The organism is Ensifer sp. YR511 (assembly GCF_900103045.1).
Lineage (GTDB): Bacteria > Pseudomonadota > Alphaproteobacteria > Rhizobiales > Rhizobiaceae > Ensifer > Ensifer adhaerens.
Genome location: NZ_FNGR01000007.1, coordinates 1 through 55,261 on the forward strand (window position 1 = coordinate 1; position 55,261 = coordinate 55,261).

The following is a 55,261-nucleotide window of genomic DNA, read 5'->3' on the forward strand; positions in this document are numbered from 1 at the left end:
CGCGGGGTGGAGCAGCCCGGTAGCTCGTCAGGCTCATAACCTGAAGGCCGCAGGTTCAAATCCTGCCCCCGCAACCAAATCAAAAAAAGCCCGCATGGAGAAATCCAGCGGGCTTTTTGACGTTTGAACCGCCGAAAGCATTCCCCTGCTAAGCCGCAAGCGTCCAATTTAGGCGACTTCCTGAGATCTGATCACGTCCGCCAGGATGGCATTCAGCGCAAACGCACGCTCCAGTGGGACATAATGGCCGCAAGCCGGGAGGACGTGCAAACGGCCATCGATCGCGGCTGCGGCCTGCAAGGCGCTCGCGCTAGGCCCCGGAGCGACGTCGTCCGCTCCGGACACGATCGTGATCGGCCCCGGAAACGTCGAGAGGCAGTGATCCCGGCTCGGCCGCGTATGAAACACGGTAACGCCCCTTGCTATCTCCGCCGCCGAGGATCGTAACGCCATTTCCTTCGCCCGGTCGACCGTTGCCGTGCTGGCGGTGCGGGAAAACAGCGGCGCCCAATAGGAGTACCAGGCAGCCTCCAGGCCTTCTTCGTCAATCAGCCTGAGCGCAGAGGCATGGAAAGTCGGTTCGGGATGATGCCTGGCCTTCGTGCCGATCAGCACCAGCGCCGAGACCCGTTGCGGTGCGATGGTCGCGACCTCGAGCGCGCATGATCCGCCGACGGAACAGCCGACCACGATGATATTGTCGCCCTTCAGCGGTTTGAGTGCGGCCCGCGCCCATGCGTCAATCGTCTCTCCCGAAGAATAGAGGGTCGGGGCATGGGTTGCGCCTGGCAGCAGATGCATCTGCTCCGCCCACATGGAACTGTCGAGCGGCAATGCGTGCAGCAGCAAGAGTTCGGGGGCCGATCTTGGCTGTGGCCCGTTGGCGGAATGGGCGATCATGGAACGCACTATGAGCCAGCCGCCGGCGAAAGGGCAATCCTGCCGCGCTTCGGACGGTTCACCAGCGGAGCGATGTCCGCAATAGTCCGTCAGGAGTGTAGTGTTGCTCGATATGCCCGCGCGCCCCCGCTGGACAATCGCGCAAAAATAGAAACTATCGCCGTGACCGGAACAGAGTCGAAACGCGGCCTTAGGGCGGGAGTGGCGCGACATGAGTTATCAGGGAACCTTGGACGTTCACCGAAGCCGGCCCGTCCACGTGCTCTTTTTCGTCTGCGCCGCTTTGGCGATCCTCGGCAGCCTGCTTGCCGCCCCCGACGATTCTCCCTGGCGCTGGCTGCATTATCTGACGAAGCCGACGGCGACGCTGCTGCTTCTCGTCGTGGTGTTGCGAACGATCTCTGAAACACCCAGCGCCTATGCCTGGGCCGTTGCTATCGGTCTCGTCTTCGCGGCGGCCGGCGATGTCTTTCTTATGCTGCCGGGTGATTATTTCCTGGCAGGCCTCGTTTGCTTTCTGCTGACCCATTGCACCTATATTTACGCACTCACCCGTGATGCCAAGTTTGCCGAAAGCAAAGGCATCTTCGCGGCCTTTGCCCTCGTTGCGCTCGCCGTTGTCGGTGGGCTCTGGATCTCACTTCCTGACGAAATGCGCATTCCCGTCATCATCTACGCCCTGGCGCTTGGAGCAATGGCGGCTCAGGCCATTTCCCGCGCCCGACAGCTTTCGGGAACGCCCCGGGCAACGGCGGCACGGCTCGCCGCCTATGGCGGCCTGTTGTTCCTGATCAGTGACAGCATACTCGCCTATGGCCGCTTCCGCTTCGCGATCCCCTTCAACGCGCTCTGGGTGCTTGGCACCTACTACGCAGCCCAATGGTTCTTTGCCCGCTCGACCGATGACCATAGCCACTGACAACCCCGCAGGTCTCCATGCCACTTTCGACGGGCTACGCACGACCTGGCGCGACAACCGGCCGTCCGTCGAACAACGCCGTGCGGACCTGAGCCGGCTCAGGGACCGCCTGCGCGACCGCATGGAGGAGATGTGCGAGGCGATCGAAGAGGATTTTGGTCATCGCGCCCGGCATGAGACGTTGCTTGGCGAAGGGGGTGTCGTACTCTCGGAGATCGACCACACGCTGGCGAAGCTCAAACACTGGGTTCGGCCGGAACGACGCAAGGCCGGTTGGAAGCTATGGCCGGCGAAGGCCGAAGTGCGCTTCGTGCCGCTCGGTGTCGTCGGTATCATTTCGCCGTGGAACTACCCGGTCAACCTGGCGCTTGCCCCCTTGGTGGCGGCGATCGCGGCCGGTAACCACGTGTACCTGAAGCCGTCCGAACACACGCCGCGCACCGCGGAATTCCTTCGCTCGCTGCTTGCCGAAGTCTTTCCCGAGACACGGGTGGCTGTTGCCCTGGGGGCCGCCGAGCTTTCGGCAGCCTTCTCCGCCCTTCCCTTCGATCACTTGTTCTTCACCGGCTCGACCGCCGTCGGCCGCAAGGTGATGGCGGCGGCCGCGCAGAACCTGACACCTGTCACGCTGGAGCTCGGCGGCAAATCGCCGGCGATCGTCGGCGAAGCCGCAGACCTCGCCAAGGCTGCTGCGCGCATCGCGACCGGAAAGTTCTTCAACGCCGGGCAGACCTGTATCGCGCCCGACTATGTGCTGATCCATGAGAGCAGGCGGGATGCTTTCGTGGAGCAGCTCAAACGGGAGGCTGTGGCGCGCTATCGGTCGAAGCGTGGTCTCGACGATTACACGTCGATCATCAACGACGCCCAGTACGAGCGCCTGAAGCGGCTCATTGCGGATGCCGAGGCGCGCGGTCATCCGGTGGTTTCCCTTCTCGAAGGGGCAGCAGACGCGATAGCGCGGGAACGCGTCCTGCTGCCGACGCTCGTGCTTGATCCGGACCACGACAGCGCCGTCATGGGCGAGGAGATTTTTGGGCCCATCCTTCCCATCGTCAGTTACGCTTCCATCGACGAAGCCATCGCCTATGTGCGCGATCGCGACCGCCCGTTGGCACTTTATTGCTTCAGTCGCGATAACGTTGAAATCGAGGCCGTCCTGTCACGCATCGTCGCCGGCGGGGTCTGCGTCAACGACACGCTCTACCAGTTCGGCTGCAACGACCTGCCTTTCGGCGGCGTCGGCGCCAGCGGCATAGGCCACTATCACGGGCGCGACGGGTTCCTGACCTTCTCCAAGGCGATGCCGGTGCTGAGGAAACTCGATCCGGCGCCGAGCGACCTGGTGAAACCGCCCTATCGGGGCATTGCCGACTGGGTCATCCGCTTCCTGTCGCGATAATTCGCCAAAAAATCTGCAATCACGCAGCAATTTGGCCTTGTAGCTCTAGTTGCTAGAGGTCGTAGCCTTGCTTCAGAATTTGCAAGGAGCAGGTTATGGCGAGCACTATTCGGGAAGCCCGTTATCGCGTCGAGGGCATGGATTGCGCGTCCTGCGCGTCCAAGATCGATACGGCGGTGCGCCGGCTGTCGGGCGTCGAGGACGTATCGGTCTCTGTGTCGGCGGGCACCATGTCGGTCAAGTTTGCCGACGAAAACGATCTTGCGACGTCGATTGTGAGCAGGGTCGGAAAGCTCGGCTATCGTTTGCATCCGATCCAGGCAGGCCAGGCGTCGGAGCGGAAAGCGGCGCATGTCTGCTCCGGACACGATCATGACCATAACCACGACCACGATCACGGCGATCACAGTCATGACCATGACCATGATCATGGTAATCGACACGATGAGCACGCCCATCATCACGAGGGTAACGCCAGCCAGAAGGGCGAGACAGCCGCGGCAGCGATGGGCCTTCACGGTCATGACCACGGCCCGACGAGCGGCCCCTGGTGGAAGTCGGGCAAGGGCAAGCTGACGATTGCCAGCGGCCTGGCGCTGATTGCCGCCTATGCGGTCGGCAAGACGATCCCGGCGACCGAGCCCTGGATCTTTACCCTCGCCATGCTCGTCGGCCTGTTGCCGATTGCGCGGCGCGCCTTTGTCGCTGCGACCATGGGCACGCCGTTTTCGATCGAGATGCTGATGACGATCGCCGCGATCGGCGCGGTCTTCATCGGCGCGACGGAAGAGGCGGCAATGGTCGTCCTGCTCTTCCTGGTCGGTGAACTGCTGGAGGGCGTGGCCGCCGGCAAGGCGCGCGCCAGCATCCAGTCGCTGACGGCGCTCGTTCCGAAATCCGCCTTCGTCGAGCGCGATGGGCGGCTGGATGAGGTTCCGGCCGAAACGCTGAGCGTGGGCGCCGTCATTCTCGTTCGCCCCGGCGACCGCATTCCGGCTGACGGAGTCATTCTCTCCGGCGAAAGTGCCGTCGACGAAGCGCCGGTTACCGGCGAGAGCACGCCGGTGCGCAAGGAAGTCGATGACACTGTGGTTGCGGGCACCGTCAATGGCTCCGGCGCGCTGCGCGTGCGGGTCACGGCCGCCGCTGCCGACAACACCATTGCGCGCATCGTCCGCATGGTGGAGGAAGCCCAGGAAAGCAAGGCGCCGACCGAGCGCTTTATCGACCGCTTCTCGCGCTACTATACGCCGGGTGTCGTCGTCGTCGCGGCGCTTGTGGCGGTGCTGCCGCCGCTTCTCTCCGGCGGCTCCTGGGACGAGTGGATCTACAAGGGTCTTGCCATCCTTCTGATCGGCTGCCCCTGCGCGCTGGTCATCTCGACACCGGCAGCGATCGCCGCCAGCCTTTCGGCCGGCGCCCGTCGCGGTTTGCTGATGAAGGGCGGCGCTGTGCTTGAGAATGTCGGCAAGGTCACGGCCGCCGCCTTCGACAAGACCGGAACGCTGACCGAAGGCAAGCCGAAGGTGACGGATATCGTCGGCTTCGGCCGGTCGGAGGCGGAGGTCCTGCGTCTTGCCGCAGCACTGGAGCAGGGATCGAGCCACCCGCTTGCCCGGGCCATCCTGGAGCGCAGCACGGCTGATGGCGTTGCGATCCCCAATATCGCCACTGTGAATGCGGTGGGCGGCAAGGGGCTGGAAGGCACCGTCGAAGGCATCGCGCTGTTCTTCGGTTCGCCGAAGGCCGCAGCCGAGCGGACGCCGATGACGGCCGACGAAAAGGCGCGCGTCGCCGCTCTCAACGATGAGGGCAAAACCGTTTCTGTGCTGGTCGCCGGTGGCGTGATGGCCGGTGCCATTGCCATGCGTGACGAGCCTCGGCCGGATGCGGCCGCGGGTGTGAAGGCGCTCACGGACGCCGGCCTCCGCGTCGTCATGCTGACGGGCGACAACCGCCGCACGGCCGAAGCGATCGGCCGCCAGTTCGGCATGGAGGTCCGTGCGGAACTCCTGCCCGAGGACAAGCAACGTATCGTGCGCGAACTGAAGGCGGAAGGCTTCAACGTCGCCAAGATCGGTGACGGCATCAACGACGCGCCGGCGCTGGCCGCGGCCGACATCGGTATCGCCATGGGCGGCGGCACCGATGTGGCGCTGGAAACGGCGGACGCGGCGGTGTTGCACGGCCGTGTCGGCGACGTCGCGGCGATGATCCGGCTCTCCCGATCGACGATGCGCAACATCGTTCAGAACATCACGATTGCGCTTGGCCTGAAGGCGGTCTTCCTGGTGACGACGATCATCGGCGTTACCGGCCTTTGGCCGGCGATCCTCGCCGACACCGGTGCGACCGTTCTCGTCACGATGAATGCCCTCAGGCTGCTTCGGCCCGTGCGAGCCGTCTGAGAACCACCAAATAATCCCAAGATGAAGGACCGGCGGCACCCGTTGTCGCCGGTTTTTCGCGTCCAAGTGCCTGTGTATATTCACGCTGGACTCTCACCAGCGATCTGATGAGAGTATAAGGAGATCACGGTTGAGGGCTTTCGCCCCGAAAAATCGATGATAAACTTAGACCAAATGGTAAAAAAATCGCCGGCACGGTTTCTGGGAAGAATGCCGAAGCGGGCCAGTTTGGGGATCGCAAGGCCAATATGGACAATATTGCCATCGAACTGCGTGGGATCGACAAGAGTTTCGGTCCGGTCCACGCCAACAAGAACATCAATCTAAAAGTCCGCAAAGGGACGATCCACGGCATCATCGGCGAAAACGGTGCGGGAAAATCGACCCTGATGTCGATCCTCTACGGCTTCTATCAGGCCGATAGCGGTGAAATCCTCGTCGACGGAAAACCCGTAGCGATCCGCGATCCGAATGCGGCGATCGCCGCCGGCATCGGCATGGTCCACCAGCATTTCATGCTGGTCGAGAACTTCACGGTGCTCGAAAACATCATGCTCGGCGCCGAGGACAGCCAGATCCTCAACAAAGGTATTGCCAAGGCGCGCGTCGAGCTGAAGCGGCTGGAGCGCGAATACGCGCTGGAAGTCGATCCGGATGCCGTCATCGAGGAACTGCCCGTTGGCCTGCAGCAGCGCGTCGAGATCCTGAAAGCACTTTATCGCCGGGCCGATATCCTGATCCTCGACGAGCCGACCGGCGTCTTGACGCCGGCTGAGGCCGACCATCTCTTCCGGGTGCTCGAACAGCTGAAGAACCAGGGCAAGACCGTCATCCTCATCACCCACAAGCTGCGCGAGATCATGGCGATCACCGACGAGGTGTCGGTCATGCGCCGCGGCGAGATGGTAGCAACGCGCACGACGGCTGAAACCTCGGTCGAAGAGCTTGCCGAACTCATGGTCGGGCGTCGCGTCTTGCTGCGTGTCGAAAAGGGCGAGGCCAAGCCCGGCGAGGTGAAGCTCGCGGTCGAGGGGCTGACGGTCAAGGACGGCCGCGGCGTCACCATGGTCGACAACGTCTCCTTCAACCTGAGGGCGGGCGAGATCGTCGGCATCGCTGGTGTTGCCGGCAACGGCCAATCCGAGCTGCTCGAAGCGATTTCGGGCATTCGTCGCGCCGTGTCGGGCTCCGTGCTTCTCAACGGCAAGCCGATCGACGTTACCGGCCGCGCCGACCCCTCCGAACTGCGCAATCGTGGTCTCGCCCACGTGCCGGAAGACCGCCACCATGTCGGTCTCGTGCTGAAGTTCGAGGAATGCGAAAACGCGATCCTCGGCTATCATCACGACAAGCGTTACCTCAACGGCGTCTTCCTGAACGTCGATGCGATCCGCAAGGACGCAGAGCAGCGCATCGCTGAATACGATATCCGCCCGCCGAATCCGCGGCTGAAGACCGCCAATTTCTCCGGCGGCAACCAGCAGAAGATCGTGCTGGCGCGTGAAATGGAGCGCGGGCCCGATGTGCTGATCATCGGCCAGCCGACGCGCGGCGTCGATGTCGGCGCCATCGAGTTCATCCATAGACGGATCATCGAGATGCGCGACCAGGGCATGGCTGTCCTGTTGGTCTCCGTCGAGCTCGATGAAATCCGCGCCCTGTCGGACCGTATCCTCGTCATGTTTGCCGGCCGTGTCGTCGGCGAGCGCGATCCGGATGCGACCGAGGGCGAACTCGGCCTGCTGATGGCCGGCGTTGAAGGCCGCAAGGAGGCCGCAGAATGAGCACCCCCTATGCTAAGCTTCCGGGCTGGGTCGAATACGGCCTCGTCCCGCTGGTCAACCTCGCTGTTGCCTTCCTCGTCGCCGGTCTCGTCGTGTTGCTCGTCGGTGAAAATCCGTTGGAAGCGGCCTATCACCTGATCAACGGCGCCTTCGGCCGCGGCGAATATCTCGGCTTCACGCTGTACTACGCCACCACCTTCATCTTCACCGGTCTTGCCGTCGCAGTCGCCTTCCATGCCGGCCTCTTTAACATCGGCGGCGAAGGCCAGGCCTATGTCGGCGGTATCGGCGTGGCGCTTGCCTGCCTCTGGCTCGACCAGACGATGCCGTGGTTCGTGGTGTTCCCGCTGGCGATCCTCGGGTCCGCCTTCTTCGGCGCCGCCTGGGCCTTCCTGCCCGGCTGGCTGCAGGCCAAGCGCGGCAGCCACATCGTCATCACGACGATCATGTTCAACTTCATCGCCTCGAGCCTGATGGTCTACCTGTTGACTCGGGTGCTGAAGCCGCTCGGCTCGATGTCGCCGCAGACGCGCACCTTCGCCGAAGGCGGGCAACTGCCCAAGCTCGATTGGCTGCTCGCGATCTTCGGGCTGGATATCGGCACGGCGCCGTTCAACGTCTCGTTCCTGCTGGCGCTGGTCGCGGCCTTCTGCGTCTGGCTTCTGATCTGGCGCACCAAGCTCGGCTATGAAATGCGCACCATGGGCCACAGCCCTTCGGCCGCGCGCTACGCCGGCATGAGCGAAAGCCGCATCACCGTCATCACCATGATGATATCCGGTGCGCTTGCCGGCATGATGGCGCTCAATCCGATCATGGGCGAGCAGGGGCGCATGCAGCTCGACTTCGTGCAGGGCGCAGGCTTCGTCGGCATCGCCGTGGCGCTGATGGGCCGCTCGCATCCGGCCGGCATCATCCCGGCCGCCATTCTCTTCGGCATGCTTTACCAGGGCGGAGCCGAAATCTCCTTCGAAATGCCGTCGATCTCGCGCGACATGATCGTGATCATCCAGGGTCTCGTCATTCTCTTTGCCGGTGCACTCGAAAACATGTTCAGGCCGGCGATCGCCCGGCTGTTTGCGACGCAGAGCCGCCGTGCGGCCGTCGTGGCACAGACCAAGGGAGCTTGAGGCCATGGATTTCTTCCACGTCATCGTGGTGCTCCTCGAGTCCACCATCCGCGTATCCGTTCCGCTGATCTTCGCGGCGCTGGCAGGGCTCTTCACCGAGCGCGCCGGCATCTTCGACATCGGCCTTGAAGGCAAGATGCTTGGTGCTGCCTTCGCCGCCGGCGCTGTTGCGGCCGTCACCCAGTCGGTCTGGATGGGGCTGCTTGCTGCCATCCTGATCTCGATCGCGCTGTCGCTGGTGCACGGCTATGCGTCGATCACCCAGCGCGGCAACCAGATCGTCTCGGGTGTCGCGATCAACTTCATCGTCGCCGGCTCGACCGTCATCCTTGGCGAGGCCTGGTTCCGCCAGGGCGGCCGCACGCCGGCACTCGGCGAAGGCGCACGCTTCCAGACGATCACCTTCCCCTATGCCGACAGCATCCGCGAAATCCCGATCCTCGGTCCGATCTATTCGGACCTGCTTTCCGGGCATTTCATCCTGACCTATGTCGCCTTTGCCATGGTGCCGATCAGCTGGTGGATCCTCTACCGCACCCGCTTCGGGCTGCGTCTGCGCGCGGTCGGCGAGAACCCGGGCGCGGTCGACACAGCCGGTATTTCGGTGATCTGGATGCGCTATCGCGCCGTCATCTGCTGCGGCATTCTCTGCGGCTTTGCCGGTGCCTATCTGTCGCTGGCCATGACCGCCGGCTTCGTCAAGGGCATGACCGCCGGTAAGGGTTATATCGCGCTGGCAGCGTTGATCTTCGCCAAGTGGCGGCCATTCAATATCATGCTCGCCTGCCTGCTTTTCGGCTTCCTCGATGCGCTCGCCATCCGCCTGCAGGGCAATCCGCTGCCGCTGATCGGCCAGGTGCCGGTGCAGTTGATGCAGGCGCTGCCCTATATCCTCACCGTAATCCTGCTTGCCGGTTTCATCGGCAAGGCCATTCCGCCGAAGGCCGGCGGCGTCCCCTATGTCAAGGAGCGCTAGAACCATGGAAAAGGAACTGTTCGAAGCCGCGCGTGACGCAATGGCCAAGGCGCATGCGCCCTACTCGAAGTTTCCGGTCGGCGCGGCGATCCGCGCCGAGGACGGCAAGATCTATACCGGCGCCAACATCGAGAACCTGTCCTTCCCCGAGGGCTGGTGCGCCGAAACCACCGCGATCAGCCATATGGTCATGGCCGGCCAGCGCAAGATCATGGAAGTCGCCGTCATTGCCGAGAAGCTGGCGCTCTGCCCGCCCTGCGGCGGCTGCCGCCAGCGGCTGGCGGAGTTCTCCGGCGCCAGCACGCGCATCTTCCTGTGCGACGAGACCGGCGTGAAAAAGACCCTGGCACTGTCGGACCTGCTGCCGCACAGCTTCGAGACCGAGATTCTCGGATGACCGCGGCCGCTGAACTGTTGAAGGCCAGGCTCGGGGGCCTCTCTCCACGCTATGGCATCGTGCTCGGCTCTGGCCTCGGTTCTCTGGTCGAGGCTTTGGACGAGACGTTGCGCCTCTCCTACGCCGAGATCCCCGGGTTCCCGGTCAGCAGCGTCTCCGGCCATGCCGGCGAACTTGTGGCCGGAACGCTCTCGGGCGTGCCTGTTGTCATGCTGTCTGGTCGTGTCCACTACTACGAGCAGGGCGACGCCAATGCGATGCGCGTCCCGCTCGAAACCCTTAGGGCGCTCGGCATCGAATGCCTGGTGCTGACCAATTCCGCCGGATCGCTGCGGGACGATCTGCCGCCGGGATCGGTGATGCGGATATCCGACCACATCAACTATTCGGGCTTCAACCCGCTGATCGGCGTCGACAGCGACGATCGCTTCGTCGGCATGACCAATGCCTATGATGCCGAGCTTGCGGAAAGAATGCAGGAGAGCGCCGAGCGCCTCGGCATTCCGCTTCTCGCCGGCGTCTACATGTGGTTCTCCGGACCGAGCTTCGAAACGCCGGCGGAGATCCGCATGGCGCGCATCCTTGGCGCCGATGCGGTCGGCATGTCCACGGTTCCGGAAGTCATCCTCGCGCGCTTCTTCGGCCTCCGCGTCGTTGCCGCCTCTGTGATCACCAATTTCGGCGCCGGCATGACCGGTGGCGAGATCAGCCATCACGAGACGAAGGACATGGCGCCGATCGGCGGCAAGCGGCTTGCCGCGATCCTCGCCGACATGATCGCGGCCGACGCGGTGTGCGGGTGACGATGCTTCCGCAGGAAACCATCAGGCGCAAACGCAACGGCGAGCACCTCGCCCCGGCCGAGATCGCGGATTTCGTTCGCGGCCTGTCGGATGGTTCGATCTCCGAAGGGCAGGTCGCCGCCTTCGCCATGGCGATCTGGTTCTCCGGCATGAGCCGCGAGGAGACCGTCGCTCTGACATTGGCGATGCGCGATAGTGGCGAAACACTCGACTGGAGCACCATCAGACGACCCATAGCCGACAAACATTCGACCGGCGGTGTCGGCGACAACGTCTCGCTGATGCTGGCGCCGATCGTTGCCGCCTGCGGGCTCGCCGTGCCGATGATATCAGGGCGCGGGCTCGGGCACACCGGCGGCACGCTCGACAAGCTCGAATCCATACCCGGCTATGATATCCAGCCGTCGGCGAGTGTCTTCCGCAGGACGGTCGACGAGATCGGTTGCGCCATCATCGGCCAGACCGCTAATCTCGCGCCTGCCGACAAGCGCCTCTATGCGATCCGCGATGTCACTGCGACCGTCGATTCGGTACCGCTGATCACGGCCTCGATTCTGTCGAAGAAGCTCGCGGCCGGCCTTCAGTCGCTGGTGCTGGACGTCAAGCTCGGCAACGGCTCCTTCATGAGCGATGCGCGTGAGGCCGAGATCCTGGCGCGCTCGTTGGTCGACGTTGCCAATGGCGCCGGCGTTCGCACCTCCGCACTCCTGACCGACATGAACGAGCCCCTGGCAGACGCGGCCGGCAATGCACTGGAGATCGACAATTGCCTGGCTTTCCTTCGAGGCGAGAAGAAGGGAACGCGGCTTGAAACCGTCGTGCTCGCCTTTGCCGCCGCAATGTTGGTGGCCGGCGGCGTTGCCGGCGATGCCGAACAGGGTGAAGCCCAGGCGCGCAAAGTGCTTGGCAGCGGAGCGGCGCTGGAACGGTTCGGGAAGATGGTACATGCGCTGGGTGGCCCGGCGGATTTCATCGAGCGCTCGGTCGCCTATCTCGGACGTGCGCCGGTCATTCTGCCGGTCGAAGCCTCGCAGTCCGGCTATCTCGCCGCCTGCGAGACGCGGGAACTGGGCTTGGCCGTCATCGCGCTCGGCGGCGGGCGTTCGCATCCAGACGACAGGATCGATCACCGCGTGGGTTTCGACGCGCTGAAGCCGCTTGGCACGCGGGTCGAGAAGGGCGATCTGATCGCCTTCGTTCACGCGGCAGACCAGGAGGCGGCGGAAGCGGCCCGGCGACGCCTTTTGGCACTCTACACGATCGATGAGGTCGAGCCGGAGACGAGGTCCCCGATCCTCGCGAAAATCACCTGACCAGATGCAGGTCGCCGTCCTCGACACGGAAAGAGGACAGCCGGTTCAGGAAGGTCATGCCGATCAGAGTCCCCGAGAGCGCCTTGTCCGGAAGCACCAGCGCCTGAACGTCGCGCACCGATATGCCGCCGATCTCGATTCGGCTGAGGACCGCCGGCGCTGCCCCGACGATGCCATTGGCCGTGTTGACACGTGCCGCGGCGAAGTCGAGCGTGCTCGCCGAAATCCCGAGCCGCCTTGCGGTTGAAAAGTTGATAATGATCGCACTGGCGCCGGTATCGACCAGTCCGCGTTCGGTTCGTCCATTGATGCGGAAGGTGCCAATGAAATGGCCTCTGTCGTCGGCGTCGAGCACGACGCTGCGCCCCATCGCGTATTTCGCGGTGGTCGTCGGCGGGGCTGCAGCTTCCTGTGTGGTCTTCCCGTTGTCTGCGTGGGACAGAAACCTGGTCGCAAGGTTCGGGACCAAGATGGCCGCGACTGCCGCAGCGCCGGCCAATGTCAGCAAACGGACGAGCATGGACATCACCTCTCAATCTAACTTATGCTCGTGCAAGTAGAGCCGATGATGCCTAAGACGACATAAAAAAACCGCCGGGATCCGGCGGTTTTCTCATCGATTTCAGATCCTGGTTAAGGATCTGAAAATCACTTGGTGCCGTACATGCGGTCGCCGGCGTCACCCAGACCGGGCATGATGTAGCCGAGTTCGTTCAGGTGGCTGTCGATCGAGGCGGTGAAGATCGGTACGTCCGGGTGCGCGCTCTGGAAATTGCGGATGCCTTCAGGTGCGGCGAGCAGGCAGAGGAAGCGCATGTTCTTGGCGCCGCGCTCCTTCAGCTTGTCGATCGCCGCGATCGAGGAATTGCCGGTGGCAAGCATCGGATCGACGACGATGATCAGGCGCTCTGACAGGCTCTCCGGTGCTTTGAAGTAGTATTCCACCGCCTCCAGCGTCTCATGGTCGCGATAGACGCCGATATGGGAGACGCGGGCTGAAGGCACGAGTTCGAGCATACCTTCCAGCAGCCCGTTGCCGGCGCGCAGGATCGAGGCGAAGACAAGCTTCTTGCCTTCGAGGACCGGCGAGTCGATTTCCTGCAGCGGCGTTTCGATGCGCTCCATCGTCAGTTCGAGATCGCGCGTCACCTCGTAGCAGAGCAGCGTCGAGATCTCACGGAGAAGCCGGCGGAAACCCGCAGTCGAGGTCTCCTTCTTGCGCATGATGGTCAGCTTGTGCTGCACAAGCGGATGATCGATCACTGTAACGCCGTTCATGGCTCACCTTTCCGGATTTTTTGTATCCGTCCTTTTTCCATGGAATGCGCCGTCGCCGCAAGGGTATTGGCCGACCGGAGACCGTCATCCCCAGCCGGCAAATCGCGACCTGTACCCCTAGATCCGCGTCAGCAACCGCTGGCGCGTCGCCTCGTCGACAAAGGCCGCTTCGATCGCGGTCCTGGTCATGCCGTTGATCTCATCGTCGCTGAAGCCCATCACCGCGGAGGCGATGTCGTATTCCTGGGCGAGCGAAGTGTGGAAGAACGGTGGGTCGTCGGAATTGAGCGTGACGCGCACGCCGGCCTCGTGCAGGGCCCGCAGCGGATGCGACGCGAAATCGGGGAAGACCTGAAGCGAGATGTTGGAACCGGGGCAGACCTCGAGCACTACACCCTCATCGGCGAGGCGCCGCACCAGATCCGCGTCTTCGATCGCCCGCACACCGTGGCTGATGCGCGACGGGCGCACGTGGTCGAGCGCGTCGCGAACGCTGAAGGCGCCCGAGAGTTCGCCCGCATGGATCGTCAGCCCGAGGCCGGCATCGCGCACGATATCAAAGGCGCGCGCGAAGTCGGCGACCTTGTGCATGCGCTCTTCGCCGGCAAGGTTGAAGCCGGTGACGAGCTTGTGTTCGCGCCTGGCGGCGAATTCGGCCGTCTTGATCACCGATTCCGGGCCGAGATGGCGGATGCCCGTGATCAGCATGCGCGATTCGATCCCAGTCTTCTGCCGGGCGGCTTCCATTCCGGCGGCAAGACCTTCGAGATAGGCGTGGGCACCCAGGCCGATCGTGTTGCCGTGGTCGGGCGAAACGATGATTTCGCTATAGATCGTGCCGGCTTCGGCAAGCTCGGTCAGATAGGCTTCAGCGAGCAGCGCGTAGTCTTCCTCGGTCTTAAACAGTGAGGCGATGGCGTCGTAGCATTTCACGAAGCTGGTGAAGTCTTCCCAGACATAGGCCTTGTCGCGGATGATTGCGCTGGTGTCGACGCCATATTTCTCGGCCTGGGCCAAAGCCAGTTCGGGCGGCGTCGCACCCTCGATGTGGCAATGCAGTTCCGCCTTCTTCAGATGTGCGGTCAAATGAGGCTTCTCCCATGGTGCCCCGGCGCGATGCCGAGATGCTTGGCGACGGTTTCGCCGATATGCGTGAAGGTATTGGCAATGCCAAGCGAGCGGCTGCGCAGGGACGGCCCGAACATCAGCACCGGCACGCGCTCGCGCGTATGGTCGGTACCGCGCCAGGTCGGGTCGCAGCCATGGTCGGCCGTCAGGATGACGATGTCGCCCGGCTGCAGGCGCCGGTCGAGATCGGGCAGGCGCGCGTCGAAGGCCTCGAGGGCAGCCGCATAGCCGGCAACGTCGCGACGATGGCCGTAGAGCATGTCGAAATCGACGAAGTTGGTGAAGACCAGGCTTCCGTCCTCGGCCTCGTCGATGGCTTCAATGCTGGCATCGAAGAGCGCCATGTTGCCATCGGCCTTGGTCAGCTTGGTCACGCCCTGATGGGCGAAGATGTCGCCGATCTTCCCGATAGCGTGAACCGAGCGCTCGGCCTCCACCAGCCGGTCGAGGATGGTCGGCTCCGGCGGCAGCACCGAAAAGTCGCGCCGGTTGCCGGTGCGCACAAAGGTCTGCGGGCTCGTGCCGACGAAGGGGCGGGCGATGACGCGGCCGATATTGTAGTCGTCGAGCAGGCGGCGAACGATCTGGCAAAGCTCGAGCAGGCGGTCGAGGCCAAAACTCTGCTCGTGCGCTGCGATCTGGAAGACCGAGTCCGACGAAGTGTAGCAGATCGGCTTGCCACTGCGCATGTGCTCCTCCCCGTGGCGGACGATGATGTCGGTGCCGGAGGCGTGGCAGTTGCCGAGAATGCCGGGAATGTTGGCCTCGCGGCAGATCGCTTCGACGAGCTCCGGCGGAAAGGCGTCGCCTTCGGCGGAGAAGTAGCCCCAGTCGAACATGACGGGGGTCCCGGCGATTTCCCAATGACCGGAAGGCGTGTCCTTGCCGCGCGATACTTCGCTCGCCGCGCCATAGGCGCCATAGACACGATTGGGCATCGGCATGCCCTGGGGAATGGTGCCGGTCGCAAGCTTTGCAGCGTGGATCAGGCCAAGCGCGGACATGTTCGGCAGGCTGAGCGGGCCCTCGCGCAAACCTGGCCGGTCGGCAGCGCCGATAGCGCAGAACTCGGCGATATGGCCAAGCGTGTTGGCACCGAGATCGCCGAAGGCTTCGGCGTCCGGCGCTCCGCCTATGCCAAAGGAATCGAGAACGAATAGAAAGGCACGCGCCATGATGCACCTGACAGCGGGCGCGCGGCGATCGCGGCCCGAAACCTCCGGAAAAGCGCAGGCACGCCCTCTAGGGCACCCGCGCAATCTCGAAGGGATAGCGCCGCTCGTTGCTCAATGCAATTGCGTCGCATGTCTGTCTGATCAGCAATCCGAGCATTTTATCGGCTGGGAGAGGCGTGCGTGGAAGTAGGCCGTCTTGGAGAGATCGATGGTCTTTGCCGTCGCCTGAAGGTTGGGCGCATAGAGCAGGAGTTCGTGCGGCACGGTCAGTTCCGTGCGAATGACGAAGGAGTTGGTCGCTGTGAACTGGGCGGGCAGGGAGACCTTGGTATTGACGGCATAGGGTGTGCCGCCTGCCTGATCGCGCGACCACAGGATCGTGCCCTCATTGGTGTTCGTGACCGCGATGCCGCTGATCTTCAGCGTGTAGTTGGCATTTCCGTAGGGCGCCAGGATGCTCTTTGCGATGTTCGGCACGTTGGCGAGGAAGGCCTTGTTGACTTCCGTCTGCTGCGCGACGACGTCGGCCGTAGCGCTTGCGGCGCGCGCGGTCTTGCCGGCAACTGTAAAACCGACCGAGAGTTCGAAGGCGCCGAGATAGGCCATCACCAGCAGCGGGGCGACGATCGCGAATTCGACCGCACCGACGCCGCTTCTGTCGCGCCGCAGCGCACCAAGGGCCTTGGTGATTGGCTTGAGGCGCAGGATTTCTAACGCGGAATACGGCATCGGGGGCGCCTCACTCGCTCTCGTTGCGGAAGGTGGCGGTCGCCACCATGAGATAGTCCTTCGGCATGCTTGAGCCGGCGGGCCGCAGGTTGGTGATGAACGGCCTGACGAGGTCCGTGAAGACGCTCCAGCGATAATAGGCGCGAACCACGTTGAAGGAGCCGGGGCCGCCAGGAGCAAACTTGAAGTCGGCCGTGTCGATGTCGGTGGAATCGGCCTTCCGCGGGATCAGCACGGGAAACTTGCTGAGATCGTTGACCGCCCTGACGTCCAGATAGAACTGCGAGGGTTGGCCGGCTTCGGTGGCCGAGCACTTCATCAGGATGGAGATCTCGTCGCAGAATGCCTGGCGGAACTCAGCCTGGTTCATATCGGTCAGTTTTCCCTGCTCGAAGGTGATCTGACCGGTGCGGACCTTGCGCGCCATCGTCTCCGTCGCATTCGCCAGGAGCTGGTCGCCGTAGAAGGCAGCGAAGGTTTCGAGTGAGGCGAAGATCACCATGAAGAAGGGAAGCGCGAGGATGGCGAACTCGATGCTCGTCGTGCCTTTGCGGTTGCGAAGGAAGCGGCTGAAGATGCCTTTTCGCCCGTTTTCGGCGGCACTCGGCCGCCTTGTGCCCTGCTCGATGTTCATTGCGCCGTCCCATCATGTTACGCCAGACGGGCGGCAGATTATGGAGCAACCATTGATATTTCGTTCTCAGGGATGGTGCGTATTTTAACGAATCACGCGCTTCGAACCCATAAAAATCAATTGGTGCTACCTGTGGTTTTGCGTTCCGCGTGACGCTCGCAATTTGGTGTGCAGGAGAGCACGGTGCGGGACGTTTGTTTATAGACGCGCACTGTGTTGCCTTCGTCGATCGACACCAGGATCCGCTCGTCGACGATGGCGTTTCCGTCCTGATCGAGGATGACCAAGTTGGTGGTTCCGAAGTTGCGGCCGGTAATGACGATCGTACGGGCATCCGCAACCGTCGCGTCCGCCACCTCGGCATTGCCAATGATGACCTTGCTGACCGGGCGGTCGAGCTTCAATACGCGCGCATGATCCATATACACACGCATCAAGTCGCTTTCGGCCGCAGCGGCAACCGATGGGGCGAGGGCGGCGATCGCGAATGCGAAAATGGCGGCTCGGCCGGTCGCGAATGGCGTGGTCATGGCGGGTCCCTAGGTGGTGTTCATGCCATACTCACTGGTCTTGGTGAACGAACCGTTAAGTCGACGCTATCGAGGCTTTGCGGAGGCTTTGCCGTTTTCTGTTCGTTTACCCAAAAATCAGGGATGCTTCGTTAACCTTCAGGTAACCGCCTTCTTTAAGTTGATGGCAATGCGCCAGGACTAGTTTGGGGTTCATCCGATCAACGGCAACAGTTGGCGGAAGTGCTGAACAACAAACGTGAAGTAGGAGAATCATCATGAAGAAGATTTTTGCCCGTCTGATGAAGGACGAGTCCGGCGCGACCGCCATCGAGTATGGCCTCATTGCCGCGCTCATCTCCGTTGCCCTGATCGCAGGTGCAACGACCCTCGGCAACCAGCTGAATTCCGTCTTCAGCAGCCTCGGCACCAAGATGTCGAATGCTGCGACCGCCGCAGCCAAGTAATCGGGCTGACCGCCTCGAACGGAGGGGATTTCGATGAAGTCGATTTTCTGCCGCTTGCTGCGGGATGAGTCCGGAGCGACCGCGATCGAATACGGCATGATTGCCGCCCTCGTCTCGGTGGCGCTCATTGTCGGTGCAAGTTCGCTCGGCAATGCGATTAACGCCACGTTCAGCGGGGTCGAAACGACGGTTTCGACGAGCACGGCCGGAAAACTGTGACGATCCAGCTTTCGTAGCGGATCGACGATGGAGCCGCCCCCGAAAAGGGCGGCTCCATCGGTATCTATGGATCCTGCGATCGGATCTCAGATCGCGTGCATCTGATTTCGGGAGGCCGTGAATATGACTGAAGCCGCCATTTTCGTAGTCTTTCCCTTTTGCCTGGGATTTGCGGCGTTTTCCGACCTGCTGACGATGACGATCCCGAACCGTGTTTCGGTGATCCTGCTTGGTGCCTTTTTCCTGGTGGCGCCAATGTCCGGCTTGGGGTTCGCCGAGATCGGCCTGCATGTGCTCGCGGCCGCCGCAGTCTTTGCCGCATGTTTTGCCCTGTTTGCGACGAACGTGATGGGCGGCGGGGACGCGAAGCTCCTGACGGCCTGCGCCATCTGGTTCGGCCTGACGTCGTCGTTGACGGCCTTCCTGCTCTATGTCTCGATCTTCGGCGGCGTGCTGACGCTCGCGGTGCTTTTGTTGCGCCAGCAGGAGGATACGATCCTTGCGAGCGGCATTCCTTTCCCGCAGCTTTTGCTCACGGCCAAGAAAATTCCTTACGGGATCGCGATCGCGCTTGGGGGCTTTGCCGCCTATCCCTCGTCGCCGCTTATGGAGGCGGCCTTCGCGCGGCTGACTTGAGAGACCTTTGGGCCGACTGGTCAGCTTTCGTTAACTGCGCTCATAAGTAATCCGTTAACCATAATTACACCAATTCCTGATCAATCTGAGCCTGGCATTTTTTCGGGGCTCGGAAACAATCATGAAACCGGTTCGCATCATCATACTGGCAGTGGCCGTTCTCTCGGCTGCGATGGCCGGTCTTTTGGCGATGAGGCTGACGGGCGCGCCTGCGCCGCAGATGGCTGAACCGGTCGTCGAGCGTGCCCCCACCGTCAACGTGCTTGTCGCCAGCAAGAGCCTGCCCGTCGGATCGCGACTGGGCGGCGACAGCATCCAATGGATGGCTTGGCCGAAGGACGGTGTGGTCGATGGCATCATTACCGAAGAAAATCAGCCGACCGCGATCGATGATCTGAGCGGCGCGGTCGTGCGTCTGCCGATCTTCAACGGCGAACCCGTGCGCCACGAAAAGGTGGCAGATTCGTCCAGCCGCATCATGTCGTCGCTGCTGCCGGCGGGCAAGCGCGCCGTTGCGACCGAAATCACGGTCGCAACCGGTGCCGGTGGCTTCATCCTGCCGAACGACCGCGTCGACGTGATCATGGTGCGCAAGGGTGACGGCGAACTCTACCTGACCGAAACCGTGCTCAGCAATGTGCGTGTGCTCGCGATCGACCAGCAGGTCGAGGAAAAGGATGACGGCACCAAGGCGGTGGTTGGAACCACGGCCACGCTGGAACTTACGCCCGACCAGTCGAAGGTGATGACGGTTGCGCAGCAGATGGCGGAACGTATTTCGCTGGCGCTCCGAAGCGTCGCCGATGCGCAGGAGTCTGACACGGACGCCGCGGACTATCTGCTGAGCGGTGACGGCCAACCGAACATTCAGGTCATCAAGTCCGGCTCCATCGTCAAGGGCGATGGAACGGTCGGCCAGACGCAGCAATGACAGACACGAGCAGGAACCAGGTGAGAACGGGGCATAAGGTGAAACGGAGCGGAAACAAATTTCGGGCGTCTGTCGCAGCCGGCCTATCATTCTGCCTGGCGGTTACCGGCATGTATCTGCCGGCGCCGACGGAAGCTTTTGCCGGCGCGTCCTCGGTCGTCCGCATCGTCGAAAGCGGCCCCGGCGTGAAGAAGAAGGTCAGCCTCGGTTTGAACAAGGCCGTAGTCGTCGATTTGCCTGCAGACGCGCATGATATCCTCGTTGCCGACCCGTCTCTCGCCGACGCCGTGACCCGTACGTCGCGGCGCATCTACCTCTTCGGCAAGTCGGTCGGCCAGACCAACATCTTCGTCTTCGGTCCCAATGGCGAGGAGATCGTCTCCCTCGACATCGAGGTCGAGCGCGATGTCTCCAGCCTTCAGTCCAACCTGCGCCGCTTCATTCCCGACGCCGATATCAATGTCGAGATCGTCTCGGACAACATCGTACTGACCGGCACCGTGCGCACACCGCTCGATTCCACCCGTGCCGTCGACCTTGCCAAGGCCTTCCTTCAGGGCGGTGAGGCGACCACGCGCAACATCACGGCCCAGGGCAACAATGGTGACGCCGATATTTTCGCCGAAGACCGGCAGGTGTCGCAGATCGTCAATCTCCTGACCATCGATGGCGACGACCAGGTCAATCTCAAGGTCACCGTGGCCGAGGTCAGCCGCCAGGTGCTGAAACAGCTCGGCTTCAACGGCCGTGTTGGCGACGGCGAAAGCGGGATTGCTTTCCGAAACCCGGCCAACCTCGGCGATGCGGTCGGCGTCGGCGTGAACGCGATCATCAACAAGACGGTCGGCGGCACGGTGATCTCCAGCTACATCAACGCGATGGAGCAGGCCGGCGTCATGCGGACGCTGGCTGAGCCAAGCCTGACGGCGATTTCGGGCCAAGAAGCCAAATTCTACGTCGGCGGCGAGTTTCGCCTGCCCGGAACCCAGGAAGTCACGACTGATGACAAGACCGGCGAGGAAAAGGTTACACGCGAAGTCAACGATGTCGAATACGGTATCCGCCTGAACTTCAAGCCGGTCGTCCTCGGCCCCGGGCGCATCAGCCTGAAGATCGAGACGAATGTCTCCGAGCCTACCTACGAGGGATCCGTCGTCACCGGCAACGGCAAGAACGCGATCCCCGGCAACACCTTCCTCGGCATCCGCAAGCGTGAGGCATCGACCAGCGTCGAACTGCCGTCCGGTGGTTCGATCGTGATCGCCGGCCTGGTTCAGGACAACATTCGCCAGGCGATGTCTGGCCTGCCGGGCGCTTCGAAGATCCCGGTCCTCGGCACGCTGTTCCGCAGCAAGGACTTCGTGCGCAACGAGACCGAACTGGTCATCATCGCCACGCCCTATCTGGTCCGTCCGGTTGCCAGAAGCGCGATCTCCCGGCCTGACGACAACTTCAATCCGGCCAACGATCTCGACAGTTACTTCCTCGGCCGCGTGAACCGCATTTACGGACGGCCGGAAGCGACCGCTCCGGCAGGCCGTTACCACGGCAACGTTGGCTTCATCTACAAATAGGCTGGGTCATGACGCTTCGAACCGATTTCCACGTGAATTCCAAAAGGCCGAACGCCATGTCCTCAGGTCCGTCCGGAACATTCATCCGTCGCACGAGCCGGGCAGCCGTCCTGGTGCTGGCCGGTGCCCTGCTTGCCGGTTGCGGCACGAGGGACAATCTGGCGACCGGCTCCATCCCCGACGACTACCGCACCCGGCATCCGATTGTGCTCGCCGAAGGGGAACGCGTCATCGATATCCCGATCGCCTCGGGCGATCGCCGTCTTACTCAGGGCACGCGCGATGTCATCGCCGGTTTTGCGGCCGACTATCGCAACTCGGCAAGCGGCGTCGTGCAGATCATGATGCCGCGGGGCGCTGCCAACAGCCACGCCGCCCAGGCGATGCGCCGGGAAATCCGCGGCGTGCTGGTGAATGCCGGCGTACCGGCCAAGAGGTTGCTGGAGACGAGCTACGACGCCGGACCCTATGGCGACGCGGCCCCTATCCGTCTGAGCTATGTGGCGATCACGGCGCAGACGGGACCTTGCGGCACCTGGCCGGAAGACATGAACCTCAACACCATGGAAAACAAGAACTACTACAACTTCGGTTGCGCCTCGCAATCGAACCTGGCGGCCCAGCTTGCCAACCCGACGGACCTCCTCGGTCCGCGTCAGATGTCGCCGATCGACGCCGAGCAGCGCGGCCAGGTGATCACGGATTGGCGTGGAACCGAGAAGAAGGACGGCACGGTCATCACCTTCAACTGATATCGGCTGGATGAAAAGATGAGTACCATCGATTACAGGATCGAGACTGGGACCGAGGGGGACGACCCGTCCTTCGATGCGCGTATGAGCGATCTGGAGCAGGTTCGTCCGTTGCCGCGGATTTCGATCCACGCGTTTTGCGAAAGCAACGCGATGTTGCGGCTGATGGAGCGGTGCGGCCAGGATCGGCGCATGGCGAAGGTGAGCCTGCGCATCAACAGCGGCAGCATCGATGCCGCCGCCAACATGTTCGCGACCGTATCGACGCCCAACCTGATCATTCTCGAGACGGCGACGGAACCGCGGTCGCTGCTGACCGAACTGGCACCGCTGGCGGAAGTCTGCGATCCCAGCACCAAGGTGATCCTCGTCGGCAAGCACAACGATATCGGGCTCTACCGCGAACTCATCCGCAACGGCATTTCCGAATACATGGTCGCGCCGGTTTCGATGCCGGACATTCTCACTGCCGTTTCGGCGATCTTCGTCGACCCGGATGCCGAACCCTTGGGGCGAAGCATCGCCTTCATCGGTGCGAAGGGCGGCTGCGGATCGTCCGTGATCGCGCACAATTGTGCCTGGGGCATCTCCAGCCTGTTCTCGACCGAAACGATTCTCGCCGATCTCGACTTGCCCTATGGCACCGCCAACATCGATTTCGACCAGGATCCGCCGCAGGGCATTGCCGAGGCGGTCTTTGCGCCGGAGCGCCTGGACGAGGTGTTTCTCGACCGTCTGCTGACCAAGTGCTCCGAGCACCTGTCGCTGCTGGCGGCACCTTCGATGCTCGACCGCGCCTATGACTTCGAGACCGGGGCTTTCCACCCGATCCTCGAGATCCTGCAGCGCAGCGCCCCCGTTTCCGTTCTCGACATTCCGCACCTGTGGACGGACTGGACACGGTCCGTGCTCGGCGAAGCCGACGAGGTGGTGATCACGGCGATCCCCGATCTTGCCAGCCTGCGCAACACCAAGAACCTGCTCGACGCCCTGAAGAGGCTGCGCCCCAACGACAAGGCGCCCCACCTGGTGCTGAACCAGGTCGGCATGCCGAAGCGGCCGGAGATTGCCGCCAACGAGTTCTGCGATTCGCTGGAAATCGAAGCCGCGGCCATCATTCCCTTCGACGCGGCTCTGTTCGGTAACGCTTCGAACAGCGGGCGGATGATCGCCGAAATCGACAAGAAAGCGCCGGCCGCTGAAACCTTCTCGCAGCTCGCACATCTTCTGACCGGCCGCGTGACGATGAAGAAGGCCCGGCGCGGCGGCCTCGGCAAGATGCTTGCAGCGCTCGGCAGGAAATAGGAAGTAGGATTACGCAGATGTTTGGCAAGCGCGGAAACGAAGGCTTCGGCAAAGGCGGCGGCACCCCGGTTTCCGCCCCTCCGCCGATCGTGGCTGCGGTGCAAGCGCCGGTGGTCGAGCGCGCCGTGCCGGTACTCGCCGATACGCCCTCCGCCAGCGCCAGAGTGCCGACGCCCGCCCCGCCAGCAAGACGGCGGCAGGCGCGGACGGAAGACTACTACGACACGAAATCGCAGGTCTTCTCCGCGCTGATCGACACGATCGACCTGTCGCAGCTCGCCAAGCTCGATACGGAGAGCGCGCGCGAGGAAATCCGCGATATCGTCAACGACATCATCACGATCAAGAACTTCGCGATGTCGATCTCCGAGCAGGAGGAACTGCTCGACGATATCTGCAACGACGTTCTGGGTTACGGTCCGCTCGAACCGTTGCTTGCCCGCGACGACATCGCCGACATCATGGTCAACGGTGCCGGCCAGACCTTCATCGAAGTCGCCGGTAAAGTGCAGGAATCGGAAATCCGGTTCCGCGACAACGCGCAGCTTCTTTCGATCTGCCAGCGCATCGTCGGCCAGGTCGGCCGCCGCGTCGACGAATCGAGCCCGATCTGCGACGCCCGCCTGCCGGACGGGTCCCGCGTCAACGTCATTGCCCCACCGCTCGCCATCGACGGCACGGCGCTGACCATCCGCAAGTTCAAGAAAGACAAGCTGACGCTCGAGCAGCTGGTCCGCTTCGGCTCGATCACGCCAGAGGGCGCCGTTCTCCTGCAGATTATCGGTCGTGTCCGCTGCAACATCGTCATTTCGGGCGGCACGGGCTCGGGCAAGACGACGCTTCTCAATTGCCTGACACGCTATATCGACACGGATGAGCGCGTGATCACCTGCGAAGACACGGCCGAACTCCAATTGCAGCAGCCGCATGTCGTGCGCCTCGAAACCCGCCCACCGAACATCGAAGGCGAAGGCGAGATCACCATGCGCGATCTCATCAAAAACTGCCTGCGCATGCGCCCCGAACGCATCATCGTCGGCGAAGTGCGTGGCCCGGAAGTCTTCGACCTGCTGCAGGCGATGAACACCGGCCATGACGGCTCGATGGGAACCATCCACGCCAACACGCCGCGCGAATGCCTGAGCCGCATGGAATCAATGATCGCGCTTGGCGGTTATACGCTGCCTGCAAAGACCGTGCGCGAGATCATCGCCGGATCGGTGGACGTGATCATCCAGGCGTCCCGCCTTCGCGATGGTTCCCGCCGCATCACCCACATCACCGAGGTGGTGGGCATGGAAGGCGACGTGATCATCACCCAGGACCTGATGCGCTACGAGATCGATGGCGAAGACGCCGGCGGGCGGATCATCGGCCGCCATATGTCGACCGGCATCGGCCGGCCGCACTTCTGGGATCGCGCGCGCTACTTCAACGAGGACAAGCGACTAGCCGCGACCCTCGACGCGATGGACAAGGGCTAGGAGCTGCGATGTTCGGGATAGACATCACGGTTCTGGCGCTAGCGGCCCTCGTCGCCATATCGGCGGCGGCGCTTGCCTACGGCCTGCTGTTCTCGCGCATCGAAAGCGAAAAGAAGGCGGAAGGCCGCGTGCGCAAGATCAGCGTGGCGGAAACCGACCGCGCCAAGATGAAGGCCGCACGCGACCGCGTGAGCGAACTGTCGAAACGGCGAAAATCCGTCCAGGATTCGCTGAAGGAACTGGAAAAGAAACAGCAGGAGCGCTCGGCCAAAGCCACCCCCTCGATGAAGGTGCGTCTCACCCAGGCGGACCTGTCGATCTCCATCGGGCGCTTTTATCTGTTCAGCGCGCTCTTCGGTTTTTTCGCCTTTCTGGTCGTGCTGATATTGGGCGCCGGGCTCCCCATTGCCGTCGGCTTTGGCATGATCGCCGGTCTCGGCCTGCCGCGCTGGTTCATCGGCTACCTGGTCAAGCGGCGCTGCAAGAAGTTCCTTGAGGAATTCCCGAACGCGCTCGAAGTCATGGTCCGCTCCATCAAGTCGGGCCTTCCCTTGAACGACGCACTGCGCCTCATCGCCGCCGACGGCCAGGAGCCGGTCAAGACCGAGTTTCGCCGCGTGGTGGAATCCCAGCAGGTGGGCCTGAGCGTGACCGAGGCCTGCGCCCGTATGGTCAACAGCATTCCCCTGCCGGAGGTGAATTTCTTCGCCATCGTGATCGCCATCCAGGCGCAGGCGGGCGGCAACCTCTCGGAAGCTCTCGGCAACCTGTCCAGGGTCCTGCGCGAGCGCAGGAAGATGCGGGCGAAGGTCAGCGCCATGTCGATGGAAGCCAAGGCCTCGGCCTGCATCATCGGCGCCCTGCCGTTCATCGTCACGCTTTTGGTCTACCTGACATCACCCGCCTACATGATGGTGCTTTTCACCGACCCCCGCGGTCATCTGATCATCGGTGCCGGCCTGTTCTGGATGAGCATCGGCATTTGGGTGATGCGCAACATGATCAACTTCGACATCTGAGGGGCGTCGATGAGCACTGACCTGATCAAGACCCTGACCGATCCCAACGTCGTCGTCGCCATTCTGGTTTCGCTCGCCGTGCTCGCAACCTTCTATTCGCTGATCGTGCCGCTGTTCGATCGCGGCGATCTCGGGAAGCGGATGAAGTCCGTTGCCACCGAGCGCGAACAGATCCGGGCGCGCGAGCGCGCGCGGCTTGCCACCGAGGTTCAAAACGGCAGGGCAAGTCTGCGGGGGCAGAACAACGCCTCCATCCGGCAGGTCGTCGAGCGGCTCAACCTGCGCTCGGCGCTCGTCGACGACAACACGGTCAACCGGTTGAAAATGGCCGGCTTCCGTTCGCAGAACGCGCTCAACACCTTCCTGTTCGCGCGCTTCTGCCTGCCCTTCCTGTTCCTGATCGTCGCGCTCGTCTATATCTTCGTGCTCGGCAATTTTGCCGACAAGCCGCTGATGGTACGGCTGTTCTTCGCGATTGGCTTTGCCTATGTCGGCTTTTACGCGCCGAATATCGTGGTGGCCAACGCCGTCTCCAAGCGCCAGGCATCGATACGTCGGGCCTGGCCGGATGCGCTGGATCTCCTGCTGATCTGCGTCGAATCGGGCGTGTCGATGGAACTGGGGATGCGTCGCGTCGCCGACGAAGTGGCCTCGCAGTCGCAGCCGCTGGCGGAAGAGCTGGTGCTGACGACGGCGGAACTGTCGTTCCTGCCCGACCGCCGGGTTGCGCTTGAAAATCTCGGGCAGCGCACCGGCCTCGAAGAGGTGAAGTCCGTGGTCCAGGCGCTGATCCAGGCGGACCGCTACGGCACGCCGATCGGCCAGGCTCTGCGCGTGCTTGCACAGGAAAGCCGCGACCAGCGCATGACGGCAGCCGAGAAGAAGGCGGCTGCCCTGCCGCCGAAGCTGACCGTGCCGATGATCCTGTTCTTCCTGCCGGTGCTGGTCGCCGTCATCCTTGGACCGGCCGGCATCCAGGTCGCCGACAAATTCTAGGCAGCGGCGCCGCTGTCGGCGCTCTACAAACATGGGTTCGAAAACCGCTTGCGCGGTGGCGGACAAAGGCATGCCGCGCAAATGTGCGCGGCTGACTTTGCGGATGACGGTAGCGGTAGATGGAAGCGCTAGAGGGACCAAGAGCGTCTCTGAAGAACGCGGCGCGCCTTAGTTGGCGACCTTCTTGTCGTCGGCCTTGGCGAGCTCTTTCCATGCGCCCTGCTGCGACAGCATTGAGCGCAGATAGGCGACGTTCGCTTCCGCCTGCTCGCTGGAAAGCTCCTGGCGGGCGATCGTCTCGGCTTCCTGGAAGCGGCCCTGAAGGCCGACGGCGAGCGCGAGGTTCTGGCGCACGCTGCTGTCGGCGCCGGGCTGGCTTGCCGCCGACTTGAGGTAGGTTTCGGCGGTACGAAGGTCCTTGGTCAGAAGATAGGACATGCCGAGATTGGAGAGTACTGACGGCTCGTTCGGCTTGAGGTCGAGAGCCTCGCGGTAGCGCAGTCGCGCCTCCTGGGCGCGGCCCAGCTGGTCGAGGATTGCGCCCTCGGCCGATTTCAGCTTCCAGTCCGGACGGTCGGGTGTCTGCGCCCGGCCGATTGTCGCAAGCGCCTGCTCGAGCTGACCGGCGGCGGCCTGTGCCTTGCCGTAGGCGCCGAGCACTTCGCGGTCCGACGGATGGTTGATCGCGACCTGCTGCATCACCGCAAGCGCCTGCTCATTGCGGCCAGTCATGCGCAGGAGATTGGCATAGTTGAGGCCCGCTTCGCGATCCTTGGGGTTCTTTTCATAGGCCTGGCCGATGCTTTCGGCAGCGGCCGAAAGCTCAGGCGCGGTCATCGACTGCACCGGTTTTGACGTTCTGGAGATCGACCCCGTCGTCAGCTCCTTCTTCGGCTGGTTGGCGCAGCCGGCAAGCGAAAGCGCCACCAGCGCGATCGCCGCGCCCTGCAAGAAACGGGCGCGTCTCGAGGATGAGGTCGTATATTTGGCCATGTGTGTCCCCAGCATGCATTCGCGCACCTGAACTTCAGACAACACCGGCGCAACTTTCACTCCAGCAATAATCTGTTAACCCTAACAGAGCGTTAATGGCGCGATTCCATCTCTGTCAGCCGAGGACTTTCATGGCTCCCTATCAGTTCATCGAGCGGCCGTCGCCGTTCAACACCAGCGCCGGCAAGACCCTGCCGATCTTCGCCGTCACGCCGGCGCATATCGAGACGGGGACGATCGACCCGATCGCTTTGGACTGGGCGCGCAAGGCAGGCTTTACGGCCGAGTCCGGCGCGGTGCTGTTGATCCCGTCCGCCGACGGCCATCTTGGCGGCGCGCTCTTCGGCCTCGGCAGCAACCCGTCGGAAGCGCCGTTCCTCGCAGGCAAGCTGGCGCGGGCGCTGCCGGCCGGCAAATGGCATATCGAAACGGCACCGCTGACGGCCAACCGGCTGGCGCTCGGCTACGGCCTCGGCTCCTATCGGTTCGAGCGCTACAAGTCCGCCAAGGGCGAACCGCCGACGCTGCTCATCCCCGCCGATGCGGACGCGACCGACATCAAGCGCCAGCTCGCTGGCGTGTTCCTCGCCCGTGACCTCATCAACACGCCGACCAACGACATGGGACCGGAAGCGCTCGAAGGCGCGTTCCGCGCGCTTGCCGCCCACTACAAGGCCGATGTTTCGGTCATAACCGGCGAAGCGCTGCTGACGCAGAACTTCCCGCTGGTTCACACCGTCGGCCGCGCCAGCGCCGAGGCTCCGCGCCTGCTGGAGCTGCGCTGGGGCAAGAAGGTCCACAAGAAGGTAACGCTCGTCGGCAAGGGCGTGTGCTTCGATACCGGCGGTCTCGACATCAAGCCGTCGGCCTCCATGCTGCTGATGAAGAAGGACATGGGCGGTGCCGCCAACGTCCTTGGCCTGGCGCTGATGATCATGGACGCCAAGCTCAAGGTGGATCTGCGCGTCATCGTGCCGGTGGTCGAAAACTCTATTTCCGCCAATGCTTTCCGGCCCGGCGACATCTATCGCAGCCGCAAGGGCCTGACGGTGCAGATCGACAATACCGATGCCGAAGGCCGGCTGATCCTTGCCGACGCGCTCGCCTATGCCGACGAAGAGAAGACGGATCTGCTCGTCGACATGGCGACGCTGACCGGTGCCGCGCGCGTCGCGCTCGGCCCGGATCTGCCGCCTTTCTTCACCGACGATGCCGATCTGGCCCACGATCTGACGGAAGCAAGCCTCGAGGTCGACGATCCGATGTGGCGCATGCCGCTCTATAACGGGTATGACAAGGATGTCTCGGCCCGCATCGCCGACCTCACCAACGCGCCTGCGGGCGGCATGGCCGGATCGATCACTGCGGCACTCTTCCTCCGGCGCTTCGTCACCAACGCCAAGAGCTGGGTCCATTTCGATATCTTCGGCTGGGCTCCGTCCGAGCGCCCGCATTCGACGGTTGGCGGGGAGGCGCAGGCAATCCGTGCGCTTTACCAGCACGTCCAGAAGATGACGAGGTAACCGCAACCAGGCGTAACCGGCAAAGAAACGCTTGCGTAACGATCCGCCGCTATCGTGGCGGATCAGTATCACGCGTAGGAGCCGCCATTGCCGATCGAGCTAACGCCCTCCCAGGCCCTCGGGCTTTGGCATTCGGTGTCGCTCGCCCAGGTTCGCGTCGACAGCCGCGACCTGACCTTGCGGCAGCTGGCGATCCTGCTGCACATCTACCTCGTGCCGCCGCCGCACACCGTGCGTGGATTGGCGGCGACGCTTGGGGTCACCAAGCCGGTCATCACCCGCGCGCTCGACACCATGGGAGCGCTTGGACTAGTCGATCGCACCCGCGACGAGCGTGATCGCCGCAACGTCGTCATCAAAAGGACAGTCGAGGGTGCTCTCTATCTTGAAAAATTCGGTGACCTGATCATTGATCAGGGCCGCAAGCAGCTGAAGTGAGTAGACATGTCGACACCGCCCGATCGCCGCCTGAACGCCTATCGCCCCGACCTCGCAGAGAGCCGGCTACGCGGTGTCGTGCAAGCCGAACGCTACGTCGAGGGAAGCGTTGCGCGCATCTCTGTTCCGGTTGCGCCCCTGCGGGCCAAGCCCGATCTCGCCTGCGGCACCGACACCGAGCTGCTGCTCGGCGAATCCGTTCGGGTACTCGACACCAACGAAAGCTGGTGTTGGGTGAAGGCCGATCTCGACGGCTATGTCGGCTATCTTCCGGAGTATTGCCTTGCGCCGGTGGTCAAGAGCCCGACCCATATCGTGACGGCGCCGCGCACCTTCGTCTATACCGGCCATGATCTGCGTTTCCCGACGGTCTATCCGCTGTCGATGGGCAGCCGGTTGACGGTTGTCGATGAACGCGAAACGAGGGGCACGCGCTACTTTCTGCTCGACGGCGGCCAGGCGGTCATCGCCAATCACTGCATCGAGGTCGGCAGTGTTGTGCCGGGAGACTATGTCTCGGTCGCTGCCCGCTTCGTCGAAACACCCTATCTCTGGGGTGGGCGTTCCGGCTTCGGCATCGATTGCTCCGGCCTTGTGCAATTGTCGATGATGATGGTCGGCAGGCAGGCGCCGCGCGATTCCGACATGCAGGCGACGGGGTTGGGAACGCCGATTGGGCGCGAAGAGCTCACACGCGGCGACCTCGTCTTCTGGAAAGGGCACGTCGCGCTGATGGAGGACGACGAAACCCTGATCCACGCCAACGGTCACACGATGACGGTTGCGCGAGAGGGCTTGGAGGCCTCGATCGAGCGGATTGGCTGGCTCTATGAGCAGCCGACGGGCTACCGCCGTCCCTGAGCGCCCGCAAACGGAGCGTAGGGGGGCGCGAGCCTCCGCAATCGTAGCCGATGAAGGCAAAACACCCGTTCACGTCGCAGAATGCGACGCTGCGTCTCTGCCAGGAGGCTCGGCGTGGCAAGCGTCGCACCTCGCTTTCGCTGGATCAGTAGCCGGCTACTTTGTCGACGACGTGTTCGAGCGCCTGTCCGCCTTCGAAGCGGGCGATCTGCTGCTCCACATGGCGGAAGAGGGCCTTGACGTCGGAGGATGCCGCCACGTGCGGTGTGACGTAGACGTTGGGCAGGGTCCAGAAACGGCTGTCCTGGGCAAGCGGCTCCTGCTCGAAAACGTCGAGCGAGGCACCAGCGAGCACGCCGCTGTCGAGCGCCTTCAGGATGTCCGCTTCGAGCTGGCTACCGCCGCGGCCGGCATTGATGAAAACAGGCGCGCCGAACGGGCCGTTACGGCTGAGCCTTGCAAACAGGCGCAGGTTGAAAATGCCGCGGGTGTCCGGCGTCAGCGGCAGCAGGCCGACAAGGAAGTCGCTGCGTGCCAGGAAGCTGTCGAGTTCGTTGCCGCCAAAGGTCTCGATGCCGGCGACGTCGCGCTTGCTGCGCGACCAGCCGATGACCTTGAAGCCCATGGCCGAGAGCTTGCGGGCGGCGTCCTGGCCAAGCACGCCCATGCCCATGATGCCGACGGTGATGTCGGCGGCTTCTGGCTGGGTCAGGTCGCGCCATTCGCGTTTCGCCGCCTGCGCCTCGTAGGTGCGGTGCTGGCGCAGGTGCATGAGGCACTGCATGACCACCCATTCGCTCATGCGCGTCGTCAGTGTCTGGTCGACGAAGCGCACGAGCGGCACTTCGGGAAGGCCGGGCAGCGTAAGCACATGATCGACGCCGGCGCCGCCGGAGAACACCACCTTGAGGTCCGGTGCCCTTTCGAAGAGGTCCGGTGCCGACTTCCAGACGACCGCATAGTCGATGCCCGAGAGGTCGCGGTTGTGGTGCACGGCATCGGCGCGGTTGATCACCTCGCGATCCGGGAAGGCCCCGCGAAGCGCCGCCTCGACCTCCTCCGGAATGAACTTCAGATCGACGATGACGGGGCTTTTTGCGGACATTCGGGCACCTATTGGCGGATCGCGGTCAAGTTGACGGCTTCGAGGTTGAAGGCGGCAGCCATCAGCGCCTTCGTGTAGTCCTGGCTCGGGGCATTGAAAATGCGTTCGGCCGGGCCCTGCTCCACCACCTTGCCCATGCGCATCACGATCATCTCGTTGGCAAGGGCGCGCACGACCTTGAGGTCGTGGCTGATGAACAGATAGGCGAGGTCGTGTTTGCTCTGCAGGTCCCGCAGGAGGTCGACCACCTGCGCCTGCACGCTCATGTCGAGCGCCGAGGTCGGCTCGTCGAGCATCACGAATTGCGGCTTAAGCACCATGGCGCGGGCAATGGCGATGCGCTGCCGCTGGCCGCCGGAGAACTCGTGCGGATAGCGCCAGCGGGTCGCGGGATCGAGGCCCACTTCTTCGAGCGCCGCCGCGACGCGGGCGTCGCGCTCGTTGTCGGATAGGGAGCGCTCGTGGATTTTCAGGCCTTCGGCGATGATATCGGCCACCGACATGCGCGGGCTGAGTGAGCCGTAGGGATCCTGGAAGACGATCTGCATCCGGTTTCGAAGCGGCCGCATCTCGTTGAAGCTGTAGCGGTCGATGTCCTTGCCGATGAAGGCGATGCGACCCTTCGACGAGATCAGCCGCGTCAACGCAAGCCCGAGCGTCGTCTTGCCGGAGCCGGATTCGCCGACGACGCCGAGTGTCTGGCCTGCACGCAGCTTCAGATCGATGCCGTCGACGGCCTTCACATGATCGACCACCTTGCGCAGGAATCCCGCCTTGATTGGGAACCACACCTTCATCTCAGAGGCTTCCATCACGATCGGCTTTGACGCGTCAGACGGCGGCGGATTGCCCTTCGGCTCGGAGGCGAGCAGATGGCGGGTGTAGGCATGCTGCGGATTGGCAAAGATCTCGGCGGTCGGTCCCGTTTCGACGATCTTGCCCTTGGTCATGACGCAGACCCGATCGGCGATCTTGCGCACGATGCCGAGGTCATGGGTGATGAACAGCATCGACATGCCGTGCTCATCCTTGAGCGTCTTCAACAGCTCGAGGATCTGTGCCTGCACGGTGACGTCGAGTGCGGTCGTCGGCTCGTCGGCGATCAAGAGTTCCGGTCGGTTGGCGAGCGCCATCGCGATCATCACACGCTGGCGCTGGCCACCCGAGAGCTCGTGCGGATAGGCGCTCAGCCGCTTCTCCGGCTCGCGGATGCCGACCTGGTTGAGCAGCTCGAGAATGCGCGTGCGCCGCGCTGCACCCTCCAGCCCCTGGTGCAGTTCGAGGATCTCGCCGATCTGCCGCTCGATCGAATGCAGCGGGTTGAGCGAGGTCATCGGCTCCTGGAAGATCATGGTGATGTCGTTGCCGCGGGCGTGGCGCAGCTCCGCATCGCTGGCTTTCAGCAGGTCCTTGCCGTTGAAGACGATTTCGCCGCTCGGGTGGCTGGCGGACGGGTAGGGCAAGAGCTTCAGGATCGAGTTGGCCGAGACCGATTTGCCCGAACCGGATTCGCCGACAAGCGCCACGGTCTCGCCGCGCCTGATGTCGAAGGAGATATGGTCGACGGCAACGGAGGTGTTGCCGCCCTGGTGAAAGGCGACGGAAAGGTCACGGACGGAGAGGATTGGATCTGTCATCGTCGCGCTCACCGGAACGTCTTTCTCGGATCGAAGGCATCGCGCGTCGCTTCGCCCACGAAGATCAGCAGCGACAGCATCAGCGACATGACGCAGAAGGCCGTCAGCCCCAGCCAGGGCGCCTGCAGGTTGGACTTGCCCTGGGCGATCATCTCGCCGAGCGAGGGCGATCCCGGCGGCATGCCGAAGCCGAGGAAGTCGAGCGAAGTCAGCGTCGTGATCGAGCCAGAGAGGATGAAGGGCAGGAAGGTCAGCGTCGCCACCATCGCGTTCGGCAGGAGGTGGCGATACATGATCGTGCCATTGCCGACGCCGAGCGCGCGTGCCGCGTTGACGTATTCGAAATTGCGAGCCCGCAGGAACTCGGCGCGCACGACACCGACGAAACCGACCCAGGAGAACAAGAGCATGATACCAAGCAGGATGAAGAAGCCTGGCGGCAGGATCGCGGCGATGATCAGGAGAATGTAGAGCACCGGCATCGACGACCAGATCTCGATGAAACGCTGCATCAGGAGGTCGGTCCAGCCGCCGAAATAACCCTGGATGGCGCCGGCGGTGACACCGATCACCGCCGAGGCGATGGTGAGCGTCAGGCCGAAGAGCACCGATATGCGGAAGCCATAGATCATGCGCGCAAAGACGTCGCGGGCCTGGTCATCGGTGCCGAGCCAATTGAGGTTTCCGACGATGCAGTTCCGGTCGTTGGTCTTGTCAGGGTAGGCGGAGCAGCGCTCTTCCTTGTCCATCAGCCAGAACGGCTTGGTCGGCGCCGAATGCGGGATGTTGGAATTGACCGTCTGGTAGGAATAGCGCACCGGCGGCCAGATCATCCAGCCATTGGCCTCGATCTCGTCGCGGATGAAGTCGGAGCGATAGTCGGTCTCGGCCAGGAAGCCGCCGAACTTTTCCTCCGGATAGTCGATGACGACAGGGAACAAAAGCTCGCCCTTGTAGGAGGCGATGATCGGCTTGTCGTTGGCGATCAGTTCACCGACCAGGCTGAGCCCGAACAGCGCCAGGAACAGCCAAAGCGACCAGTAGCCGCGTCGGTTCGCCTTGAAATTCTGCCAGCGGCGCTGGTTGACCGGTGACAACCAGCCACGCGGCGCCACAGCGGTCGGGGACGTTGCGAGGCTTGCCATCAGACGTCCCTCCGCTCGAAATCGATGCGCGGATCGACCCAGGTGTAGATGAGGTCCGACAGCAGGCTGACGAGCAGGCCCATCAGCGAGAAGATGAAGAGCGTGGCAAAGACGATCGGATAGTCGCGCTTGACGACCGAATCATAGCCGAGCCGGCCGAGGCCATCGAGCGAGAAGATGTATTCGATCAAAAGCGAGCCGGTGAAGAAGGCCGAGATGAAGGCGCCGGGGAAGCCGGCGATGATGATCAGCATGGCGTTGCGGAAGACGTGGCCATAGAGCACCTGGCCGTCGGTCAGGCCCTTGGCCCGTGCCGTCGTTACATACTGCTTCTTGATTTCGTCGATGAAGGAATTCTTGGTGAGCAGCGTCGTCGTCGCAAAGGCCGAGAGCAGCAGCGTGATCAGCGGCAGCGTCATGTGCCAGATGTAGTCGAGGATCTTCTGCCACCAGGGCAAATCCCAGAAATTGTCGGAGACGATACCACGCAGCGGGAACCAGTCGAAGAACGAGCCGCCGGCAAAGACGACGATCAGCAGGATGCCGAAGAGGAAGCTCGGCACGGCGTAGCCGATGACGATGATGCCCGAGGTCCAGACGTCGAAGGCCGAACCGTCGGATACGGCCTTCTTGATGCCGAGCGGGATGGAGATCGCGTAGGAGAATAGAAGGATCCACAGCCCGAGCGAGATCGAGACCGGCATCTTCTCCTTGATCAGATCGATCACCGAGGTGTTGCGGAAGAAGCTCTCGCCGAAATCGAAGCGGAGATAGTTCCACATCATGGTAGCGAAGCGTTCGAGCGGCGGCTTGTCGAAGCCGAACTGCTTTTCGAGCTTGGCGATGAACTCCGGGTCAAGCCCTTGAGCGCCGCGATAGCGCCCGCCTTCGTCGCCGCCGGCCTGCATCAGGTCGCCGCTGCTGCCCGACAGGCGATCGGAGCCGCCGGCATTGGTCAGGTCCGAGATCACCTGCTCGACCGGGCCGCCGGGCGCGAATTGCACCACGATGAAGGAGATCGCCATGATCCCGAAGATCGTCGGGATCATCAAAAGCAGGCGGCGCAGGATGTAGGCACCCATCAGGCGGGCCTTTCGATCGACGTGTGGGCGGTGGCCCGGACCGGCGAAGCGTCGGCAAGCCGTCTATGGTGTCTCAATCCCTGTGTCTCCTTGCGGCTGTCAGGCCCGGATCGGGGCTTGTTTCAGTGATTCGTTTTTTTGCATTTGGAATCGAGACGCCATTCGAGTGCAAGGACTTCATTTGGGGGAGGCGTTTTTCGACCACCACGCGTCCGGAAAGCCTATTCCGTAGTAGGGCAGTTCCTGCGGACGGGCGAGCTGGTTCCAGTAAGCCACGCGAACCGAGCGCGAGTAGAACAGCGGAACCACGAAGTGATGGGCGAGAAGAACGCGATCGAGGGCCCGTGTTGTTGCCACCAGTTCGTCGTGGTTGGGCGCGAAGATGATCCTGCGGATGAGTTCGTCGATCGCCGGATCGGATATGCCGGCATAGTTTCTCGATCCCTGCTGATTGACCGAAGCCGAACCCCAGTAGTCGATCTGCTCGTTGCCGGGAACCAGTGTTTGCGCCCAGATGCCGTAGATCATGTCATAGTCGAAGCTTCGGACGCGGTTGGTGTATTGCGAATCGTCGACGGTCCGGATGCGCGCATCGATGCCGATCTTCTTCACGCTGTTGATGAACGGCGTGACGGTGCGCTCGAACGAGGGGTTGGCCAAGAGCAATTCGAAGCTGAAGGGCTCGCCGCTCTTTACGTTGACCAGGCGGTTGCCCTTGAGTTCGTAGCCCGCCTCCTTGAACAGCGCCAGCGCCTTGCGCAGGTTGTCGCGCACCTTCTGTGGGTCGCCGTTGACCGGGTTCGCGTAGGGCGCGGTGAAGACTTCTGGAGGAACCTTGTCCTTCAGTTCCTCCAGAATGGCCTTCTCGCGTCCTTCCGGCAAAGCCTTGGAGGCAAGCTCGGTGCCCCAGAAGTAGCTGTCGACACGCTGGAAGGCGTTGTAGGCGAGGTTGCGGTTCAGATCCTCGAAGTCGAAGGCGTAGTTCAGCGCCTCGCGCACGCGCTGATCCTTGAATTTGTCGCGGCGCATGTTCGGCACGAAGGCTTGCATGATGCCGGCTGCGCGCAGCGGGTTCTCGATCTCCTCGCGGACCACACGGCCATCCTTCATCGCCGGAAAGTCATAGGCGGTCGCCCAGTGACTGGCACTGTTGTCCTGGTAGAAATCGACGTTGCCGGCGCGGAAGGCTTCGAACTGCACGTTCCTGTCGCTGAAGAAGGCATAGCTGATCACGCCGAAATTATATTGCCCGACATTGACGTTGAGGCTCTTGCCCCAATAGTCGTCCCTGCGTTCGAAGCGGATCGAGCCGCCGGCCTGGAACGACGCAATCTTGTAGGGGCCTGAGCCCATCACCGGCTCCAGCGTCGTGCGGCTGATGTCGCGCTTGTTGCCCTTCTCGTCCTCGCCTTCCCACCAGTGTTTCGGCACGATGGGGAACTGGCCGAGGATGTTCGGCATTTCGTGGTTGTTCTTCTCGTCGAAGCGGAAGGTGACGTCGCGGTCGCCAGTCTTTTCCGCCGAAACCACGTGGCGGTAGTAGTTGGACAGAAGCGGATTGTGTTCCTTCACTTTTTCGAACGAAAAGACCACGTCCTCCGGCGTCACCGGCTTGCCGTCAGCCCACTTGGCCTCGGCGCGCAGGCGAAACGTCGCGGAGGAAATATCGTCGGGATAGGAAACGCCCTCGGCCAGCAGCCCATAGGCGGTTGTGATCTCGTCCTCGGCCGATTTCAACAACGTATCGAAGACGAGCGAGGTTACGCCGCTCGCCGCCTCGCCCTTGGAGAGAATCGGATTGAAGGTATCGAATGTACCGCTCTCCGACAGGCGCAGCTCTCCACCCTTGGGAGCGTCAGGATTGACGTAGTCGAAGCGCGCAAAATCGGGCTTGTATTTCAGTTCACCGATTGACGATGTTCCGTAGCGCCAGACGGGCTGTTCTTGGGCATTGCCTGCAGGAGGGAGGAGAAGGAACGCCGCTGTCAGTAGCGAGGCAGCGAGGCCAGGTTTCACGGTCCTGCAGAAGTTTGGCATCCAGCCGGTACCCCTTATATTTCAATCTTCTTTTGCGAGAGCATAGGCGAAATCAGGGCAAATGACAGGCACTGCCGCAAATCAGGCCAAATTTTTGAGTCACATCCCGGTGATTCACAAGCATGTAACGCGTAAGGCTGAGGCAAAGACGGGGCCTTAGGATCGGGGTTCGCCGGAGAGGCATGCCGCACAACGGCGCCGCTCGCCGCGAGACAAACGGGACGAAATTCAATGATTGCTCCATTTCGACGTTGCGGCTCGGCGTTTCTTGCGCTGCTGCTCGGAACAAGCCTCCTGATCGCCGACAACGCCGCGGCGGACGAAACGCCGGCCAAGGCGCTTTTCGGCGCCAAGGCCCTGCCTGCCGAGATGGCGGCAAATTCCTACGGCTTCTATGCGAAGGGATGCCTAGCCGGCGGTGTCGCCATCCCGACCGACGGGCCGACCTGGCAGGCAATGCGGCTGTCGCGCAACCGCCGCTGGGGCCATCCGCAGATGATCGCGCTGATCGAGCAGTTTTCCCACGACGCCGCCGACAAGGTCGGCTGGCCGGGCCTGTTGCTCGGCGATATCTCGCAGCCACGCGGCGGGCCGATGCTGTCGGGCCACGCCTCGCACCAGATCGGGCTCGATGCCGATATCTGGCTGACGCCGATGCCGCAACGCACGCTTACCTATCGCGAGCGCGAGGACATCTCCGCCACCTCGATGTTGCAGAAGAACAAATTCCTGACGGTCGACCGTTCGATCTGGACGCCGAAGCACGCGCAGCTGATCATGTTGGCGGCGAGCTACCCGCAGGTGGAGCGCGTCTTCGTCAATCCGGCGATCAAGAAGAAGCTCTGCGATACCTGGACGGGCGACCGCACGAATCTTGGCAAGGTCCGGCCGATCTACGGCCACGACTATCACTTCCACATCCGCATCAAGTGCCCCGCCGGCGCTTCGACCTGCAAGGATCAGGCGGAAGTGCCGGCGGGCGACGGCTGCGACAAGTCGCTGGCCTGGTGGTTCACCGACGAGCCATGGGCGAAGCCGACGAAGAAGCCGAACGCGAAGCCGGTCAAGCCGAAGGTGACGACGCTTGCCGATTTGCCGAAGGCCTGCGCTCTGGTCCTGAACGGCCCGGCGCCGGCCTCGGAAGCCGCCGCCACTTTTGGCACGGCCTACCGGGCTGCCGCGCCGGCCGCAGCGAACGATAGCATCGAGCAGGTGATCGGTGCGTCCGGTGATGTCCCTCCGGCCGATATCCCCGTACCAATGGCGCGTCCGACGCTGCAGTAGGATTAAGGACACACGAGCGGGGCGGGGAGGCATCAGCCTTCCCATTCCCGTGGCGCTCATGTATAGGGCAATCAAATCGATTTAAATATTGATGCGGGGCCCGGCATGGCGGATCGGAAATGTGTTGCGCTGATCGCGCATGATCAGAAGAAGGACGATCTTGCGGACTTTGCCAAGGCGCACGAGACGGTTCTGGCTGACTGGCGGATCGTTGCCACCGGCACGACCGGCGGTCGCGTCCTCGACGTCTGCCCAAGCCTCGATATCACCCGGCTGAAAAGCGGCCCCCTCGGCGGTGATCAGCAGATCGGCGCGATGATCGCCACCGGCGAAGTGCAACTGCTGATCTTCTTCGTCGATCCGCTGACCGCCATGCCGCACGATGTCGACGTCAAGGCGCTGATGCGCCTCGCCATCGTCTACGACATTCCGATGGCGCTCAATCGTGCAACGGCCGAGCAGTTGATCGACCTGAACCCCAGATGATGCGGGCTCCCGGCGGGCAGATGCTACTGAAATCCTCCCGCACTTTTCCTCATCCCGTTCTGTCTGATAGACAGTTCAGCAACCCAAGATGACGATCAGGATGGATCTTGCGATGTCCGGTACCAGTGAACACAGCTTTCCTTTTCCGATCCTGATCGGCGACATCGGCGGCACCAATGCGCGCTTCGCCCTGCTCATCGACGCTTTTGCCGACCCGAAGCAGCTGCCGCCGATCAAGACCGGTGATTTCGAGACGATCGAGGAGGCGCTGCAGAAGAGCATTCTCGACAAGACCTCCGTGCAGCCGCGCTCGGCGATCCTGGCGGTCGCTGGTCCGATTCGGGGCGACGAAATTCCGTTGACCAACGCCGGCTGGGTGATCCGGCCGAAGGACATGCTTTCGAGCCTCGGCCTCGAAGACGTGCTCATCATCAACGACTTCGAGGCGCAGGCGCTTGCCGTCGCCGCTCCGGCGGATGAGGATCTGGTGCAGATCGGCGGCGGCAGCATTCGGCCGCTGACCTCCCGCGTCGTGCTGGGTCCGGGAACGGGCCTTGGCGTCGGCGGTCTCGTCTTTGCCCAGCACACTTGGTTCCCGGTGCCGGGCGAAGGCGGACATGTCGATATCGGTCCGCGCACTGAGCGCGACTTCCAGATCTGGCCCTTTCTCGAGCCGATCGAAGGCCGCATGGCCGGCGAGCAGATCCTCTGCGGCCGCGGCATCATGAACCTTTACCGCGCGGTCTGCGCCGCCGATGGCGTTGACCCGGTTCTGACGGACCCCGCGGAAGTAACGACGCACGCACTGGCCGACAGCGACAGGGCGGCGATCGAGACCATCTCGCTGTTCTCGACCTATCTCGGGCGGGTCGCCGGCGACATGGCGCTGATCTTCATGGCGCGTGGCGGCGTTTTTCTGGCGGGCGGCATCTCGCAGAAGATCCTGCCGGCGCTCTTGAAGTCGCCCTTCCGTGCTGCGTTCGAGGACAAGGCGCCGCACTCGGCGCTGATGCGGACGATCCCCACCTTTGCCGTCATTCACCCGATGGCGGCGCTCTCCGGTTTGGCCGCTTTTGCCCGCACGCCGAGGGATTTCGGTGTGGCAACGGAAGGACGCCGCTGGAGAAGCTGACCCCGCTGCGCGCGCAAAGACTCGCCAAAGTGATATCAAACCACTATAGAGCGCCGGGAAAGATCGGGCCGGATGCCGGCCCTCCAGGTTGGTTCCAGGGAAGACGGGCTTTTTGAGCGCCAGCAAGAAAAAACAGCACGCGGTCGACTCCGATACGATCAGCGGAATCCTCAAGCGGGTCATAGCCGAAAACGGCCGTGACCATATTGGCGGCTATGTTTTCGCAATCAGCTGCCTGGCTGTCGTCGCCGCGACGACCGGCTTTACTGCCTCGATCATGGAAACCGTGATCAACGAGGCCTTCGCGAACAAGCGGGCGGACATCGTTCTGCTCGTATGCGGCGCGATCCTTGCCGCCTTCGTGCTGCGCGGCTTTGCCACCTACGGCCAGGCCGTCGCGCTTTCGAAGATCGGCAACAACATCGTCGCGCGCTACCAGCGCCGCCTTTATGCCCATCTGATGGCGCTCAGCGTCGGCTATTTTAACGAGACCCGGTCGGCGCAGCTTGCAGCCCAGATCAGCCAGAATGTCAGCGGCATTCGCGACGTGCTCAATCTGACCGTTACCTCGATCGCGCGCGACCTGCTGACGCTGATCGGTCTGGTCGGCGTCATGTTTGCCAAGGACTGGCTGCTGTCGATCATCGTCTTTGTCGCAGCGCCTCCTTTGCTCCTGGGCCTGCGCTATGTGTCCAAGCGCTTGCGCTCGGCCACGCGCGAGGCGATCGAGGTCAACAGCCGTGTTCTCGGCGCGATGCAGGAGACCATTCAGGGCATCACTATCGTCAAGGCCTTCACCATGGAAGGCGAGCTGCGTGGCAAAGTCGAGACGATCATCGACCGGGCCGAAAACCGCGCCAACCGCATTGCGCGGCTGAGCGAGCGTACCGCGCCGATGACCGAAACCTTCGCGGGTCTGGCGATTTCGGCCGTGCTTGCCTATTCGGCTTTCCGCGCCATCTACGCCGACGTGCCGCCCGGTGCCTTCTTCGCCTTCGTCGTCGCCCTGCTCATGGCCTATGATCCGGCCCGCCGCCTGGCGCGTCTTCAGGTCTCGCTCGAACGCGCCGCCGTGAACGCCCGTATGGTCTACGAGATCCTCGACACCGTGCCGCACCAGCGCGACAAGGCCGATGCCAAGGAATTGGCGTTTACGAATGCCGCTGTCGAACTGCGTGACGTGCGCTTCCGCTATCCCAATGGCGACGAGGTGCTGAAGGGCGTCAGCTTCGTGGCCGAGGGCGGCAAGACGACCGCGCTCGTCGGCCCCTCGGGTGCCGGCAAGTCGACGGTCATCAGCCTCATTCCACGGTTCTACGATCCGGCATCCGGCCAGATCCTTATCGACGGGCAGGACATCGCCGACGTCACCAAGCAGTCGCTGCGCAAGGGCATCGCCTATGTGTCGCAGCAGCCCTATCTCTTCGAAGGCTCGATCCGCGACAACATCCGCTACGGCCGCATCGACGCGACGGATGCCGAGGTGGAGGACGCCGCACGGCTTGCCTACGCCCATGAGTTCATCCTTGCGCAGCCGCAGGGCTACGATACGCCGGTCGGCGAGAACGGCATGACGCTGTCGGGCGGTCAGCGCCAGCGCCTGTCGATCGCACGTGCGCTTGTGCGCAACGCCCCGATCCTTCTGCTCGACGAGGCTACCTCCGCGCTGGATACCGAATCGGAAGCCGCCGTGCAGAAGGCGCTCGACCACGCGATGGATGGCCGCACGGTGATCGTGATCGCGCATCGACTTTCGACCGTCGTCAACGCCGACAAGATCATCGTCATGAAGGATGGCTCCGTCGTCGAAGAAGGCACCCATGTCGATCTTGCACGGCGGCCGGACGGTCTCTACGCTCGCCTCCACAATCTCCAGGGTCAGTCTTCGGAAGAGCAGTCGCCTGAAGGCGAGGCGCCCGAAGCGCCGGCCGACGCCGAAATTCACTAGCGGACAAGAAGGAAATCACCGATGGGCGCAAACGATATGAAGCTCGTGGTGGTGGGTGCGGCCGGCCGTATGGGCCAGACGCTGATCAGGACGGTTCATGCGATGGATGGCGTTCGCCTGCATGCGGCCATCGAGCGCCCGGGTTCCCCCTTCATTGGCCGCGATGCCGGCGAACTGGCTGGCCTCGGCCCGATCGGCGTGCCGGTGACCGACCAGCCGCTCGAAGCCTTCGTCGAAGCAGAAGGCGTCCTTGATTTCACGGCGCCGGCTGGCACCGTCGAGTTTGCCGGGCTCGCCGCCCAGGCCCGCATCGTCCATGTGATCGGCACCACCGGCTGCTCGTCCGACGACGAGGCGAAGATCCGCGCTGCCGCCCGCCACGCCCGTATCGTCAAGTCGGGCAATATGAGCCTCGGCGTCAACCTGCTCGGTGTGTTGACGGAGAAGGCGGCGCGGGCGCTGGGTTCGGCCGACTGGGACATCGAAATCCTCGAAATGCACCACAAGCACAAGGTAGATGCGCCCTCGGGCACGGCCCTGCTTCTCGGCGCTGCGGCGGCGAAGGGGCGCGATATCGCCCTTGCCGACCACTCCGTACGCGTGCGTGACGGTCATACGGGTCCGCGTCCGGCTGGCACGATCGGTTTTGCGACGCTGCGCGGCGGCTCGGTCATCGGCGAACACTCGGTCATTCTTGCCGGCGAAGGCGAGCAGGTGACGCTCTCGCACAGCGCCACGGACCGTTCGATCTTCGCGCGCGGCGCCGTCACCGCTGCACTCTGGGCCCGCGGCCAGAAACCCGGCTTCTATTCGATGCTCGACGTTCTCGGGCTCAACTGACCTTTCCACTCTCAAGTCTCAAGGGGAATTCGACATGAGCGGTACTCTCGTCCTCGTCCGGCATGGCCAGAGCGACTGGAACCTGAAGAACCTGTTCACCGGCTGGCGTGATCCGGACCTGACGGAACTCGGCGTCGAGGAAGCCAAGGCCGGCGGCAAGGCGCTTGCCGACTACGGCATCAAGTTCGACATCGCGTTCACTTCGGACCTCGTTCGCGCCCAGCGCACCTGCCAGTTCGTGCTCGACGCCGTCGGCCAGTCCTCGCTCGAAACGATCCGCGACCAGGCGCTGAACGAACGCGACTACGGCGACCTGTCGGGCCTTAACAAGGATGACGCCCGCGAGAAGTGGGGCGAAGAGCAGGTGCATATCTGGCGCCGCTCCTACGACATTCCGCCTCCGGGCGGCGAGAGCCTGCGCGACACCGGCGCACGCGTCTGGCCCTATTACCTGACCGAGATCCTGCCGCGCGTGCTGTCGGGCCAGAAGGTCCTGGTCGCTGCACACGGCAACTCGCTGCGCTCGCTGGTCATGGTGCTCGATCGCCTGAGCAAGGAACAGATCCTGAAGCTCAACCTCGCGACCGGCGTGCCGATGGTCTACAAGCTCAACGCCAATTCGACCGTCGCTTCCAAGGAAGTGCTCGGCGACATGTCCGGCGCCCACTGAGCGCTGACAGACGGAGAATGAAAAAGGGGCGCTGGGCGCCCCTTTTTGCGTCTGTGATGATGCTGGGAAGCCTGTAATCAGATCGTGCCGTCGGCCGCCTTGCCGGCTTCCCAGCCGAGGATGGCGCGTTTGCGCGTCAGGCCCCAGTGATAGCCGGTGAGATCGCCGCTCTTGCCAAGGGCGCGGTGGCACGGAACCACGAACGAGATCGGGTTGCGCCCGACCGCAGCACCCACGGCGCGCGATGCCGTCGGCTGGCCGATGTTGCCGGCGATGTTCGAATAGGTGGTGGCGCAGCCGAGCGGGATCTTGAGCAGCGCCTGCCAGACCCGGATCTGGAAGTCGGAGCCGATGAGGAAGATGCGCAGCGGCTCGTCCTGCCGCCAGCGCGAAGGATCGAAGATGCGCGCGGCGTATTGGGACGTCGCCGCGCTGTCCTCGATGTAGCGGGCGTTCGGCCAGCGTTGCGCCATGTCCTCGAAGCTTGCCTGCTCGCCGCCGGCATCGTTGAAGGCAAGGCCGGCGAGGCCGCGCTCGGTGATCATCACCAGCGCCGTGCCGAAGGGTGAGGGGTGATAGCCGAAGCGGATTGTCAGCCCTTCGCCGCGCGCCTTCCATTCGCCCGGCGACATCGCCTCGTGGGTGACGAACAGGTCGTGCAGCCGGCTCGGTCCTGACAGGCCCACTTCGATGCTGGTTTCCAGCAGCGGCATGTCTTCCTGGCGCAGCAGGCGCTTGGCGTGGTCGAGCGTGACGGCCTGCAGGAAGGCCTTCGGCGAAAGCCCGGCCCAGCGGGTGAAGACCTTCTGGAGCTGCGTCGGCGACTGCTTCAGGCGCTGTGCCACGGATTCGAGCGACGGCTGGTCGCGATAGTCCTCGGTGAGCATTTCGATCACGCGGCTGACCGTATCATAGTCGGTGCCTTTCGGCGTGATATCGGTGGGTACGGATGTCGCAATGTTCATGGCTCTTCTCCTGTCTTGTCACAGGTAACCATTTGCTGGCCCCGTCAACCACCCGAAACTTGAAAACATGCGATCGGCGGGGTGCCGCCACAAGCGCCAGGCGTCAGCGGCGGCGAACGGTCGCAAGCGCGCCCGAGAGCGCCAGCGCAAAAGTCTCGCGGTCGTCGCGGTTGAGGAACGAGCCGATATCGGTTCGGCGGCCACCGCCGCTGATCGTCATCGAGACGATGCCGATCTCCTGATGCCGGGCGACATTCAAGCGCGCCCAGAACGGATTGAAACGATGTTCGCTGATCTGGCCCGAGGGCGTGAACTTGCGCACCGAAACGTCCGTCCTGCTAACGCGGACCTCTTCGCGGCTGAGCCCCGAGCGATTGTTCAGCCAGAAGGCGCCGAACAGCAGCAGGTAGTCGAGCCCGAAAAAGAACACCACCGGCCAGGCGCCGATGATGAGGAAGACGAGGCCGTGAACGAGGCTCAGGAGCCCGGCGATCAGGAAGAACATTTTGAAGCCGCGGCGCCCGAGCGAGCGATAGGGCGTGAGCTCGGCGGTGAAGACCGGAGCGTCCTCAGATGGGGTGGTGGCGTTGCCATGGATCATGACCTTTGACTATAGATGCATCATGAAAAACGTGAAGCCAAAATTGCCCGTGGGTGTTGCAAAACCGAAGGCGAGCCGCCGCGCCACGCCTCGGGTGAAGAGCCTCTATAGCCAGGACGAGCTCAAGGAGATCTTCCGTCGCTTCTCGATCCAGCGGCCGGAGCCGAAGGGCGAGCTCGAGCACGTCAATCCCTTCACGCTGGTCGTCGCCGTGGCGCTCTCGGCGCAGGCGACCGATGCCGGCGTCAACAAGGCGACGCGTGCGCTCTTTGCCATCGCCGATACGCCGGAAAAGATGCTGGCGCTCGGCGAAGAAAAAGTCCGGGACTACATCAAGACCATCGGCCTCTATCGCAACAAGGCGAAGAACGTCATCGCGCTGAGCGAAAAGCTGATCCGCGACTTCGACGGCGAGGTGCCGCGCACACGCGAAGAGCTGGTGACTCTGCCGGGCGTCGGGCGCAAGACCGCCAATGTCGTGCTCTCCATGGCCTTCGGCCAGTCGACGATCGCCGTCGACACCCACATCCTGCGCATCGCCAACAGGATCTGTCTGGCGCCGGGCAAGACCCCGGACGAGGTGGAAGACAAGCTGATAAAGATCATCCCCGACGAGTATCTTTACCACGCCCATCACTGGCTGATCTTGCACGGGCGCTACTGCTGCAAGGCGCGCAAGCCTGAGTGCGAGCGCTGCGTCATCGCCGATATCTGCAAGTCGCCGGAAAAGACCTGCGACATCCCGGCGTCGCTCGTCGAATTGCCGCCGCAGATGATCTCCGCCGCAAGCTGACGCCTGCCGTAAACGCTGAGCCTTACGTCGACACCATCCGGTCGATCAGCGTGCCGATCGTTTCCACATAGACCTCGCTCGACGCGCCATCGGCAATGTCGAGCGCCGCGCGATCGAAGGCAGCTGAAAGCAGCGAAGCCATGGCCGACAGCCTTTCGGCAGAAACGGTGGCCGGAGCCATTGCCTCGGCAATCCCTTCCTCGAGCGTTCTCTGCGCATTGGCCGCGTCGATCGCCATCATCTCCAGCTTGCCGAGGACGGCAGGCCCATCGAGCAAGAGCAGGCGGATACGCCCCGGCTCGCGCATGGCGTCGAAATAGGCGCGGGCGCCGACCTTCAGTGCCTGGCGGGCCGAAAGGTCGCCTGACGTCGCCTGCTCGATCGACGTCGCCACAGCAATTGCTTCCCGTTCCGCCACCGCGCGAAACAACGCCTTCTTGTCTTCGAAGTGGTGATAGAGCGCGCCGCGGGTCAGGCCGGCGGCCGCGACGATGTCCGGCGTCGACGTGTCGGCGTAGCCCCTGGTGACGAAGAGGCCGCGGGCGGCATCGAGGATCGCGGCGCGCGTCGTGTCGGAGCGCTCGCGATTGGAGCGTCGGGAGATTTCCTGTTGCATACATGCAGCCTGTATGTTAATTGAAGAAACATACAGATTGTATGATATTGCCGGAGCGAGGAAAAGCCATGAAATCGACGAGCTATTACCCGGTCATCATGACGGCCGACGTTGCCGCCACCGCCGCATTCTATGTCGATCACTTCCGTTTCCAGGCGCTCTTCACCAGCGACTGGTATGTGCATCTTCAATCGGTCGAGGACGAGCATGTGACGTTGGCCGTGCTCGATTACCGCCACGAGACGATCCCCGAGGAGGCGCGTGCGCCGACGCGCGGTCTGCTTTTGAACTTCGAGGTCGAGAATCCGGATGCGATCTATGCGCAGGCGCTTGCTGCCGACCTGCCGATCCTCAAAACCTTGCGCGACGAGGATTTCGGCCAGCGCCATTTCATCACTGCCGACCCGAATGGCGTGCTGATCGATATCATCAAGCCCATTCCGCCGAGCGCCGAATTCGCCGCCGCCTATGAGGAAAGCGCGCTTCCTACGGCGTGAAGCCGCCTGCACGCGTCTTTTGTCTTCCAAATGGCCGGAAAACCGGTATTAACGAACACCGGCCATCACGGAGACCGGACGAGGTTCATGACAAAATACGACGTGCTGACGATCGGCAACGCCATCGTTGATATCATCGCGCGCTGCGACGATGCTTTTCTCAATGAAAACGGCATCATAAAGGGCGCCATGAACCTCATCGATGCCGAGCGAGCCGAGTTGCTGTACTCGCGCATGGGCCCGGCGGTCGAAGCCTCCGGCGGCAGCGCCGGCAATACGGCTGCGGGCGTTGCCAGCCTCGGCGGCCGCGCTGCCTATTTCGGCAAGACCGCAAGCGACCAGCTCGGCGAGATCTTCGCCCACGACATCCGTGCCCAGGGCGTCTATTTCCAAACGAAGCCGCTCGAAACCGTGCCGCCGACGGCGCGCTCGATGATCTTCGTCACCGAGGACGGCGAACGGTCGATGAATACCTATCTCGGCGCCTGCGTCGAGCTTGGCCCCGAGGACGTCGAAGCCGACGTCGTCGCTGAGGCCAAGGTCACCTATTTCGAAGGTTATCTCTGGGATCCGCCGCGCGCCAAGGATGCTATCCGCGAAACCGCACGGATCGCCCACGCGAATGGCCGCGAGACCGCGATCACGCTGTCGGACAGCTTCTGCGTTCACCGCTATCGCGACGAGTTCCTGGAACTCATGCGCTCCGGCACGGTCGACATCGTCTTTGCCAACAAGCAGGAGGCGCTGGCGCTCTACGAGACCGAGGATTTCGATCTGGCGCTGGAGAAGCTCTCGAAGGATTGCAAGCTTGCGGCGGTAACGCTCAGCGAAGAGGGTTCGGTTGTCGTGCGCGGCGACGAACGCGTTCGGGTCAGCGCAACGCCGATCGCCCAGGTTGTCGATACGACCGGCGCCGGCGACCTCTATGCCGCCGGCTTCCTTCACGGCTACACGACCGGGCGCTCGCTCGAAGACTGCAGCAAGCTCGGCAATCTCGCGGCCGGCATCGTCATCGGCCAGATCGGGCCGCGGCCGATGGTCTCGCTGGAAACGGCCGCCAAACAGGCTGGTCTCGCCTGATCCGACCGAATTGATTTTTGGTTAAAGACGGGCGCGGCCTTACTTGAAGGCCTCGCCCGGATAGGCGCCCCAGATTTCGCCTTGGGCGATCCAGCCTTCGACGCCTTGCGCTTCGGCATGGCACCAGTCGCCATTGCACTCGCCGACTTTCACGATGACACCGGGCTCCATGCGGGCGACGATCGGGGAATTGCCCTGCGCGTCGCGGCGCATGTTGACGAAGACGCCTTCGCCCTTGCCGCGCATCCAGGGGGCTGCAACGGCTGTGCGGTCGCCGGAAAGCAGCGCCTGGTTCACCCAGCCTTCGGTGCCGTCGGCGTCGCGGATGCGGCGCCAGTTGTCGTATTCCTGAATGATCTCGACCGGCACGCCCGGCTTCATGTAGCGGAAGGCGACCGCGTAATCGACGCTCGGGCCGATCCGCAGATTGACGCTCTTGGACTTCAGGCTGACGAAGCGCGGCAGCGGCAGCCCGCTGGCGCCCTTGGCGGCCTGAGCGTAAGCCGCTGACGTCATGATCGCGGCGCCAAGGCAGGCGGCGATCAACGAGAGCGAGAATCTGGAAATGACGTGACGCATGACGAAGCCCATTTTCCGTGGCACTAGCTTTTGCAGGCGCAGTTCACTTGAGGCCCATGGGTCGGGCGGAAATCGCGGGGACGACGACGCGAGTTTTGTTTGTCTTCCCGGTGGGGTCTGGTAGAAATTGCGGCTACAGGGAGAAAGTATCGCCCAACTTGGTTAAGGACCCGTCAACAAGGCCCGTCGCAGCAATGACAAGCAAGAAGAAGCCCACGGTCTACATCACCCGCAAACTGCCTGACATTGTCGAGACGCGCATGCGCGAGCTCTTCGATGCGGAGCTGAACATCGACGACACGCCGCGCAGCCAGCCGGAACTCGTTGCCGCGGTGAAACGCGCCGACGTGCTGGTGCCGACGGTGACCGATCGCATCGATGCGGCGCTGATCGAGCAGGCCGGCCCGCAGCTGAAGCTGATCGCAAGCTTTTCCAACGGCGTCGACAACATCGATGTCGATGCTGCGGCCCGCAAAGGTATCACCGTGACCAACACGCCGAACGTGTTGACCGAAGACACCGCGGACATGGCGATGGCGCTGATCCTCGCCGTGCCGCGCCGGCTTGCCGAAGGTGCGCAGATCCTGACCGATCGCAAAGGCGAATGGGCTGGCTGGTCGCCGACCTGGATGCTCGGCCGGCGCATTGCCGGCAAGCGCATCGGCATCGTCGGCATGGGCCGGATCGGCACCGCTGTCGCCCGCCGCGCCAAGGCCTTCGGCCTTTCGATCCACTACCACAACCGCCACCGGGTGAAGGCGGAAACCGAAGAGATGCTGGAGGCGACCTATTGGGACAGCCTCGACCAGATGCTTGCCCGCGTCGATATCGTCTCGGTCAACTGCCCGTCGACGCCGGCGACCTACCACCTGCTCTCGGCACGGAGATTGGCGCTGATGCGACCGGACAGCTACATCGTCAACACCGCCCGCGGCGGCATCATCGACGAGACGGCGCTGATCAAGTCGCTGCGCGAAGGCAAGATCGCTGGCGCCGGCCTCGACGTCTTCGAGAACGAACCGGCCGTCAATCCGAAGCTGATCAAGCTTGCCGGTGAGGGCAAGGTCGTGCTTCTGCCGCATATGAGCTCGGCGACGCTTGAGGGCCGCATCGACATGGGCGAGAAGGTGGTGATCAACATCCGCACCTTCTTCGATGGCCACCGACCACCGGACCGCGTGCTTCCGGGCCGCGACTGAACGCGAAAGCGCCGTGCGGCCGTCCATCCGGTTCGCTCAAGCCCGGAAGCTAAAGTGTCTTGCGCATCTCGATCGCCGTCGGCCGGGTAAAACCGGGATGGCACATCGAGTCGCTCTGGACGAAGCCCCAGGCGGCAAAGGCGCGGTGATTGTCGATGAGTTCGATGCGGGTGAGGAGCCTCAGCGCCGGCAGCTTCAGCGCACGCGCCGTCGCCTCCGCTTCGGCGAGCAGCAGCCGACCGATACCCTTTCCTTGCGTCTCAGGCGCGACGGCAAGCTTGCCGATATAGAGGCAATCGTCCTCCGGTTTGCAGAAGATGCAGCCGACGAGCCTTTCGCCGTCGCGGACGCCGAAGGCGATCTCGTCAACGATCTTCTGCCGGAGCAACTCGATGTTCAACGCATGCGCCGACGACGGCGGGTCGATCCGCCCGTCCATGTAGGAGAAGGCGCCAAGGATCAGCGCCAGCAGTTCCTCGTAGCGGTCGAATGCTTCGTCGATGCGAAAGATCTGCACCATGGTCGGCCTATGCTCTGCGGCGATAGCGGATGGTGTTGAACTGTGCCGTCAGCGCGTCATACATCAGCAGCCGTCCGACCAGCGGTTCGCCGAAGCCGGCGATCACCTTGATTGCCTCCATCGCCTGCAAGGTGCCGATGACGCCAGTCAGCGCGCCGACGATGCCGGCCTCCGCGCAGGAGGGCACGACACCGGCCGGCGGCGGCTCGGGAAAGAGATCGCGATAGGAGGGGTTCGGCCGTCCATCGGCGCCGGCGCTGTAGGGCATCAGCACCGTCAGCGATCCGTCGAAGCGGCCGACGGCGCCGGTCACCAGCGGAATGCCGACCGCTGCCGCCGTATCGGCGGCGAGATAGCGCGTATCGAAATTGTCCGAGCCGTCGATCACCAGGTCATATTGCCGGAAAAGCGCCTCGGCATTGTCGGGGTTGAGCCTGAGCCTGTGTTCGTCGACGCCGACATGCGGGTTGAGGGCGGTGATCGCCTCGGCGGCCCGCTCGACCTTGGCGCGGTCGATGTCTTCAGTGCGGTGGATGATCTGCCGCTGCAGGTTGGAAAGCGCGACCGCATCGTCGTCGACGATGCCGATCCGGCCGATGCCGGCGGCGGCAAGATAGACGAGCACTGGAGCGCCGAGCCCGCCGGCCCCGATCACCAGCACACGGGCCGCCTTCAGCCTTTGTTGCCCGGCACCCCCGATCTCCGGCAGCACGATATGGCGGGCGTAGCGGGTGATCTCCGATTGGTCGAGCTTGTCCTCACCGGTCATGGCAAAATCCTCCTCGGTGACCTCTGCTTATCCCGTAACACTGCCGTGCGAAACCGTCAGAAAGCGGCCGCGTTCGCCCAGCGCCTTGAACATCGCTTGGTCCGTCCCGGTCATGAAGGCCTGGCCGCCAAGGCCGTCGACGAGATCGAACAGAGCGGCGCGCCGGTTGACGTCGAGATGGGCGGCGATCTCGTCGAGCAGCAGGATCGGCGCGTGGCCGGTCATGTCGCCGACGAGGCGCGCATGCGCCAGCACCAGGCCGACGAGCAGCGCCTTCTGCTCCCCGGTCGAGCAGCGTGCTGCCTCCATGTCCTTCTCGCGGTGACGCACGAGCAGGTCGCTCCGGTGCGGCCCGTCGAGCGTGCGTCCCGCCGCGGCGTCGCGCGGACGCCCATCACGCAGCATCGTCAGATATTCTTCTTCCAGATCATAGGCCGGACGATGGCCCTCGTCGTCGAGAAAGCCCGACAACGCCAGGCGTGCCGACGGAAAGACGTTTTCGTCGACAGTGCGCTCGACGAGCGCCGTCAACAGACCGAGCATTTCCTGCCGTGCCAGCGCCATCGAGACGCCGAGACCTGCCATTTCGCGCTCGATCGCCGTCAGCCAGGCCGGGTCCGGGCGAAATTCGCCGAGCAGCCGGTTGCGGCTGCGCATCGCCCGGTCGAATTCGCTGGCGCGCCGGCCATGCTCCGGATCGAGCGAAAGCACCAGCCGGTCGAGAAACCGTCTCCGGTCGGCCGAAGGCCCGGTAAAGAGCCCGTCCATCGATGGCGTCAACCAGAGAACGCGCAGGTGATCGGTCAGTTCGTCGACGGTCGCTGCCGGTGTTCCATTCAGCCGCAGCCGCCGGGATTGCCCTTCCGTGACGCCGGCAGTCCCGGTGCCGATCTCGACGGTTCCCTCCATGCCCTCGACTTCCGCAAAGACCGAGAACCCGTCGCCGGCACCGACCCGGGTCACGTCCGCATAGGCTGCGCGCCTGAGGCCGCGGCCGGGCGAAAGGAAAGAGACGGCTTCCATGAGGTTGGTCTTGCCGGCGCCGTTCTCCCCCGTCAGCACCACATGGCGCTGATCGAGCTCAAGCGAGAGGGCCGCATAGTTGCGGAACTCCGTAAGCTTCAGGCGGTTGAGAAAGACCTTGTTTGGCATCGGCAGTCCGGATTCGACGTTGGGCGCAGCTAGGACGAAAGCGCCTGCCAAGGCAAGGCGAAATGGGACGCGTCGCCATATCGTGCAAGATAGGCCGATATCGACAGGGGAAAGGCGACAAACCCCTTTGATTCGGTGCTTTTCATAAAGGACCTAGTGAAATATGACAGCCGCATGACAATCCACAGATGGATATACGTGTGATGCTGGCCTGGTTCCGCAAACTTCTTCCCCGCGAGGATCGCTTCTTCGACCTCTTCGCAAAACATTCGCGCACCGTCGTCGGTGCTGCCGATGCGCTCGACAAGGTTCTCGCTGGCGGCGACGATCTGGAAAAACACTGCGACCGGATCGTCGCGCTCGAGGATGAGGCGGACCACATCACCGCCGAGGTGCTGCTGGCCGTGCGCCGGTCCTTTATCACGCCCTTCGACCGCGGCGACATCAAGGATCTGATCCAGTCGATGGATGATGCCATCGACATGATGCACAAGACCGTCAAGACGATCCGCCTTTACGAGCAGAAGAGCTTCGATCCCGGCATGCGCGAAATGGGCACCACGGTCGTCAAGGCCGCGCACCTGATCGCCGAGGCCATTCCGCTGCTCGATAGGATCGGCGCCAATCACGACCGCCTGATCGCGATCGCCGAAGAGGTCACCCGCATCGAGGGCCGTTCCGACGAACTGCACGAACAGGGCCTCAAGGACCTGTTCCGCCGCCACGGCGCCAGCAACCCGATGGCCTACATCATCGGCAGCGAGATCTATGGCGAGCTCGAAAAGGTCGTCGACCGCTTCGAGGACGTCGCCAATGAAATCAGCGGCATCGTGATCGAGAACGTCTGATGGATGCGACGCTCGCCTTTCCGTTGCTCGTCGGGCTGATCGGCATCGCGCTGTTCTTCGACTTCCTGAACGGTCTGCACGACGCAGCCAACTCGATCGCGACGATCGTCTCGACACGGGTGCTCCGGCCGCAATATGCCGTCATGTGGGCGGCCTTCTTCAACTTCATCGCCTTCCTGTTCTTCGGCCTGCACGTGGCCGAGACGCTGGGCAAGGGCATCATCGATCCCGGCATCGTCACGCCGCTGGTGATCTTCTCGGCGCTGATCGGCGCGATCGTCTGGAACATCGTCACCTGGCTCTTCGGCATCCCGTCGAGTTCGTCGCACGCGCTGATCGGCGGCCTCGTCGGCGCCGGTCTTGCGAGCACCGGTTTCAGTTCGATCGTCTGGACCGGCCTTTTGAAGACCGTGGGCGCCATCTTCATGTCGCCGGCGATCGGCTTTTTCCTGGCGCTCATGCTGGTGCTGATCGTTTCGTGGATCTTCGTGCGCCAGACGCCCTTTGCCGTCGACCGCACCTTCCGCGTCATGCAGTTCGTCTCGGCCTCGCTCTATTCGCTCGGCCATGGCGGCAACGACGCGCAGAAGACCATGGGCATCATCGCGGTGCTGCTCTACTCGCAAGGCTATCTCGGCTCGGAGTTCTATGTGCCGTTCTGGGTGGTGATCACCTGCCAGGCGGCGATCGCGCTCGGCACGCTGTTCGGCGGTTGGCGCATCGTCCACACCATGGGCTCGAAGATTACCAGGCTCAATCCGATGCAGGGCTTCTGCGCCGAGACCGGCGGAGCGATCACGCTCTTTGCCGCCACCTGGCTCGGCATCCCGGTCTCGACGACGCACACCATCACCGGAGCGATCATCGGCGTTGGTGCTGCGCGTCGCGTTTCGGCCGTGCGCTGGGGGCTTGCCGGCAATATCGTCATTGCCTGGTTCATCACCATGCCCGCCGCAGCGGCGATTTCGGCGCTCGCCTACTTCACCATCGATCTGCTGTTCTGATCGATCTGGAAATCGTCTCCCGCCCTCATAAGCAGGCGGGAGGCGCCCGTCATTTCGAGACCCGAGGCGCAGGGCTGCTCTGCCCACCCTGGTGCAAGGTCAGGCTTTCGGCACGGTCGCCTTTGAGCGTGAAGCTGATCTGGGCATCGATGAGCTTCGTAAAGAAGCGGTGCTCGGCCTCCGGAAGGATTTCGAGCCGGTCCTGCCCGGTCGCCTGGGCAAACAGACTATCGCCATCCCGAAAGATCGTGAGTTCGAAGTCGGGCGCCAGCCTGTAGGTGCCGACATAGGCATCATAGCGCGCCGGGTCGATCACTATGGCCGTGCGCTTGACGATCGGCGGCGCAAGCGGCGCGTTGCGATTGAGCAGATGGCGGCCGATGTCGTCGACGCCGACGTCGGTCGACGCATTCGACAGGGCGACCACGCCGACACCCGTCGACGGACGGTAGCCGACGAAGGATCTATAGCCGCCGGTTCCCCCATTGTGCCAGATGAACTGCTCGTCGCCCTTGCCCGAGACGACCCAGCCGAGCGCCTGCTGGTCGCCATCGCCGTTGCCGAGCGGTTGTCGGGTCGACAGCAGCGT

General features: G+C 63.1%; 56 protein-coding genes and 1 tRNA gene (1 of these 57 cut by a window edge). 35 read left to right on the forward strand and 22 right to left on the reverse strand.

What is annotated here, in order from left to right:
- Positions 1–77, forward strand: a tRNA-Met gene (locus tag BLU15_RS14495).
- A gap of 91 nt (positions 78–168) precedes the next feature.
- Here the strand turns inward: BLU15_RS14495 and BLU15_RS14500 are convergent.
- Positions 169–900, reverse strand: a complete 732-nt coding sequence (locus BLU15_RS14500) for an alpha/beta fold hydrolase (protein ID WP_162731793.1) — start codon at positions 898–900, stop codon at positions 169–171.
- A gap of 211 nt (positions 901–1,111) precedes the next feature.
- On the opposite strand from BLU15_RS14500, the gene BLU15_RS14505 reads away from it, so the two are divergent.
- The 9 genes from BLU15_RS14505 to deoA all read left to right on the forward strand — a co-directional run bounded on the left by BLU15_RS14505 (position 1,112) and on the right by deoA (position 12,032).
- The gene (locus BLU15_RS14505; RefSeq protein ID WP_090296093.1) at positions 1,112–1,819 is read left to right on the forward strand and encodes a lysoplasmalogenase; all 708 of its coding nucleotides are present in this window, start codon (positions 1,112–1,114) and stop codon (positions 1,817–1,819) included.
- Positions 1,809–3,221 (forward strand): coniferyl aldehyde dehydrogenase, encoded by a 1,413-nt coding sequence (locus BLU15_RS14510; protein WP_371589956.1) that lies wholly within the window; start codon positions 1,809–1,811, stop codon positions 3,219–3,221. Before BLU15_RS14505 ends, BLU15_RS14510 begins: the two co-directional genes overlap by 11 nt.
- A 95-nt stretch (positions 3,222–3,316) precedes the next feature.
- A complete protein-coding gene (locus BLU15_RS14515; protein ID WP_090296098.1) occupies positions 3,317–5,629 on the forward strand; it encodes a heavy metal translocating P-type ATPase in 2,313 nt (770 codons plus the stop codon).
- Between the two features lie 248 nt (positions 5,630–5,877).
- Positions 5,878–7,413 (forward strand): ABC transporter ATP-binding protein, encoded by a 1,536-nt coding sequence (locus BLU15_RS14520; RefSeq protein WP_034805126.1) that lies wholly within the window; start codon positions 5,878–5,880, stop codon positions 7,411–7,413.
- Positions 7,410–8,543, forward strand: a complete 1,134-nt coding sequence (locus BLU15_RS14525) for an ABC transporter permease (protein ID WP_060519393.1) — start codon at positions 7,410–7,412, stop codon at positions 8,541–8,543. Before BLU15_RS14520 ends, BLU15_RS14525 begins: the two co-directional genes overlap by 4 nt.
- Before the next feature lie 4 nt (positions 8,544–8,547).
- Positions 8,548–9,519: an ABC transporter permease gene (locus tag BLU15_RS14530; RefSeq protein WP_043622808.1), complete on the forward strand. Its 972-nt coding sequence runs from the start codon at positions 8,548–8,550 to the stop codon at positions 9,517–9,519.
- Between the two features lie 4 nt (positions 9,520–9,523).
- Complete coding sequence (locus BLU15_RS14535; RefSeq protein WP_034805117.1) at positions 9,524–9,916, forward strand: cytidine deaminase; 393 nt, start codon at positions 9,524–9,526, stop codon at positions 9,914–9,916.
- Positions 9,913–10,719 carry a purine-nucleoside phosphorylase gene (locus tag BLU15_RS14540; RefSeq protein WP_060580511.1) on the forward strand — a complete coding sequence of 269 codons (807 nt, stop codon included), beginning with the start codon at positions 9,913–9,915 and terminating at the stop codon, positions 10,717–10,719. Before BLU15_RS14535 ends, BLU15_RS14540 begins: the two co-directional genes overlap by 4 nt.
- On the forward strand, positions 10,716–12,032 hold the full coding sequence (gene deoA, locus BLU15_RS14545; RefSeq protein ID WP_090296387.1) for a thymidine phosphorylase: 1,317 nt from the start codon (positions 10,716–10,718) through the stop codon (positions 12,030–12,032). The genes BLU15_RS14540 and deoA overlap by 4 nt, the downstream gene beginning before the upstream one ends.
- Here the strand turns inward: deoA and BLU15_RS14550 are convergent.
- From BLU15_RS14550 to BLU15_RS14580, 7 genes are all read right to left on the reverse strand, one after another.
- Positions 12,025–12,552, reverse strand: coding sequence for a TIGR02281 family clan AA aspartic protease (locus tag BLU15_RS14550; RefSeq protein WP_089043333.1), 528 nt, complete (start codon positions 12,550–12,552; stop codon positions 12,025–12,027). The two genes, deoA and BLU15_RS14550, sit on opposite strands and share 8 nt — an antisense overlap.
- A gap of 128 nt (positions 12,553–12,680) precedes the next feature.
- Entirely contained in the window at positions 12,681–13,310 is a 630-nt protein-coding gene (gene upp, locus BLU15_RS14555; RefSeq protein WP_034805105.1) for a uracil phosphoribosyltransferase, read from the reverse strand.
- A 117-nt stretch (positions 13,311–13,427) separates the two neighbouring features.
- Positions 13,428–14,396: an adenosine deaminase gene (locus BLU15_RS14560; RefSeq protein ID WP_090296100.1), complete on the reverse strand. Its 969-nt coding sequence runs from the start codon at positions 14,394–14,396 to the stop codon at positions 13,428–13,430.
- Positions 14,393–15,613 (reverse strand): phosphopentomutase, encoded by a 1,221-nt coding sequence (locus BLU15_RS14565; protein WP_090296104.1) that lies wholly within the window; start codon positions 15,611–15,613, stop codon positions 14,393–14,395. The genes BLU15_RS14560 and BLU15_RS14565 overlap by 4 nt, the downstream gene beginning before the upstream one ends.
- Positions 15,614–15,754: 141 nt before the next feature.
- Positions 15,755–16,342 carry a TadE/TadG family type IV pilus assembly protein gene (locus BLU15_RS14570; RefSeq protein WP_090296106.1) on the reverse strand — a complete coding sequence of 196 codons (588 nt, stop codon included), beginning with the start codon at positions 16,340–16,342 and terminating at the stop codon, positions 15,755–15,757.
- Between the two features lie 10 nt (positions 16,343–16,352).
- Positions 16,353–16,976: a TadE/TadG family type IV pilus assembly protein gene (locus BLU15_RS14575; RefSeq protein ID WP_090296109.1), complete on the reverse strand. Its 624-nt coding sequence runs from the start codon at positions 16,974–16,976 to the stop codon at positions 16,353–16,355.
- A gap of 116 nt (positions 16,977–17,092) precedes the next feature.
- Positions 17,093–17,506, reverse strand: coding sequence for a pilus assembly protein N-terminal domain-containing protein (locus tag BLU15_RS14580; protein ID WP_090296111.1), 414 nt, complete (start codon positions 17,504–17,506; stop codon positions 17,093–17,095).
- A 257-nt stretch (positions 17,507–17,763) separates the two neighbouring features.
- Here BLU15_RS14580 and BLU15_RS14585 point away from each other — a divergent pair, with 257 nt between their 5' ends.
- The 10 genes from BLU15_RS14585 to BLU15_RS14630 all read left to right on the forward strand — a co-directional run bounded on the left by BLU15_RS14585 (position 17,764) and on the right by BLU15_RS14630 (position 26,868).
- The gene (locus BLU15_RS14585) at positions 17,764–17,952 is read left to right on the forward strand and encodes a Flp family type IVb pilin (protein ID WP_090296113.1); all 189 of its coding nucleotides are present in this window, start codon (positions 17,764–17,766) and stop codon (positions 17,950–17,952) included.
- Between the two features lie 33 nt (positions 17,953–17,985).
- The gene (locus BLU15_RS14590; RefSeq protein WP_060580518.1) at positions 17,986–18,171 is read left to right on the forward strand and encodes a Flp family type IVb pilin; all 186 of its coding nucleotides are present in this window, start codon (positions 17,986–17,988) and stop codon (positions 18,169–18,171) included.
- Between the two features lie 123 nt (positions 18,172–18,294).
- Positions 18,295–18,807 (forward strand): A24 family peptidase, encoded by a 513-nt coding sequence (locus BLU15_RS14595; RefSeq protein ID WP_090296116.1) that lies wholly within the window; start codon positions 18,295–18,297, stop codon positions 18,805–18,807.
- Between the two features lie 121 nt (positions 18,808–18,928).
- A complete protein-coding gene (gene cpaB / locus BLU15_RS14600) occupies positions 18,929–19,738 on the forward strand; it encodes a Flp pilus assembly protein CpaB (RefSeq protein WP_034805067.1) in 810 nt (269 codons plus the stop codon).
- The gene (locus tag BLU15_RS14605) at positions 19,735–21,312 is read left to right on the forward strand and encodes a type II and III secretion system protein family protein (protein WP_060609563.1); all 1,578 of its coding nucleotides are present in this window, start codon (positions 19,735–19,737) and stop codon (positions 21,310–21,312) included. The genes cpaB and BLU15_RS14605 overlap by 4 nt, the downstream gene beginning before the upstream one ends.
- A gap of 8 nt (positions 21,313–21,320) precedes the next feature.
- Positions 21,321–22,064 (forward strand): CpaD family pilus assembly protein, encoded by a 744-nt coding sequence (locus tag BLU15_RS14610; protein WP_371589945.1) that lies wholly within the window; start codon positions 21,321–21,323, stop codon positions 22,062–22,064.
- 18 nt (positions 22,065–22,082) lie between these two features.
- On the forward strand, positions 22,083–23,369 hold the full coding sequence (locus BLU15_RS14615; protein ID WP_060580521.1) for an AAA family ATPase: 1,287 nt from the start codon (positions 22,083–22,085) through the stop codon (positions 23,367–23,369).
- Positions 23,370–23,386: 17 nt separating this feature from the next.
- The gene (locus BLU15_RS14620; RefSeq protein WP_060580522.1) at positions 23,387–24,853 is read left to right on the forward strand and encodes a CpaF family protein; all 1,467 of its coding nucleotides are present in this window, start codon (positions 23,387–23,389) and stop codon (positions 24,851–24,853) included.
- An 8-nt stretch (positions 24,854–24,861) separates the two neighbouring features.
- Complete coding sequence (locus tag BLU15_RS14625; RefSeq protein WP_060609560.1) at positions 24,862–25,872, forward strand: type II secretion system F family protein; 1,011 nt, start codon at positions 24,862–24,864, stop codon at positions 25,870–25,872.
- Positions 25,873–25,881: 9 nt separating this feature from the next.
- Positions 25,882–26,868: a type II secretion system F family protein gene (locus BLU15_RS14630; protein ID WP_060609557.1), complete on the forward strand. Its 987-nt coding sequence runs from the start codon at positions 25,882–25,884 to the stop codon at positions 26,866–26,868.
- Positions 26,869–27,036: 168 nt separating this feature from the next.
- On the opposite strand, the gene BLU15_RS14635 is transcribed toward BLU15_RS14630, so the two are convergent.
- Positions 27,037–27,861: a tetratricopeptide repeat protein gene (locus tag BLU15_RS14635; RefSeq protein WP_060609554.1), complete on the reverse strand. Its 825-nt coding sequence runs from the start codon at positions 27,859–27,861 to the stop codon at positions 27,037–27,039.
- Between the two features lie 131 nt (positions 27,862–27,992).
- Here BLU15_RS14635 and BLU15_RS14640 point away from each other — a divergent pair, with 131 nt between their 5' ends.
- The 3 genes from BLU15_RS14640 (at position 27,993) to BLU15_RS14650 (ending at position 30,683) form a co-directional block, all read left to right on the forward strand.
- Positions 27,993–29,384, forward strand: a complete 1,392-nt coding sequence (locus tag BLU15_RS14640; RefSeq protein WP_090296118.1) for a leucyl aminopeptidase family protein — start codon at positions 27,993–27,995, stop codon at positions 29,382–29,384.
- Between the two features lie 87 nt (positions 29,385–29,471).
- Complete coding sequence (locus tag BLU15_RS14645; RefSeq protein ID WP_034805040.1) at positions 29,472–29,822, forward strand: MarR family transcriptional regulator; 351 nt, start codon at positions 29,472–29,474, stop codon at positions 29,820–29,822.
- A gap of 6 nt (positions 29,823–29,828) precedes the next feature.
- Positions 29,829–30,683 carry a C40 family peptidase gene (locus tag BLU15_RS14650; RefSeq protein ID WP_034805036.1) on the forward strand — a complete coding sequence of 285 codons (855 nt, stop codon included), beginning with the start codon at positions 29,829–29,831 and terminating at the stop codon, positions 30,681–30,683.
- Between the two features lie 145 nt (positions 30,684–30,828).
- Here the strand turns inward: BLU15_RS14650 and BLU15_RS14655 are convergent, their stop codons facing one another.
- The 5 genes from BLU15_RS14655 to BLU15_RS14675 form a co-directional block, all read right to left on the reverse strand.
- Entirely contained in the window at positions 30,829–31,788 is a 960-nt protein-coding gene (locus BLU15_RS14655; RefSeq protein ID WP_090296121.1) for a 2-hydroxyacid dehydrogenase, read from the reverse strand.
- 8 nt (positions 31,789–31,796) lie between these two features.
- On the reverse strand, positions 31,797–33,425 hold the full coding sequence (locus BLU15_RS14660; protein WP_034805312.1) for an ABC transporter ATP-binding protein: 1,629 nt from the start codon (positions 33,423–33,425) through the stop codon (positions 31,797–31,799).
- 8 nt (positions 33,426–33,433) lie between these two features.
- Positions 33,434–34,570 carry an ABC transporter permease gene (locus BLU15_RS14665; protein WP_034805015.1) on the reverse strand — a complete coding sequence of 379 codons (1,137 nt, stop codon included), beginning with the start codon at positions 34,568–34,570 and terminating at the stop codon, positions 33,434–33,436.
- On the reverse strand, positions 34,570–35,652 hold the full coding sequence (locus BLU15_RS14670) for a microcin C ABC transporter permease YejB (RefSeq protein WP_034805012.1): 1,083 nt from the start codon (positions 35,650–35,652) through the stop codon (positions 34,570–34,572). The genes BLU15_RS14665 and BLU15_RS14670 overlap by 1 nt, the downstream gene beginning before the upstream one ends.
- 177 nt (positions 35,653–35,829) lie before the next feature.
- Positions 35,830–37,689 (reverse strand): extracellular solute-binding protein, encoded by a 1,860-nt coding sequence (locus tag BLU15_RS14675; protein WP_090296123.1) that lies wholly within the window; start codon positions 37,687–37,689, stop codon positions 35,830–35,832.
- Between the two features lie 231 nt (positions 37,690–37,920).
- On the opposite strand from BLU15_RS14675, the gene mepA reads away from it, so the two are divergent.
- The 6 genes from mepA (at position 37,921) to BLU15_RS14705 (ending at position 44,049) form a co-directional block, all read left to right on the forward strand.
- Positions 37,921–38,973 (forward strand): penicillin-insensitive murein endopeptidase, encoded by a 1,053-nt coding sequence (gene mepA / locus BLU15_RS14680; RefSeq protein WP_090296126.1) that lies wholly within the window; start codon positions 37,921–37,923, stop codon positions 38,971–38,973.
- Between the two features lie 105 nt (positions 38,974–39,078).
- Positions 39,079–39,459: a methylglyoxal synthase gene (locus tag BLU15_RS14685; RefSeq protein WP_034805003.1), complete on the forward strand. Its 381-nt coding sequence runs from the start codon at positions 39,079–39,081 to the stop codon at positions 39,457–39,459.
- Positions 39,460–39,571: 112 nt separating this feature from the next.
- On the forward strand, positions 39,572–40,591 hold the full coding sequence (locus tag BLU15_RS14690; RefSeq protein ID WP_090296393.1) for a glucokinase: 1,020 nt from the start codon (positions 39,572–39,574) through the stop codon (positions 40,589–40,591).
- 112 nt (positions 40,592–40,703) lie between these two features.
- Positions 40,704–42,539 (forward strand): ABC transporter ATP-binding protein, encoded by a 1,836-nt coding sequence (locus BLU15_RS14695; protein WP_090296128.1) that lies wholly within the window; start codon positions 40,704–40,706, stop codon positions 42,537–42,539.
- Between the two features lie 21 nt (positions 42,540–42,560).
- Positions 42,561–43,379 carry a 4-hydroxy-tetrahydrodipicolinate reductase gene (gene dapB, locus BLU15_RS14700; protein ID WP_090296130.1) on the forward strand — a complete coding sequence of 273 codons (819 nt, stop codon included), beginning with the start codon at positions 42,561–42,563 and terminating at the stop codon, positions 43,377–43,379.
- Between the two features lie 34 nt (positions 43,380–43,413).
- A complete protein-coding gene (locus BLU15_RS14705) occupies positions 43,414–44,049 on the forward strand; it encodes a 2,3-bisphosphoglycerate-dependent phosphoglycerate mutase (RefSeq protein ID WP_034804979.1) in 636 nt (211 codons plus the stop codon).
- 77 nt (positions 44,050–44,126) lie between these two features.
- Here BLU15_RS14705 and BLU15_RS14710 read toward each other — a convergent pair whose 3' ends face one another.
- Together BLU15_RS14710 and BLU15_RS14715 are read right to left on the reverse strand one after the other, a co-directional pair.
- On the reverse strand, positions 44,127–45,014 hold the full coding sequence (locus BLU15_RS14710) for a methylated-DNA--[protein]-cysteine S-methyltransferase (protein WP_034804968.1): 888 nt from the start codon (positions 45,012–45,014) through the stop codon (positions 44,127–44,129).
- A 103-nt stretch (positions 45,015–45,117) separates the two neighbouring features.
- Positions 45,118–45,615: a DUF2244 domain-containing protein gene (locus BLU15_RS14715; RefSeq protein ID WP_034804964.1), complete on the reverse strand. Its 498-nt coding sequence runs from the start codon at positions 45,613–45,615 to the stop codon at positions 45,118–45,120.
- Positions 45,616–45,637: 22 nt separating this feature from the next.
- Between BLU15_RS14715 and nth the strand changes: the two genes are divergently transcribed.
- Positions 45,638–46,408, forward strand: coding sequence for an endonuclease III (nth, locus tag BLU15_RS14720; protein ID WP_090296396.1), 771 nt, complete (start codon positions 45,638–45,640; stop codon positions 46,406–46,408).
- A gap of 22 nt (positions 46,409–46,430) precedes the next feature.
- On the opposite strand, the gene BLU15_RS14725 is transcribed toward nth, so the two are convergent.
- Positions 46,431–47,024 carry a TetR/AcrR family transcriptional regulator gene (locus BLU15_RS14725; protein WP_090296132.1) on the reverse strand — a complete coding sequence of 198 codons (594 nt, stop codon included), beginning with the start codon at positions 47,022–47,024 and terminating at the stop codon, positions 46,431–46,433.
- A 68-nt stretch (positions 47,025–47,092) separates the two neighbouring features.
- Here BLU15_RS14725 and BLU15_RS14730 point away from each other — a divergent pair, with 68 nt between their 5' ends.
- Together BLU15_RS14730 and BLU15_RS14735 are read left to right on the forward strand one after the other, a co-directional pair.
- Entirely contained in the window at positions 47,093–47,521 is a 429-nt protein-coding gene (locus tag BLU15_RS14730) for a VOC family protein (RefSeq protein WP_090296135.1), read from the forward strand.
- 87 nt (positions 47,522–47,608) lie between these two features.
- Entirely contained in the window at positions 47,609–48,601 is a 993-nt protein-coding gene (locus BLU15_RS14735; RefSeq protein ID WP_060519440.1) for an adenosine kinase, read from the forward strand.
- 39 nt (positions 48,602–48,640) lie between these two features.
- Here the strand turns inward: BLU15_RS14735 and BLU15_RS14740 are convergent, their stop codons facing one another.
- Positions 48,641–49,192, reverse strand: a complete 552-nt coding sequence (locus tag BLU15_RS14740) for an SH3 domain-containing protein (protein WP_034804952.1) — start codon at positions 49,190–49,192, stop codon at positions 48,641–48,643.
- 182 nt (positions 49,193–49,374) lie between these two features.
- Here BLU15_RS14740 and BLU15_RS14745 point away from each other — a divergent pair, with 182 nt between their 5' ends.
- Complete coding sequence (locus BLU15_RS14745; RefSeq protein ID WP_034804939.1) at positions 49,375–50,379, forward strand: 2-hydroxyacid dehydrogenase; 1,005 nt, start codon at positions 49,375–49,377, stop codon at positions 50,377–50,379.
- Between the two features lie 49 nt (positions 50,380–50,428).
- On the opposite strand, the gene BLU15_RS14750 is transcribed toward BLU15_RS14745, so the two are convergent.
- The 3 genes from BLU15_RS14750 to recF are packed head-to-tail and all read right to left on the reverse strand — an operon-like array spanning position 50,429 to position 52,820.
- Positions 50,429–50,896, reverse strand: coding sequence for a GNAT family N-acetyltransferase (locus BLU15_RS14750; protein ID WP_090296399.1), 468 nt, complete (start codon positions 50,894–50,896; stop codon positions 50,429–50,431).
- 10 nt (positions 50,897–50,906) lie between these two features.
- Positions 50,907–51,668 carry a molybdopterin-synthase adenylyltransferase MoeB gene (locus tag BLU15_RS14755; protein ID WP_090296137.1) on the reverse strand — a complete coding sequence of 254 codons (762 nt, stop codon included), beginning with the start codon at positions 51,666–51,668 and terminating at the stop codon, positions 50,907–50,909.
- A 27-nt stretch (positions 51,669–51,695) separates the two neighbouring features.
- A complete protein-coding gene (gene recF, locus BLU15_RS14760; RefSeq protein WP_090296401.1) occupies positions 51,696–52,820 on the reverse strand; it encodes a DNA replication/repair protein RecF in 1,125 nt (374 codons plus the stop codon).
- A gap of 203 nt (positions 52,821–53,023) precedes the next feature.
- Between recF and BLU15_RS14765 the strand changes: the two genes are divergently transcribed.
- Positions 53,024–53,668 (forward strand): DUF47 domain-containing protein, encoded by a 645-nt coding sequence (locus BLU15_RS14765; RefSeq protein WP_043622835.1) that lies wholly within the window; start codon positions 53,024–53,026, stop codon positions 53,666–53,668.
- A complete protein-coding gene (locus BLU15_RS14770) occupies positions 53,668–54,672 on the forward strand; it encodes an inorganic phosphate transporter (protein WP_034804933.1) in 1,005 nt (334 codons plus the stop codon). The genes BLU15_RS14765 and BLU15_RS14770 overlap by 1 nt, the downstream gene beginning before the upstream one ends.
- Before the next feature lie 49 nt (positions 54,673–54,721).
- Here BLU15_RS14770 and BLU15_RS14775 read toward each other — a convergent pair whose 3' ends face one another.
- Positions 54,722–55,261 carry the end of a serine hydrolase gene (locus BLU15_RS14775; protein ID WP_210187444.1) on the reverse strand. Its footprint extends 849 nt past the window's final position, so the window shows 540 of its 1,389 coding nt (coding positions 850–1,389); its start codon lies off the right edge, out of view — the gene reads right to left on this strand; it ends in the stop codon at positions 54,722–54,724.

Excerpts from the sequence above, each read along its gene's own strand:
- BLU15_RS14500 (WP_162731793.1), bottom strand. The coding sequence starts at position 900 with ATGATCGCCCATTCCGCCAACGGGCCACAGCCAAGATCGGCCCCCGAA.
- BLU15_RS14505 (WP_090296093.1), top strand. The coding sequence starts at position 1,112 with ATGAGTTATCAGGGAACCTTGGACGTTCACCGAAGCCGGCCCGTCCAC.
- BLU15_RS14515 (WP_090296098.1), top strand. The coding sequence starts at position 3,317 with ATGGCGAGCACTATTCGGGAAGCCCGTTATCGCGTCGAGGGCATGGAT.
- BLU15_RS14520 (WP_034805126.1), top strand. The coding sequence starts at position 5,878 with ATGGACAATATTGCCATCGAACTGCGTGGGATCGACAAGAGTTTCGGT.
- BLU15_RS14525 (WP_060519393.1), top strand. The coding sequence starts at position 7,410 with ATGAGCACCCCCTATGCTAAGCTTCCGGGCTGGGTCGAATACGGCCTC.
- BLU15_RS14530 (WP_043622808.1), top strand. The coding sequence starts at position 8,548 with ATGGATTTCTTCCACGTCATCGTGGTGCTCCTCGAGTCCACCATCCGC.
- BLU15_RS14535 (WP_034805117.1), top strand. The coding sequence starts at position 9,524 with ATGGAAAAGGAACTGTTCGAAGCCGCGCGTGACGCAATGGCCAAGGCG.
- BLU15_RS14540 (WP_060580511.1), top strand. The coding sequence starts at position 9,913 with ATGACCGCGGCCGCTGAACTGTTGAAGGCCAGGCTCGGGGGCCTCTCT.
- BLU15_RS14550 (WP_089043333.1), bottom strand. The coding sequence starts at position 12,552 with ATGCTCGTCCGTTTGCTGACATTGGCCGGCGCTGCGGCAGTCGCGGCC.
- upp (WP_034805105.1), bottom strand. The coding sequence starts at position 13,310 with ATGAACGGCGTTACAGTGATCGATCATCCGCTTGTGCAGCACAAGCTG.
- BLU15_RS14565 (WP_090296104.1), bottom strand. The coding sequence starts at position 15,613 with ATGGCGCGTGCCTTTCTATTCGTTCTCGATTCCTTTGGCATAGGCGGA.
- BLU15_RS14570 (WP_090296106.1), bottom strand. The coding sequence starts at position 16,342 with ATGCCGTATTCCGCGTTAGAAATCCTGCGCCTCAAGCCAATCACCAAG.
- BLU15_RS14575 (WP_090296109.1), bottom strand. The coding sequence starts at position 16,976 with ATGAACATCGAGCAGGGCACAAGGCGGCCGAGTGCCGCCGAAAACGGG.
- BLU15_RS14580 (WP_090296111.1), bottom strand. The coding sequence starts at position 17,506 with ATGACCACGCCATTCGCGACCGGCCGAGCCGCCATTTTCGCATTCGCG.
- BLU15_RS14585 (WP_090296113.1), top strand. The coding sequence starts at position 17,764 with ATGAAGAAGATTTTTGCCCGTCTGATGAAGGACGAGTCCGGCGCGACC.
- BLU15_RS14590 (WP_060580518.1), top strand. The coding sequence starts at position 17,986 with ATGAAGTCGATTTTCTGCCGCTTGCTGCGGGATGAGTCCGGAGCGACC.
- BLU15_RS14595 (WP_090296116.1), top strand. The coding sequence starts at position 18,295 with ATGACTGAAGCCGCCATTTTCGTAGTCTTTCCCTTTTGCCTGGGATTT.
- cpaB (WP_034805067.1), top strand. The coding sequence starts at position 18,929 with ATGAAACCGGTTCGCATCATCATACTGGCAGTGGCCGTTCTCTCGGCT.
- BLU15_RS14605 (WP_060609563.1), top strand. The coding sequence starts at position 19,735 with ATGACAGACACGAGCAGGAACCAGGTGAGAACGGGGCATAAGGTGAAA.
- BLU15_RS14610 (WP_371589945.1), top strand. The coding sequence starts at position 21,321 with ATGACGCTTCGAACCGATTTCCACGTGAATTCCAAAAGGCCGAACGCC.
- BLU15_RS14615 (WP_060580521.1), top strand. The coding sequence starts at position 22,083 with ATGAGTACCATCGATTACAGGATCGAGACTGGGACCGAGGGGGACGAC.
- BLU15_RS14620 (WP_060580522.1), top strand. The coding sequence starts at position 23,387 with ATGTTTGGCAAGCGCGGAAACGAAGGCTTCGGCAAAGGCGGCGGCACC.
- BLU15_RS14625 (WP_060609560.1), top strand. The coding sequence starts at position 24,862 with ATGTTCGGGATAGACATCACGGTTCTGGCGCTAGCGGCCCTCGTCGCC.
- BLU15_RS14630 (WP_060609557.1), top strand. The coding sequence starts at position 25,882 with ATGAGCACTGACCTGATCAAGACCCTGACCGATCCCAACGTCGTCGTC.
- BLU15_RS14635 (WP_060609554.1), bottom strand. The coding sequence starts at position 27,861 with ATGGCCAAATATACGACCTCATCCTCGAGACGCGCCCGTTTCTTGCAG.
- BLU15_RS14640 (WP_090296118.1), top strand. The coding sequence starts at position 27,993 with ATGGCTCCCTATCAGTTCATCGAGCGGCCGTCGCCGTTCAACACCAGC.
- BLU15_RS14650 (WP_034805036.1), top strand. The coding sequence starts at position 29,829 with ATGTCGACACCGCCCGATCGCCGCCTGAACGCCTATCGCCCCGACCTC.
- BLU15_RS14655 (WP_090296121.1), bottom strand. The coding sequence starts at position 31,788 with ATGTCCGCAAAAAGCCCCGTCATCGTCGATCTGAAGTTCATTCCGGAG.
- BLU15_RS14660 (WP_034805312.1), bottom strand. The coding sequence starts at position 33,425 with ATGACAGATCCAATCCTCTCCGTCCGTGACCTTTCCGTCGCCTTTCAC.
- BLU15_RS14665 (WP_034805015.1), bottom strand. The coding sequence starts at position 34,570 with ATGGCAAGCCTCGCAACGTCCCCGACCGCTGTGGCGCCGCGTGGCTGG.
- BLU15_RS14670 (WP_034805012.1), bottom strand. The coding sequence starts at position 35,652 with ATGGGTGCCTACATCCTGCGCCGCCTGCTTTTGATGATCCCGACGATC.
- BLU15_RS14675 (WP_090296123.1), bottom strand. The coding sequence starts at position 37,689 with ATGCCAAACTTCTGCAGGACCGTGAAACCTGGCCTCGCTGCCTCGCTA.
- mepA (WP_090296126.1), top strand. The coding sequence starts at position 37,921 with ATGATTGCTCCATTTCGACGTTGCGGCTCGGCGTTTCTTGCGCTGCTG.
- BLU15_RS14685 (WP_034805003.1), top strand. The coding sequence starts at position 39,079 with ATGGCGGATCGGAAATGTGTTGCGCTGATCGCGCATGATCAGAAGAAG.
- BLU15_RS14690 (WP_090296393.1), top strand. The coding sequence starts at position 39,572 with ATGTCCGGTACCAGTGAACACAGCTTTCCTTTTCCGATCCTGATCGGC.
- dapB (WP_090296130.1), top strand. The coding sequence starts at position 42,561 with ATGGGCGCAAACGATATGAAGCTCGTGGTGGTGGGTGCGGCCGGCCGT.
- BLU15_RS14705 (WP_034804979.1), top strand. The coding sequence starts at position 43,414 with ATGAGCGGTACTCTCGTCCTCGTCCGGCATGGCCAGAGCGACTGGAAC.
- BLU15_RS14710 (WP_034804968.1), bottom strand. The coding sequence starts at position 45,014 with ATGAACATTGCGACATCCGTACCCACCGATATCACGCCGAAAGGCACC.
- BLU15_RS14715 (WP_034804964.1), bottom strand. The coding sequence starts at position 45,615 with ATGATCCATGGCAACGCCACCACCCCATCTGAGGACGCTCCGGTCTTC.
- nth (WP_090296396.1), top strand. The coding sequence starts at position 45,638 with ATGAAAAACGTGAAGCCAAAATTGCCCGTGGGTGTTGCAAAACCGAAG.
- BLU15_RS14725 (WP_090296132.1), bottom strand. The coding sequence starts at position 47,024 with ATGCAACAGGAAATCTCCCGACGCTCCAATCGCGAGCGCTCCGACACG.
- BLU15_RS14730 (WP_090296135.1), top strand. The coding sequence starts at position 47,093 with ATGAAATCGACGAGCTATTACCCGGTCATCATGACGGCCGACGTTGCC.
- BLU15_RS14735 (WP_060519440.1), top strand. The coding sequence starts at position 47,609 with ATGACAAAATACGACGTGCTGACGATCGGCAACGCCATCGTTGATATC.
- BLU15_RS14740 (WP_034804952.1), bottom strand. The coding sequence starts at position 49,192 with ATGGGCTTCGTCATGCGTCACGTCATTTCCAGATTCTCGCTCTCGTTG.
- BLU15_RS14745 (WP_034804939.1), top strand. The coding sequence starts at position 49,375 with ATGACAAGCAAGAAGAAGCCCACGGTCTACATCACCCGCAAACTGCCT.
- BLU15_RS14755 (WP_090296137.1), bottom strand. The coding sequence starts at position 51,668 with ATGACCGGTGAGGACAAGCTCGACCAATCGGAGATCACCCGCTACGCC.
- recF (WP_090296401.1), bottom strand. The coding sequence starts at position 52,820 with ATGCCAAACAAGGTCTTTCTCAACCGCCTGAAGCTTACGGAGTTCCGC.
- BLU15_RS14765 (WP_043622835.1), top strand. The coding sequence starts at position 53,024 with ATGCTGGCCTGGTTCCGCAAACTTCTTCCCCGCGAGGATCGCTTCTTC.
- BLU15_RS14770 (WP_034804933.1), top strand. The coding sequence starts at position 53,668 with ATGGATGCGACGCTCGCCTTTCCGTTGCTCGTCGGGCTGATCGGCATC.